The organism is Oceanobacillus aidingensis (genome assembly GCF_042654105.1).
Classification (GTDB): Bacteria; Bacillota; Bacilli; order Bacillales; family Amphibacillaceae; genus Oceanobacillus; species Oceanobacillus oncorhynchi.
On the sequence record NZ_JBHSFT010000047.1, the window covers coordinates 115,151 to 157,827 of the forward strand.

The window sequence follows — 42,677 nt, forward strand, 5'->3', positions numbered from 1 at the left end:
ACGGTCTATATATGCTGCGAGTATTCAACTATAAAACGAAAAAAGTTCAACTTAAATTAAGAGAGATTCTTTTGTGTTAGTAAACTATATTAAATGCTTCAAATATAATTTACTAATCTGTATAACATGGTTCACTTTTATATTTTTATATCATATAAAAAGAATCACTTTTCTGTTTTTGCCGAGGTTTATAGCTACCTAAAAAATAGCAGGCAAAATCACTGATAAGCAACTTTGCCTGCTATTTTTTCTAATTTTTTAGAAATATATTTTGCTGTTATTAATCTAAATTAGTTAGAGATTTCTTTTAAATTATCTCTGTAAAACTGTAGAGTTTAGCTTCTTTCCTAAAATGAGAGACATACATTTACGCTAATGCGCTTATTTATTTTTGTTTGTCTGATAACTTTGGTGGGAAACTTTATTTTTGTCTACAATAATATATTCATCTCTTATTGGTGTATTCTCCATTAAATTCGTTAACATCTCGATAACGCCTTTTTGAATTCTTTCCTGCGCCTCTACGGTCATACCAGAATAGTGTACTGTTAATCCTGTTTGTTTAAGAGAACGCCATGGATGATCTACTGGAGCTGGTTGTGGATACCAAACATCGCCGCCATATCTGATACGACCATCATTGACCGCATGAACAATTGCATTTTTATCTACAATTGCACCGCGAGCACAGTTAACAAGTACAGCATTTTCTTTCATTTGACTTATTATTTCCTGGTCGAATTTATTCTCAGTATCTGCAGTTAAAGGTGATTGAATAATCACTACGTCAGAGCTTTTAATTAGTTCACCGAACGTAACATATTCGACTCCGATTCTTTCTTCTGCATCTTTCTTTCTAAACGGATCATTATATTGCAATTCTACATTAAAAGCTTTTAATCGTTCTGCTGTTAATTGACCAATTCGGCCAAAGCCAAAAATGCCGACTTTTTTATTTAATAGCTCATTGGCACCAGAACCTACTCTTGGCAGATCCCATTCACCTTCTTCCGCTTGCCTGTGCCCCTCTTCATAATTTCTTAAGAGCAACAATGTTTCCATTACATTTTGCTCCGCAACACTTTCGTTATTACTGCCAGTTACCTCGGCTACCGTAATCCCTTTTTCTGCTGCTGCTTCTATATCGACATGGTCAGAACCAATTCCTGCAGTAATTGCCAGTTTAAGATTTTTTGCTTTTTCGACACGTTCTTTTGTAATATATGCCGGTAAAAAAGGAGATGATATAACAACATCCATATCTTCAATATGTTGATCGATTTCTTTATCATCAGTTATCAATACTAACTCATCTTCTGTGCCGTTCAGAAAATCTCTTAAGCCTAAAGATGCCTCTTTAGTTAGAAGTTGTGAAGAACCTGTTGACGCTGGAAATAATGCAACGATTTTCATTATAATCCTGCTCCTTTTCATTATAAATTTTCTTACTTCTCTCTTCAGGGTCTTTTTATTTACTTTAGCTCTCCATATAACACCCCCTTTATATAGAAAAAACCACCATCTTATAAAAATCGAAAGCGATTTTACAAGATAGTGGTTAGTAATTAGCACATAAGGTACCATAGACCAATCCGCCATTTATTTCTATATTAAATTCAAGTTATTTAACAACAATAAGCAATTTTGTTCTCAAGCATTAATCGGATACAAACCGAAACAATTTATTTATTTGATAACATAGCTGGATATCAATATCATGACCGTAGTTAGTAATCAGCACCTATGTACCATTGGCTAAGCTACCTAAAATAGTGTAATAGCTTTACAGTCTATCTATTGGTTTGTCAAATATAAATATTGAAATAGCTTCATCATCTTCCACATTAATATCCGCAAATAGTTTTAAAAATTTTGCACCAACTAATTCTTCTAAATCTGAAGGCCGTACTTTTTCATACAGTTGCTTCACCATTTGTGTCCTGGCTTGCCAGATCATTGTATGCCCTTCCTCGGTTTGAGCGATAAACTTTTCTACAGGACTAAGGCTCCCATTCATATAAGCAATAGCCCAAGTACCATGAAATGAGACTTTTATTTTCTCGGGGCCTTTTCCGATATGCTGTTTACGATAGGACCGAACTAGATTGGCAAACTGCTGTTCGACTTTATGAATAGTTGTGGACATGTATAAATCCTCTTTCATAAATAGTATTAATCTAATCTCAAAAATAATTATACCACTTTTTTTACATTAATCAAATTAAACCAATCAAATTAAACCGAAACACTAGATTAAAAATTATCTTTAGCCCCCGCTACTTCCATACGGATATTTGCTCCGATTTAGATACAAACTGCGCAGACATGGCTTTTGCTCTCGCTTGAAGCAATACTTGCCTTCCCTCCGGAGTTCTCGTATATACCAGTTCCGCTTTACCTAAGTGCTTTTCCCAACAAGCCAGGAAAAGTTCTGCCATTTCCTTATTTTGTGCCAGTATCGCAGGAACAGCATGGTAATCGATACGGTTCCACCATAATGTCCGCTGTTTTCGGACAACTATATATCTGGGACTCTCAAGTGGATCCAGTACCTCGCGCAATGCCTCCACATATATTTTTTGTTCATAGATGGGGGGCATTCTCTAACCAGCAAGTAATGACGCCATTTTCTTCTTCTGTCTGAATGAGGGAAACAGCTGGCTTTGTCTCTATCCAACTTGACTCAAATAAGGCCTGATATACGATAGTTCCAACTTCACTCATGCTTTTCTCGACACTAATATTACGAAATAAGATTTTAAGTAATCTCCAAATGAATGGAGAAGCAATAATAAGAGCAATAGCTATAATAATAACAACCACCCATAAAAAAGCACGAAAATTATCTTCCAAAATGCGGAAATTCGTTATTTCACCAAGTACATTATCTACAAAGAAAAAAATGATAGAAAGTATCGCGAGAATCAAGGCCTTGATGGTATTCGTAAATAATAATGGACGCGGCACCTGCTGTTTTTTGGCAGATATCTCTTCCTTTAAAGTCCCATCTATTTCAACTGCCGACTTCCAGCGCCGGAAAAGCTGCCCTCTCTCCCTTGCCAAATCACACATCTGCCGGTTGGACTGTTCCTTATCGATGCTGTAAAAGGGAGGTTCGGCCAATGATAGTCGACCAATCCCTGTTTGAATCACATTCTTCTGATGCCCTAGACCAATCAAGGCCTTAAAACGTCTTTTCAATGCAAGGTAATCCTCCCCGCCTTCTGTATTGGTAGCATCCAAGCAAACAAGATGCCATATATTGGCTGTTTTTTGCGGATTGTTTTTCTCTACACGAATGGCTCTTCCTCGCATCTGATTGGACAGCATAAAAGAACCAACATAAGAAGCGAGGACTAATGAATTAATAAACGGTGCATCCCAGCCTTCTCCAAGTAATGCAGCTGTACCAATTAATACAGTGATTTCGCCACGTTCAAATAATTTTGTCATCATTTGCACCATTCGATGCCGTGCACTGGTATTGATAGTGATTTCTACATAAGATGCATCATAGGACAGTTCCGCTGCTGTTATAGCAACATCCCATTGTTCGGCTAAATCTTCACAGGCTGCCAATACCTTCTTGGGAATAATAACAATCGATCCAGTTAAAACCCCAAGCGAGACATCCAATTCCCTGCGGCGCAATTGTTCAAAAACAGGTATAGCTCCCAAACGCCGGAGATCCTGCTCATCTTCTGCTTTCTTAGGCAAATCTTCTCGTCTAATATAATCTGTAAGAATAACCTGGCGCAGCTCTGTTCCTAATTCCTGTGCCTCAAAGGCTGTCACTTGCTGGATGCTGTTTAATTTCGACGGGCTCTGCACCAATAAACGGTTGATTCGATCATTCGCTGTTAAGACCACCCTGCGCTTTTCAACAGCTCCGAGACGTTGAAGGTAAGACTGTATTTCTTTTCGTACCGGCTCCTCTTCATCCATAATATGCTTATCTTGATATAGAAGATGTGTCAGCATGAGTTCCAGCCATTCCAAACTCCACTCCGGAATTTGTTTTTTCTTCAAGCCCATTATCGGAAGCGGCTTTGTCCAAGCAGTACTTTCCACTTCCTTTAAGAAAATAAGCATACTGGACAAATAAGCCGGCTCCGACAGAATTTCTTCTGCATATGTATCCGGATCGGTGATCCATGGATGTGCTTCTATTTTATCAATAAGTGCTGGGTTGTGACGTATGGATTGTTGAAATGCTATGACCTGACTTCGAAATTGGTTGATCTCCTCCTGCTCCTCATGGAGGGGGTCGGATATCCAGACATAATCTTGAAACGGAGCGAGCTCTGCTTCTCGTACCAGCTCTGCTATGCTTATTTCAGCATCAATCTCGCCGCACAGCTCCAAATAGCGGTTCCATTCTTGGATGGATACATCATATGGCGGAGTAGCTGTCAAAGCTACAATAGCTGGGTTAGTAAGATTTTTTCTAAAAGAAACAGCAGAACGCCACCATGCAGTGCGTAAATGATGTGCCTCGTCCAGTACCAATGTCTTTACATAAGAAGCAAGCTTTTCCTGTACTTCTTCCTCCTGAGCAGTCATCCATTGATGAAACCCTTGATAGGTTGCGACTGTAACCAAAGCCTTTTCCTTTAAATCTGTGTCATCCATTCCGGCTGATTACCGCTCTGATCAAATAATTCTACAAAACGGGCCACCCATTGGTCGCGGATGGCGATAGTCGGTGCCAGTATTAATGCAGGCTGATTAAAACGCAGCATCATCTCCAATCCGATAACTGTTTTTCCTGAACCTGAAGGAGCTACTAAATGTAAATGACGTTTATTCAGATAGGTGTCCATATCATCTATGATAGCTTGTTGATAAGATCTCCATGAATATTTAAACTGTATTCGCTCAGGGAAGCTCTCCATATCTGTCTCCTCATTTCCTTGCTCTCTATTCTATATTATCATCATGATCAGTGAAAGGAGATACGCTTATAATTGGCATTTCCATCGTTTATCCCTCTGTCACATCTTTTTATTCACATTATACGATTCAAGTGGAGAATCTGTCTATTGCTGCAATATTGAGTAATCATTTACTATTCTTTGTTCGTATCTATTTTGGTATTTTTGCTTATTTAATGACTAGTTATACGAATGTTAATACGTGTTTTCATAGCTTAATATAATAACTTATAACATATTCTTATATACGAAAAAGCAACCAGCCTACAGAAGATTCATAGGTGGTTGCTTTCTTTGCGTTAAATCGCGATAAGGTTTTTAACATAAAGTAAATCTGTCATCTAGTCCCTATACTTAATAGGTCCACACTTTAGCTTGAAGTTCTTGTACTCCAAATTCCAATGCATCGTCTAAGTCTTCCTTATAAATATCCAGATGGCCATTTGTAATAGCACTACCCCTGTCTTCGCACACGTAAGTTTCATCCTGCTCCGGGATATGTATTTTCGTGCCAAAAGGAAGCGATTGCGGACATGCAATGGTCCTTCCTTCTTCTACTTCCTCACCAGATGCTGTGATACCATAGGCTGGATCACCAGGTTCTTTACCAGTAGATTCTGGACCAGCTGTATAAGCTGTCACTGTAAAAGAGGCTCCGTTTTGATCTGGTATTGTTACTGTTTGCCCAGCTTCAATATATGCAGCATCCGATATGGATGGATTTGCTGCAATAAGCGCATTGACATCTACTTGATAGTTTTGTGCGATACGATAGACATTATCTCCCGGTTGCACTTCATGCTGCTGCTCAGCTGCTGCCGCCCCAGTAAAGAGCACGAATCCAGCCAAAGCAAGAAAAATTGAAAAAATATACTTGATAATAACACCTTCCTCTCCAATATGATAGTAACTATCTACCCCACTTCTTAGCTTATAAACTCAAATTCTATCTATTTAATCTAATTGTAATAAAAATGAAAAAATAGAAATATATTTTATTCTATTGATTATTTTCCATAGATGAGCATGCTGGTGAAGTTCTTGCGTAAAAACATCCAATCAATGAATTACTTTTTCGCATAACAAAGTGATAAAAACGATAAATAATTCACAACTCTCGAATTATTTATCGCAGGCTAATAACAGTATCATACGCTTTTAGTGCGTAATTTATAGTTGTATGGTAATCTGTTAAATTATTCTTCCCTCCGTCTTATCTTCCTCTTTTAATTTTAAAATAATGAAGGCAATGATTTTATCCCATTTTCCTTCTTGTCCAATTATATTCTATGTATAAGCGTACTAAGTAATCTGTCGTTGGAAAAAGAAATTGCGTGTTTATTATGTAAGCCTATGGCACCTTCCAAAAAACAGTCTGTAAAAAAGAGAAGGAATCTCTATCAAGTCTCTAATATGTTGGATGGGGGGTAACACAATGAGTCATCTGATTTATTCACAGAACAATTTGATAGAGAAACCTTATTCCTTATTGATAATGATAATCATTATCACTTTAATTGTCAATACATAATTACAATATTATTTAATTTAGGGAATGGAATCATTCCATTTAAGAGGTGCCTTACCCGTTCACGACGATTAAATCAAATGATGCCGGCGGGCACAAAACGGAGAAATAGTAGTCCTCTGCAGGATCCCATTGCTTATGCCAAGCCTCATCCGCATGCCCCTCTCTTACATTATGCCGATAACGGCGAACCTCTGGTAATACATCCACTAGAATCTTCAAATCAACAACATCAGAAAATTCGGGCAGCGAGCTATAAATTCCATCAAGAATAATGACCTTTGAGGGCTCTTTCGTTATGGAGGATGAGGCCAGACCGCTTTCAGCTGAAAAAGAAAAAGGATGATATTGAACGCTTTCCCCCGCTATAAGCGGTAACAATGCTTCTTTATGCAGACGTTGCCAGTCAATACATCTGGGACATTTCCATTCCGATGTAGAAGTATTCCATTTCTCGTCTGTAATCGTCGCGTCGAAAAACGCATCACACTGAATAACAGTTGCTCCTACGTGTGAAGCAACCTCAGCAGCCAGCGTAGATTTTCCTGCACCGCTCCCCCCGTCCAAAGCCACCACTAAGGGGCTGATTCGTCCTTTCAGGTATCCATTTATAGCGGATACGATTTGCTCGGAAGCTTTTCTTGTTACTTGAGTGTTTTTCACGATTATCCCTCCTCCGTGTCAGACACAAGATTAAATTCACTATCTACAAGTATTCATTTCTTTGGAATAAATGCTTATTAAACTAAATTTCCGGCTTCGGCTTGTTTGCTTCTTGCCATTACGAAAATTGTATCACAAGTAAATTAGCTGCATCGTGTTTTTAACAAAATTGCGCAGTTGGTATAATAAATACTTTTCCCTTCCAGTCCAAAAAAAGAACCCTCAGATAAATGAGAGTTCTTTAACATGGAACGAATAAACCGAACCCATTAAGAAATTGGAAGCCGTTCTGTTTCTTCTTAACGACTGTTCACTTTTTTACTTTCTGAAAGCCAGCCTTCAAGATTGTAGGACATTTCCCAGAAATGGAGTTCGTATTCTTTTGCGATAATAAATTGTTCTTTTACCTTCTCTTTTTCCTTATCATTCATATCTTCAACTAAAGTGTTTAGTAAATTAATCATTTCGGTAGTTGAATCTTGAAACCAGTCACTCGCATACATTTTAATCCAGTTACGATAAATTTCCGGCTCTGGAGTGGCATTTTCATTCACTTTTCCGATGTCCGCATATAACCAATAGCATGGCAGTATGGCAGCCACAGTATGTGCTAGATTTCCAGACAGGCTTGCTCGATACAAATGCGAAGTATAGGCATACGCAGTTGGCGCTGGTTTGAAGTTATCTAAATCTGCTTGTGTAATATTTAAAATCTCAGCGTGCTCGTTATGCACGGTCAGTTCAGCCTCTGCTGTAAAGCGCGCTTTATCAGCTAAAAGAGCAGTCAGCTTAAAATCTTCGGCCTGGGATGCTGCAATCGCGTGGATCTTACCGTAATGTTTTAAATAGTAAATATCTTGTAAAATATAATACTTAAATGTTTCTAGCGGCAAATCTCCTTTCACGATTCCTTGCACAAATGGGTGATGAAAACTTTGCTCCCAGCTTTCCTTCGTTGCAGCACGTAATTCATCCGTAAATTTCATAAAAAAATCCTCCTTTAATCTTTTTTCTAAAGACTCGTAGAAGGAAGCATCTGCATACAAAAACATACACACGAAAAAATAGCGCATGGTTGTCTGCTTATTCTACTTCCCTCCGCTGGCCTTAACCAGATCAGGTTCTAAGGGTGCTAAATATACATTTATCTCAGCCGTTACGGCGCCCCTAGCAGAAAATTGAAATGTATTCGATTGTCTATTATGGTAGCAGAACAAATTGTTAAGTCAAGTCTTTTTTGTTTATAAGAAAATCAGCAAAGAAATAATCAAATCTATTAAAAAAATAGGTTTCCAAGAAGCTTAAAAAACTAGTGTGTTTCACTCGTTATCATGGATAAATCATTATCTTAATGCTAGTATCCTTCTGATTTACGGCGGTTTCTACAGCCTCTTTGATATTATCTAAACGATACTTATGGGTAATTACATCCTCGAGACCAAGGTCCTGACTGCCAATTGCCTGTATTGCTGTCGGATAACTGTTTGCATAGCGAAAAACACCGTGAATGTCGTATTCTGAATCGACGATATGGGTAATATCTACAGGTATTTCTGAGGATGCAGGTAATCCAACTAATACAATCCTTCCTCCGCGTTTCGTAATCGTCAGTGCATCCTGAACCGCCCGGCCATTACCTGAAGTTTCAACGGCGATATCCAAACCACTGCCAGCTGTTGCCTTTTCTATCTCCTCATGAATATTATCTTGTGTTGGATCAAATACCTTTGTCGCGCCAAATTTCTTCGCTAATTCTCTGCGATATGGTACCACATCCGAGCAATAGATTTCGTTCACTCCGAATATTTTCGCTGCCTTGATCGCTAACAGCCCAATAGGTCCTAAACCGGTTATCAGCATTTTATCATTGGGATGAACTTTTCCGCGCTGCATCGCATGAATGCCAACAGAAAGCGGTTCAATTAAAGCCCCTTCTTCATAGCTCATTTGATCCGGTATTTTAAAGGCGAAATCACTGCGAATCGTGACATATTCAGACCAAGCTCCGTCAACTGGCGGAGTTGCCATAAATTGTACTTCCGGGCAGAGATTGTATCGGCCTGATTTACAATATTCACAAGTTCCGCATACCACACCCGGCTCGACAGCTACACGGTCGCCTGCCGCAAGATTCTCAACCTGACTGCCAGCTTTAACAATATCTCCTGCTAATTCATGCCCTAAAATGAGTTGTTCTTCTACGACATAACGCCCGATTTTTCCGTGTTCGTAGTAGTGCACATCAGAGCCGCATACACCGATACACTGCACTTTGATTAATACTTCATTTTCCTTTGGTTCTGGTATATTTATTTCCTTAACCTCAATATCCAATGGCTTATTCAGAACTGCTGCCTTCATCTTTTTCATTCCTCTACACCTCTTTGATATGTATTGTTTTGCCAAGCGTATAAATACGTCATCCTATACTATTTTGGAAAAATAGAGAGCTATAATTTTTTAAGAACATATTCTTCATTGTAACATGCGTGTTGATATACGATAAATAAACGTGCGATCTTTCTCTTTTTATAGAATACAATGTGCTATAAGCTCTTCCTCTATTTTCTTAGAACAGCTTCTCAATGTAAGGCATTCCATTTCCTCCAAAATTAAAACACTATCTTTGTTCGAGATAGTGTCAATAAGAAGATGGCATGTATCATTTAAATTCATATTTTCTGCCTTATTATTTCGTATACAAGTGAGAAAGCAGCTTTCTGTTTTTTTCATGAAATTTTGAGTTGTGAGAAGAGACATAAATCTCATTATAGGCATCCGGCTTCATATACAGCTTTGCTTGATTCACTGTATTCGCTGCATCATTGTACGCGCCGGCAATTAAGTGCACCTTTCCATCGAATGAAAGAATATCACCGGCAGCATATAAACCAGCTATGTTCGTTTCAGCTTTTCCGGATCCTTTTACGAAAAAGTCCTGTTCAAGTTCTACTTTCAACGGACTTTCTTTAATAAATTTCAGCTCTCTGTCAAATCCATGATTAATGATTAAATCGTCCACTTCAAAACGAACTTTTTCCCCGGTTTTTTGGTTTTTCATCAAGATTTCTTTGACATGATGACCTTCTTCGTCTGCAAGCAATTTTTCTATTTTTGTATTTTTATAGATATGGACAGAGGAGGCTTCCAGATGAGCGATATGCGCTTCCATTGCTTTGAATTCCTCCCCTCGATAAACCAATGATACCTGTTCCGCAATGGGCTCTAATTCGGTAGCCCAGTCAATGGCCGTATCTCCTCCGCCGGAAACAATCACTTTCTTATCTTTAAACCTTTCAAGGCTCTGTACTGTGTAATGAAGATTGCTTACCTCGAAACGGTCCGCTCCCTCTATATCCAATTTAATTGGTTCCAGAATACCTCCGCCAGTTGCCAAAATAACCGTTCGGCTAACGTATTTATGTCCTGTATTGGTTGTAACCACAAAACAATCTTCCATATTCTTTTCAAGTTTTTCCACTTTTTCATTTAAAATAACTTCCGGGTTAAATGTACGTGCCTGCGCTTCCATTTGCTCTATCAATTGAGCGCCGGTAATCGGTGTTAGTCCTCCTATATCCCAAATCATTTTTTCAGGATAGATATGAACCTTCCCTCCGAGGTTTGGTTTAAATTCGATAATGCGGGCAGATAGATCGCGCATCCCGCAATAAAAGGCCGCATACAATCCAGCCGGGCCACCGCCTATAATGGTTACATCTTTGCATTCTGTCATCGTCTAACAACCTTCCATAAGTTAAATTTTCTGTATTCTTTTTCTAATATTCGTGAGGATTCACACCAGATCGATAAAAAACACACGCTAAAATATTGGATAATATCTAGAATGATGCGCAAATTGGGAGATGAAAAATGTCTTCAATTACTTCAATTCGCGAACGCCTTAGTTGGACCTGGGACTGCGTTTACTCGTCCCATCAAAACCGCTAGATAAAGAAATCCTACTATTTAATGATAATGATAATCATTATCATTATAAATGTCAATGTGTCTTTTTTTATTTCTATCTTTTCGTTCCTGATTAAGCTACTTAAAAAAACCGGTAAAAGTCATCTCATACACAGCAAAAAAGTCTTGTACCTAAAGGATTCTGCCGGTGCAGCTCTCTTTTTTAGTACAAGACTTCAAATTTCTTTCTATGAAAACAGCTATACTAATAAACCTCAAACTCATATTCATCGGATACGCTTATTGCATTGCAGAATATTAACATAAGATTTCAACCTTCTCTGTTGACTTTCGGTATTTCCTTTGTTTCACTCGCTTCTTCATCACTTATGATGCCTTCTGCTGATTTTTTAAATGAAGTCAGTGTTTTCCCTAAGGCAGAACCAATTTCAGGCAGTTTTTGGGGACCAAAAATGATCAAAGCCAGAATAATAATCAGAATCAAGCCTGGGATACCGATATTGGAAAGCCCCATCCTGTTCCCTCCTCTTTTATTCTATCATTAAACATGCTGGCTGTTTTTACTCACTTGGACCAATTGGCCTCCCTCATCGAGAAATTTAATAATCCCTTCCGCAGCCCGATATGCCAGTGCCCCTACCGTGCCAGTCGGGTTGTAGCCGCCATTATGGGCGAAAGCAGAAGCACCGACAACAAATAGATTATCGACCTCCCACATTTGTGAATAGTTATTTACTGCAGAGGTTTCTGGGTCAGCACCCATAATGACACCGCCCGTATTATGGGTTGTCTGGTATGGGACGATATCATAATGTTCGCTGATTTCTCTGACGTCCACGTGATCGGCACCCATTTCTTTTAGAATCTCTCCGGCTTTTTCCGAAAGATAGCGATGTAAGTTCCGGTCCTGCTCTGTAAAATCGTACGTTAACTTCAATAAAGGATTACCATATGCATCTTTATAGTTTTCATCCAAGCTTAAATAATTGTTGCGATGCGGCATGGAAGCTCCTTGTGCACCAACAGAAAGAGATCGATTAAAATAATGCAGTGACTGCTCTTTAAAATCCTTACCCCATGATGGCGTGCCCTTAGGAACTGGATTGCTTTCAATTGGCCGGCGTCCTGTTTGTGTAATTGATAAGGAACCGCCATGAATGAAATCTAAAGCTTTATGATCGAAATTATCTCCATTGTAATCATCTACGGTAGCCCCAAGCGAGCCTGCTCCCATAAAAGTGTTAAACTTCTCGTTTTCAAAGAAGCCCGTTGCGCCACCCCCGATTTGATAGCAATAATTCTTCCCGATGACGCCTTTTCCAGTTTCCGGATTATAAGGCTTGCCAATTTCTGATTGAAGCAGTAAACGCGTATTGTTTAATACATAGCTTGTCAAAATGACCACATCTGCAGGTTGTTCAAACTCCTCTCCCGTTTGCACATCGACATAAAGGACACCGGTTGCCTTCCCATCATTATGAAGTACCTCGACCACGTTGGAGTCAGGCCGCAATTCAAAGTTTCCTGTTTTTTTTGCAGTAGGGAGAACGGTGATATTCGGGCTTGACTTTGCTCCGTACTCACAACCAAATCTCTCACAGAAACCGCAATACTGACAAGCATTGATTGTTTCCCCATCCGGATTTTCATATGCCTCCGATAAATTTGCGGACGCCATCTGGATAGGATGAAGATTTAAATTCTTAGCAGCTTTTTTAAAGCGATCCAAGATGGGAGTGCTTTTCATTGGGCCTGTCGGATAATCGTTCTTCCGAGGAGCTCCCATTGGATTCTCTTCTCCGCTGATGCCAGTAGTTTGTTCAAATTTATAAAAATAAGGCTCTAGCTCATCATAAGTGATGCCCCAGTCCTGTAATGTATAATCGTCGCTCAGCTTGTCCTTTCCATATTTTTTATCTGTTTCCGATTTGATTTCCAAGTCATATGGCAAAAAACGCCACGTATGTCCATTCCAATGATCTCCAGCACCGCCGACACCTTCTCCCAGAAGAAATGAACCTAATTGTCTCATGGGCAGTGCATGTTCATCCCGTTTATTCCGAAATGTGATGGTTTCTTTCGAGGTATCCTGCATCAGCCCATAACGGACAGCGTAACGGTATTCATCATGAACCATATGAAAATCTTCTGTTCCTCTGTCACCGCCTCGTTCCAGACCAACGACTTTATATCCTTCCTTTGTCAACTCTGCGGCAATAATACCGCCTGTCCAGCCAACCCCAACAGTGACAACATCTACCTTGTCCAATTTCTTTGCCATATCAACAGCCTCCTCATCGTATTACAAATGATCGTTTAATGCTTTTGGTTCCATCTCTATAAAGCTTTCATCCTCAATTTTATCGGTATAACTCATTTGACTGCCTGGATATTCCTTCATTTTCCAACCGCGCATTTTATCATTCCCGCCATATAAAGGATCAGCATAAGCACCTGCGAGTGTTGATGCACGCAGCATTTTGAAAAACTCAGAGGACGCAACCCCTTTTAATTTTACTTCGTCATTTTCAAATTTCTGCAATATTTTATCCTGCTGTTCTCCTTCCAAATCTATAAAAGACTCCTTATAATCATTTTGGCTTTCCTGCTCTAATGCACGAATTCCCTGCATAAAGATTTCATGACGTTTTAATGCAGACTGATAGCCTTGAAAAGGGGTTCCCTTACGAAAGGGACCTTGCATATATTCTTTATCATTATTTCCATATGCTCCTGCTAACTGATGATCAATAAAATAGGGAACTCCAAGAGCTAACGCGCCAGGTCCATTATCATCTTCTGGAAATATACGCTCCGTCACTGCACCAAGCGTATTAAAATCAGCATGTCTTGTGAAATACATTAATGCCTGGTTGAAATTCTCCTCTTCTTTTACAGTAGGTGCAGCTGGCTGTTTCGTTCCACTCCCACCAAAGCTTGCTCCAAACACAGATCCTATCAAACCGCCGCCGATAAGACCTCCTGCTACATACCCGGAATTCTTTACAAATTTTCTGCGTGACATCTTAGAACCTTTTGACTCTTCAGCCATTTTACTCCCGCCTTTCTAAAACAATTAAAATGTTACAACTAGAATGTAAAAAAACTCATTTTGAGTGAGTTATCAGGATGGGAAAGGAATGATTCTGCTTTGGATACGTTCTAAAACTTCCTGCTTTGCGTACCCTTTCTTTATTTCAAGTTTATTTTTCTATGTTCTCTCTATACGTTTTGATACTTTCACTAGTTTTTAGTTCGTTATTACATCTATATGTTTTCTCTGATGGTCATATACCTTGTAAGTCAAAAAATACGAAGATTGGTTTGTTGTTATTTCTAATATTCTATGGCAATCAGGTCATCTCTAAACAGTCAATTCAATTAAATATATAGATAACTTCTTTTACTCCATTTGGTTTCTTAAAAGGAACAATGTTTAATTAAAGTGCCTGCTTCTCAAAAAAGAAACTTTGGATTTACGATGATTTTAGTAACCAAATGAATACAGACTTATCGTTTGAACTACGCAATATAGATTTATTTTCCGGAAAATACTTCAGCTGCGATGAAGCGCTGATAAAGCGATTTATAGAAGGTGTTCGTATAAAATGAAAACATTAGTATTCGTTTTTCACCCCAATTTGGCTAAATCTCGTGGAAACCAGTATTTAATTGAAGAATAAAGAAGCAGCCTAACGTTACTTTCCACGATGTTTATAGAGCTTATTCCAAGGAATAAATCGATGTTCAAGAGGAACAAAAGCTGGTAGAAAATCATGATCGTATTATTTTTCAATTTCCTTTCTATTGATACAGCGTCCCTCCATTGGAAGCAGCTGTTAACTTTGTCGGTGCACATTATTTACCGCCATTTGCGCTGAATGGTGTCGGTCATCAAGGAGGAACAACTTGCTGAAATCACAAAAGAGTATGTAGATTATGCGTTGAACCCGGAGCTGCTTACCCCCTGCTATAAAAAGACACAGCGGAGCAGCCGTTTGCTCGATAATGACAAACAAACTAAAAACCAAACCTTATTTTATTGGAAGGTTTGGTTTTTAGTTTGTCAGGATCGGCAATTTGCTCTGCAATTGCAATTGCAATTGCTTCCTAAGGCATTAACTCATCATGAGGTTTAGTAAATTCAAAAAAAGAATTGCAGATGGGAAGAATATGCTTATACAATATAAAGCAAGGATGTTATTCAGTATTTTAAGAAATCATTGAAATTGTAAGAAACTGTCGAAATAAACAGCGTAAAATTGTATAAGAGGGGGAAGAACATGTCTATTAATTCTTTTGAAAACTATCCGATGTCTTGGAAACCGTTGCTCAATAAAAACAAAAAGCCAGTTTATCAAACTCTCGCCCAGCAATTGGAGGACGATATACTAAATGGAAATTTATTTCCAGGAACAAAGCTTCCTCCTCAGCGAGAGTTGGCTGATTATTTAGATTTAAATTTAAGTACCATTTCAAAAGCTTTTAAAATGTGCGGGTTAAAAGGCTTGTTAAGTTCATCTGTCGGCAGCGGAACTTTTGTAGCTTACGATGCGCTATCCAATGCCTATTTACTAGAGGATACAAAGCCAAAGCATTTAATCGAAATGGGCGCTACATTGCCTGATAATGATTCTTATAAACTACTTCAGCTCCAATTAAAAAGCATGGCACAGGAAACAGACTATGAAAAATGGTTTGGTTATGGCCGTGCCGGAGACAGTCTTTGGCAAAAAGACGCTGCCGTAAAATTTATCAAAAGAGGCGGCTATGAAACGACTGTTGACCATATCTTATTTGCAAATGGAGGACAAAATGCCATTACGGCTATATTAGCCAGTCTCTATAAATCCGGCGACCGTATTGGCGCTGATTCCCATACTTATCCTGGATTAAAAACGGTTGCCGCAATGTTTGGTATACACATCATACCGATCAAAGCAGAGAATCATATCATGAGCCCCTCTGCTTTTGAAGATGCCTGTAAAAACGAGCATATCAAAGGGATATATGTAGTTCCCGACTACCACAATCCAACAGCTTGCTGTATGCCTGTCGAAAATCGAAAAGAAATCGCAGCAATTGCTAAAAAGTATAACCAGATTATTATAGAAGACGCGACATATAACCTTCATCATAAAAAAGCATATCCGGCAATTGCCGCTTTTGCGCCTGAACAGACCATTTATGTTGCCAGTTTATCAAAGTCCATAGCACCAGGGCTGCGATTAGCTTATGTGGCGGCGCCGAAACAATATAAGGAGCTCATTTCAAAAGCACTGTATAATTTAAATATATCCGTCTCTCCCTTATTAGCAGAACTGGCAGCACGGACCATTGTATCCAACCAGTTTGAAGATTTAATTGAAGGACATCTTCATGAAGCGATTCGCAGGAATGAAGTTTTTGACCGTTATTTGGCTGATTGCACATGCTTGGGGGCTGATATAGGCATCTTCCGCTGGGTGCTGCTGCCAGGCAAAATAACAGGTGCGCAATTTGAATTGCTTGCCGCACAGCAAGGTGTACAAGTCTACGCAGCAGAACGCTTTGTAGTTGGTAACAGTTCTCCAGAAAGAGCTGTAAGAGTTGCCGTTTGTGCCCCGGAAACAACTGAAGAGCTCGAGCATGGCCTGATTATTCTTAAACGATTACTAGACAGCATCCTTTCATAGGATTGAAAGCATCCAAAATGCCTGAACTTTTGAGATGAAAGGATTCAGGCATTTAGATAAATATATGTGTTATTTCATTCTTATATCAAAAGATGTATACGCATCACTCTATGAAGCTCTTTTCTGTTTATTAATATCTGCCCAAATAATGATAGGTATAAGCAGTAATGAAAGAATCGCACCACCAATGGAAAGGAATGCATAACTGGAATTTGCTACAATCATTCCAGATATTCCGCCCCCTAACGCTCCGGACAAAGCAATCCAGACATCTACGGTTCCCTGCGTCTTCGCCCGGCTGTCTAATGAAGTAGAGTCTACCAGGATTGCGGTTCCACTAATCAAACCAAAATTCCAACCAAGACCAAGTAACACGAGCGCTGTAATAAGTACTGTCATCGAATCCGCAGGTCCCAACGCAGCTAAAACACCAGAAGCAAGCAGCGTAACCGCAGAAGCAACAGCCATCGTAGCCCGGCCGACTTTATCGACTAAGCTCCCGGTTATTAAAGAAGGAAAATACATTGCGCCAACATGAAAACCAATCACTAGGCCGACAGCCTGCAAGTCATGCCCATGATGCCCCATATGTATCGGCGTCATAGTCATAATGGCAATCATAACAAACTGCGTTAAAACCATTACTGCAGCTCCTGCCCAAATACCTTTCCTGTTTTTGGGTAGCCCACCCATGTTTTTTTCTGTCTTTGAATGGCTGTTGCTTTTCTCGGAATTAGAGATGGCTTTCGCTACAAGCAGCGGATCAGGACGCAGATAAAATAAAAGTACCAATCCTGCTAGTATATAAGCTGCTGCTGCTAATATAAATGGGCCTGCCAAAGCAGGTACTCCCAGAAATATCGCAACATCTCCCATAAATTCCACCAGATTCGGTCCGGCAACAGCGCCTAATGTAGTAGAAACCATGGCCATACTTACAGCTTTAGCCCGTTGCGTTGAACCTGCCAAGTCTGTTCCTGCATAACGCGCTTGCAGATTGGTGGCTGTTCCTGCCCCGTAGATAAACAGCGCAATAAATAAAAGGACAATGCTGTTCATTAATGCAGCCATAACGACACCAATGGCCCCAATCCCTCCAGTTAAAAAACCTGCTGAAAGTCCAAAACGACGTCCGTAGCGTTGAGAAAGCCGTCCTACAAGTAACGCTGTCCCTGCAGATCCTAAGGTAAATAATGCTGTAGGAATCCCTGTTATGCTATCTGTTCCCAGCATATCCTGTGCGAGGAGCGCCCCTACGGTAATTCCCGCTGCAAGACCTGCGCCTCCAAATATTTGAGACATAATGACAACCATTAATGTTTTCTTATACAGTTGTTTTTGTTTTTCTGGAGAGTCAATATATGCTTGCAGCCAAGCTGAACTATCTCCAAGTTTTATTTCATTATCTTCCGCCATTTTATCCCGCCTTCATACTAATACAGTTCTTTTTTAGTAACAATCATAATATTTAGATAGCTTATCACGAATGAAAAAACCATACAACACAATAATTGTATGGCAAACAATATTATAAAATTATTGTATGGCGGCCAAATAGATGAAGCATTTCTATTCTATGACGCCCTTCTATGATTTCTTTTGAAACGCCGCCCCTGCTTTTATCTGTTTCTGGAATTGTTCTTTGCAGTTCTGTGAAGAAAAACACAAATTGCCCCTTTTTCATTTGCCGAATCCGTTCGCAAATGTTATACTCTATTCTCAATTAGTTATTCAATTTTAGAATAAAAGAACAATATAAGACAGCTTATTTCGTTCACAATTTGTTAATAATTCAAGTGAAATAATGCACTTTTTCACTTGGGTTCCTTGACAAATTATCTCTAATTTATAATAATTATTATTAGATTATAATTATTGTTTTTATTGATAAAAATCAATAATTATAAGATTACTATTTTGCAAGGAGGACATACATTATGTCACTAATAGGTAAAGAAGTACAACCATTTCAAGCAACTGCATTTCATCAAGGTGAATTTGTAGATGTATCCGAAGAAAATTTCAAAGGTCAATGGAGCGTTGTTTGTTTCTATCCAGCAGACTTCTCTTTTGTTTGCCCGACCGAATTAGAGGACTTACAAAATCAATATGCTGAATTAAAAAATCTTGGTACAGAGGTTTATTCTGTTTCTACAGATACACATTTTGTGCATAAAGCATGGCATGAAGCATCAGATGCTATCAACAAAATTGAATATACGATGATTGGTGACCCTTCTCAGCAAATTTCCCGTAACTTTGAAGTATTAAGAGAAGATGCAGGACTGGCTGATCGCGGTACATTTATTATTGATCCAGACGGCGTTATCCAAGCTGTAGAAATTAACGCTGATGGTATTGGCCGTGACGCCAGCACATTAATCAATAAAATCAAAGCGGCACAATATGTACGTGAAAATCCAGATGAAGTTTGCCCTGCTAAATGGGAAGAAGATGGAGAAACATTAAAACCAAGCCTAGATTTAGTTGGAAAAATCTAAGAAAGCACGGTTAGCCGGTTAACGGCTGTAATTTAAATTTAAACGGGGTTCGGCGTTACGTGCGTCGAACTTCCTTTGTGTTATACAGCCTATCGATACAGATTTCTCCATCAGGGGAAATTCCGAGACAGCTATGAACAAAGAGATTCATTTTAGTTTTTCCGATTTTAATAGAGAAAAGAGGTTTACTATGCTCGATCAAGAAATCAAATCACAACTTAAAGAATATTTGCAGCTATTGGAAAATGACATTGTACTCAAAGTAAGCTTTGGCGCTGACGATGTTTCCAAAGAAGCAGAGGAACTGGTCAATGAAATTGCCGGAATGTCTGATAAAATCACAATCGAACAAGGTGAATTCCCGCGCACTCCGACCTTTAGCGTAAATCGTCCTGGAGAAGATTCAGGCATTGCTTTTGCCGGTGTTCCACTTGGGCATGAATTCACCTCTCTTGTTCTTGCATTATTGCAAGTGAGCGGCCGTCCGCCGAAAGCAGATGTGAAACTCCTGGAACAAATCAAGCAATTGCAGGGACCGCTCCATTTTGAATCGTATGTCAGCCTTTCCTGCCATAATTGTCCTGACGTAGTCCAGGCCTTGAATTTAATGAGCGTGGTTCACCCTGCAATTACGCATACCATGATTGAAGGATCTGCATTTAAAGAAGAAGCAGACGATAATGGCGTGATGGCCGTCCCATCTGTCTTCTTAAATGGAGAATCCTTTGTTAACGGACGCCAAACTCTAAAAAGCATCCTTGAAAAATTAGGCAATACGACTGTGGATGTATCCGGCCTGAACGATAAAGAAGCATTTGATGTGCTTGTTGTCGGCGGCGGTCCTGCTGGCGCCAGCGCAGCTATCTATGCAGCACGAAAAGGAATTCGTACCGGTGTCGTAGCGGAACGCTTTGGCGGACAGGTTCAAGATACCATGGGCATCGAGAACTTCATCACTACCAAATATACAGAAGGTCCGAAATTGGCAGCAAGCCTGGAAGAGCATGTTCGCGATTATGAAGTTGATATCATGGACTCGATGCGTGCTAAATCACTGGAGAAAAAAGACTTATTTGAATTAGAACTGGAAAATGGTGCAACACTGAAAAGTAAAACAGTTGTGCTTTCCACCGGTGCACGCTGGAGAAATATTGGCGTCCCCGGGGAAGCAGAATTCAAAAATAAAGGGGTTGCTTATTGCCCGCACTGTGACGGCCCAATTTTTGAAGGAAAAGATGTAGCGGTTATCGGCGGCGGTAATTCCGGGATTGAAGCAGCCATTGATTTAGCCGGAATCGTTAAGCATGTCACAGTTCTTGAATTCCTTCCCGAACTGAAAGCAGATAAGGTTTTACAAGAGCGTGTATATAGCTTGCCAAACGTAACAGTTATCACAAATGCTCGTACTTCTGAAATCTATGGTGATCAAAAAGTGCAAGGGCTTCGCTATGTTGACCGTGAAACGGAAGAAGAACACAGCATCGAACTTGCTGGTGTCTTTGTACAAATTGGCCTTGTGCCAAATACGGAATGGCTGGAAGACACGGTGGAACGCAGCAAATTTGGAGAAATCATTGTAGATAAACGCGGTTCTACCAATATTCCCGGCGTATTCGCTGCAGGAGACTGCACAGACAGCGCATATAAACAAATCATTATTTCAATGGGATCTGGAGCCACTGCGGCTTTAGGTGCATTTGATCACTTAATTCGTAATTAAGGCGGAAAGACTAGCGGGAAAATCCTGCTAGTCTTTTTATCTATGAATCAATTTAACTTTTATTTGGCGCAAACATAGGCAACGCTGCCGATAGAATCTGGATTTTCCAACTGATCTATCATCGATGTAGCCAATTCGGCCCCAGTTATACGTCCCTTCCCTTTTGGTACAGGCTTATCGAGGCTTATTCGGTAAGTCCCTTTTGCTAAAAAAATACCAACTCACTCCTAAAAAGTGTAACTTGGTATTTGGGATTTTGATAACTTCCTTTATGTTAACTTAACGCACTATACTGCATGATATTCAAAAAAATTTCTATTTTAAAAACGTACTCGGCATAACGACAAGAACGACCTCTCCACGTGCGCAGAGAGTATCATCTGCAAAGATTTCTGTTTGGACCTTCCATCTTTTCGGATGAATTTCCTCCACTGTTCCAATGGCCTTTAGCGGCGTATCCTGTGGAGTTGGCTGCAGGAATTCCACATGGAGGCCTGCAGTGACAAATCTGGGCGGTACCGAACCATCACCAATTTCATTTCCGTTTTTGCGGTGTAAAGCAAGTGCAGCCGAACCTGACCCATGACAGTCCATTAACGAAGCTATCAACCCGCCGTAAACAAAACCCGGGATTCCCATGTACTTTGAATCAGGCGTAAAAATGGTAATTGTCTTATCTCCTTGCCATCCAGTCCGCAGGTGGTGACCATCTTTATTTAGTCGGCCGCATCCATAGCACCAGGAAAAATCATCGGGATAAATATCTTGTATTGCTTTTTCTATCTTTTCTTCCACACTGTCCCCTCCTTCGACTTTATAAATCTCAATAAATCAGATGGAATATAAGCTGGTAATCTGTCATGTTGTACTATCAATATATACAAGTTCTTCCTGATGTGCAATAATATTCTGATAAATAAATAGAAAGAACCTATTTTGAAAAATAATCAAAACAAGTTCTTTCTATATGAATAACCATCAAGCTATTCTGTTCGTTAAAGCTCCTTTTCTTTGACTTCCCCGGTTTCTTTATCTACCAGATACCAGCCTATAGTGTTTGTCATCTGCGCTTCCCCTTCTTCTCCTGAAAACACAAATGCTTGAACAGTATAATAGCCTTCTTCGTCCTCGTCATCTTGTACCATGGCTTTTACATCTTCCCGGTTAGTGTCGCTATGCTCATCTACATAGTCAAACACGTTTTTTGTCGCATCCTCTTCCGTTATTCCGGTATTTTCCTCCTGTTCATTTGCGTTTGAAGTATCTTCGGATTGGTTATCATCCTCTTCTGCTGTGCCATTATTGTCACCTGCTTCATTCAATAAAGGGTAGGTGGAAATAACTTGATCCGTTTCATTTACCAGCTGGAGCTCCTCGACCTGAAAATCGAGCGCAGTTAGTTGAAGAACCTGCTCAAAATCTTCACGTTCTTGTTGAGTCGGTTCTGCCTCCTCATTGATATGATATGTCACCATCGCTTGATTCCCATCTACCTCTGCTTCTTCGATTTCCAGACCTTCGTAGATTCCGGAGTGATAAGACCCGTTGTCGTTCGTTGTGGTTGCCATCGCTTCAATTGTCTGGCCGAAATCAAATAGTTCGCCATCCTCCGCAGATATTTCTTCTCCCGCTACAGCCCCGCTGATATACGTGTGCTCCCCTCGCTCTGTTTCTTCTGGAGACATAACATAGTATCCGCGATTCGGCTCTTGTTCGATTTCAACGGGATCCTGCCAATGATTTTCCGCAAAAGTCAGTCCTCTTTCCCCATCCTGATTAAAAAGGTTAAATTCATCCAAACCATACCGAAAGCCAATCTCATTCAGCGCTTCCCAAAACATCGCCGACTCCGTGGATGCCATACTTAAATCATCCTCTTCATTATAGTACAAGTTCACTGCTGTTCCGTCGACCTCAAAATTGGTCGTAGCAGAGAACAGATCACGTTGTGAAGGATCACTTTCCATTAATGATTGAGGTATCCGCTCTTCACGTGTCATCTCATCCGCTGTCCGCGTGAAGTAAAGCAATAAATCCGTGCCATCCAGCCACTCGGCGTGAATCAGGTAGTCACCGGAGACTTGTTCTTCTGTATAGTCCTGCTCTTCTGCTTCGTTATCGGAATGGTTGTTTTCCTCCTCGTTTTCCACCGGGTTCTTATCAGATGCAGCATCCTCCTCTGGATTGTTTGAATCTGTCTCATCTCCATCTTCTTCTGAATCTGCCTCATTATTTGACGGTGTTTCCTCTGCAGAATCTGTTTCATTTGTATTATTGCATGCCGCCAATACGAAACTAAATAAAAACAGTCCTAAAACAACGCCTGTTTTTTTCAAAATAATCCCTCCAAAATAATGGCTTCGTTAGTTAAAACTATTCCCGGGATTTAAAAAATAAAACGATGTTTGCTTTCTGAGGTTGGATGAGACATATAAATGTAAGCAGAGTTCAACAATTTGTTTTAGAAGAATTTCACAAATGCGTTTAGTTCCTCGCTAAGCATTTACAGTAAATTTATCCCTTCGAATAAACGGAAGCAATGTAGTCAATCCAATAATCCCTAGGATAACGCCAACCCATAAAGGAGAAGTGACTCCAAACCCGGCATCAATCGTTAATCCGCCAACAGATGAACCAATCATGAGTCCAAGATTAATCATAGAGTTATTTACTGTGGCTACCAGCGTTCCTGTATTTGAAACACTTAAAACCCTTTTTGCCATCGCCGGATTTAAAGACACTCCGGTTAAACCGATGATAATAACTGCGGCAACAGCGATGACAGGAATTTCCGCAAAGGATCCAAACAGAATCAGTGCAGCTGTCAGAATAACTAGCCCAACTGTCATGACAGGCATCATATGCAAGTCTGCTAATCTGCCGACAATAATATTACCAATAACCGTTGCTGCACCATAGACTCCTAGAATAAAAGGAACAACACCAGCGCTAAATCCTGTGACTTCAGTCAGGATTGGCGTAAAATAGCTGAATGCTGCAAAAGTAGCGCCGATAATAAATACATTCGTCGTATAGGCAGCCCATAACCGACCGTTTTTAAAGGAACTGATTTCTTTTTTGATACGGATACTTTTCTTTTCCTTTGATTCGAAGGCTGGAATCAGGAACTGTACGAATATGGCTGCGATAAATACTAAGACAACAACCGCCCAGAAGCTGGCACGCCAGCCTAAATACAAATTAAACACCATCGCAAATGGGACTCCGGCAGCAGTTGCAATCATTAATCCGCCTAATACAATGGAAGCCGCCCTCGCTCGTAGCTGATCAGGGACGAGTTGATAGGCAAGCGACATAGCTGTTCCAAACGTTGCGGAAGAAGCTATCCCTTGTACGACACGCGCCGCCATCATCACTTCATAATTGGGAGAAACGGCAGCAATGGTCTGTCCAATCAGAAAGACAAGTGTTAAAGCCATTAATCCTTTTTTTAACGGAACCTTTAGTAAAGCAATGGTTAGAATCGGTCCGCCTGCAATCATCCCTACTGCATACGCTGAAATTAGATAACCGATGGCTGCAATCGATACGTTAAATTCTTCTGATAGAGATGGCATAATTCCAGCCACCATAAATTCTGATGTTGTTTGCGAAAATATAAGAAAACCTAATATAAAAACTGCAAAAGGCAATTGTATCCACTCCAAATTTATATTCTATTTTACGGAACAGTACAGAGTAAGCGTTATATTATGATGTTCCATAAAAATTCATATATATCGTCCAAATCTTGTGTTTAGCTTCTTCCGTATCCTTTGTTCGTCTTCTGCATCAGCATATATAAAGAAAAGCTTTTCCTCTCCCACTTTCCACAAGCAGTAAATGCCATTTAATTCTTTCACGTGCATGTCATGGATTTATCCCCCTTTGGTTACTAGCTATTAACACCTTTTATTATGGTGAGCAAAATATCACTTGAAAAGTAGGCATATTTTTCATACTCAGTATGGTAAAAGGTACAAATAAAGCCCTGTCCGGGTTACAGCTTTATAATTTTTATCCATATCTACAAAGCCAGAATGCTGTTAGGCAAATTGATTACTTTTCTTTATTTTCTCTGGTATGGTTAACATACTTCGTATGAAATAGTGACTGAAAGCTTTTACTATAAGGAGGAAAGTTCTTTTGGACGATTTATCAAAATACGGAATTGTAACTGCGCTTCAAGCAATTGGCGGTAAATGGAAACCGCATATCTTATTCATCCTTTTAGAAAAGGGCACAAAACGCTTCGGAGAATTACGACACCTCATGCCTGAAATAACGCAGGGGGTACTTACACAGCAGCTTCGGGAGTTAGAAAAAGACGGACTGGTTCATCGTGTTGTCTACCAGGAAATTCCGCCAAGAGTAGAATATTCTTTATCAGCACATGGAAAATCATTGGAGCCTATTTTAAGAGAGATGTGTGCGTGGGGTTTTACGCATGAGGAATTTATGGAGAAAAATAAAAATGCTTTAGAGGTCTGCAATAAATAATTGAAATGCTGGTTTGGAGAGTGAATTTTAAAATATAAAAACAGATCACTTGTTATCTTTTAATAAATGATACAAGTGATCTGTTTTTCTTCTTACTCCAGTTTTCAAACGTTAAGCATAAAATATACCATGGTTATCCTTTACTTAAATTAAAACTAAATGTTAATCAAGCAGATAAATGATAGCCGTCAATTCCAAATAGCAATAAAGAAGTACATATTAAAGAATAGTGCTTTTTAACAAAATCCTCCCCATTTATCTGTTTTATAGTATTAAAACAATAAATCAGCTTCCTTCCACCCGCTCTTTTGCCATTTTCCAAAGCAGAATTGCGGAAACTAATGAAGCAATAAGATTATAAAACATCGCATTGACGAAAGCAGAAGCATATAGACCGCTGTTTCCCCCGTCAGCATCAGCAACAACACTCCCAAAAAATATGCTTACTGCTGCCAGGCCGACAGCTGCGCCAACCTGCTGTAAAGTAGAAATAATTCCTGAGGCCATGCCTGCTTTGCTTTCTTCTACAAACCCTAATACCAGGTTTAAGAGCGGTGTCATGACTAATCCTTGGCCAATCCCTACAAAAACAAGTGCTGTAACTAGATGAACAGTTACCAAATCGCCTCCTGCAGTCCATACTTGCCAGATTAATACAGCAAAGGAGAAGGTATAAAAAACAGCGCCCCAAAAGATCGTCATCGTTCCAAAACGCTCTACCAGGCGGGGCGCTGCTATCGAAGCAGCAGTAAATCCGATACTGCAGGGCACAAAAAGAATCCCGGCGGAAAGCGGACTTAAACCCAGCCCTGTTTGTACTAATAACGCATAGCATAAGAAAAACACGGACGAAGTAGAATATATCAGCAAGACGAGACTGCCGCCCATGGCAAACCGGGATTGGCGTAAGAGCATGGTGTCTACCAGCGGCTGCCTTTTAGCAAGGCGCCGTCTTTCCTGATGCCGCCAAAAACCAAATAGTATCCATGCTGCCGCCGCAAGGGATAAGAAACTCCATATCGTCCAGCCATGATTCTGTGATTCAATAAGCGGGACAAGAAATAAAATCAGTCCAAGACTGACAATAACTACTCCGCCCCAATCCAGCAGTGGACGCTCCGGAGCATGCGATTCCGGGATGAACCGCGCCATAAGAATGGAGAAAATGCCGATGGGAATGTTGATTAAAAAAATCATCCGCCAGCCGAGTCCTCCAAAATCGGCTTCTACAATAAAACCGCCTAGCACTTGCCCCGCAATGGCAGCAAGGCCTAATACCATGCCGAGCAAACTGAAAGCAATTCCTCTTTCCCGGCCTGAAAAATTAACCCGAATAGAAGAATAAATTTGCGGCTGCATCATCGCAGCAGTCAGGCCTTGAAGTACTCTGGCGATGATTAGCATATCTGGATTAATTGCCAGCCCGCATAATGCAGATGTAATAGTAAAGCCAAACATCCCCACGATAAACAGACGCCTGCGCCCAAAACGATCCCCGAGCCTGCCTCCAGTAATCAAAAGCACGCCAAAACCAAGTTCATAACCAGCAACGATAAAAGCGATTTGTGAAAAGCTTGCCCCCAGATCTCCTTGTATACTCGGAATTGCCACATTCACTATAAAAAGATCAAGAATGGTCATAAAACCGGCTAACAAAAGAATAAATAACCCTAATAATGTAGCCGGCTGTGATAATGTTGGATATCTTTCTTTCAATCTAAAGCCCTCTCTTTCATTTTTAAGTTTTTCTGCTCTCTCCCTTTCCAACAGAGCATGATTTGATTATACTAATACATAAAAGTTTAATAAAACGAATCTTTTTAAATGAATAGTTTAATAATATTAAACTATTCATCAAGGAGGACAAATAGATGGAATTACGTCATTTAATCACATTTAAAACAATCGTGGAAAAAGGCGGATTTAAACGTGCAGCGGAATATCTGGATTATTCACAGTCATCGGTGACGGTACACGTGAAGGAGCTGGAGAAGGAATTAAAAAAACCTTTATTCGACCGTATTGGCAGAAAAGTATTTCTGACAAACTACGGAACCCAATTTCACCCATATGCTGTTAAAATCGTTGATTTATACAATGAAGCAGCGGAAACCATGAATATGAATGATGCGCCAAAGGGCAGTCTTGTTATTGGGGTTACAGAAATCTTCTCACAATACAGGATTCCGTCCATTCTAATGGAGTACAAAAAAAGATACCCTGATGTGTCTTTATCTTTACGTTCTCTTGAAAATAAGGATATTTCTGCCGCGCTTAAGAACGGACAAATTGATATGGCCTTTGTTTTGGAAAGAAATGACTGGTTTGATAAAGAGCTGACGATTGAAAAAATAAAGGATGAATCGACTGTTCTGGTATGGCCTGTCTGCCTAGAAGATAGTGAAAATACGATTCTCTCCACCGAAGAAAGCTGCAGTTATAAAAGCATGCTGGAAGCATATATACAGGAAGAACAAATCGAGGCAAAAAATTCATTAAACTTTTCCAGTTTGGAAGCAATTAAGCAATGCGTGCTTTCCGGACTCGGTTTTTCCATCCTGCCCTATTTCGCGGTAGAAAAGGAACTTGCTTCCGAACAAATTCTAGGTGAATTTATTTCATTAAACCATACAGGAAATGCGACGTTTATTGTGAACCATAAAAACAAACAGCTCTCCCCTGCTATGCAAGCAATGATTTCATTGATGAAAGAGCAGAGTCTGCATTGGGGTGAATGAAATAAAGAGAAAAACCCCTTATAATGGTTGGATAGAAACAGTAAGAAAATATATTTGGAAAGCAACTGCAAGAAAGGTGAGAACGCGCCATGATTTTCCGTTCAAAAGTAGATGGTTTTTTCGTAACGTTTATGTCCATTGTGGTTTTATTAATAGGTGCCGTAACGCTCTTACCTCCACTCATTGATAAAGAGGCATCCATGGGCATCGTCATAATAATGACTGCTATCTTTATTATTTTAGCAGGAGCTTTGTTATGGATGTCTTTTTCGATCAAGTATATTTTCTATGATAATTATCTGTTAGTGAAAGGCGGACCATTCAAGTGTAAAATCGCTTATCAAAGCATAAGGAAAATTTCGCCGACAAAAGATATCTTTACTGGTTATCGCATTCTATCTGCCAGGAATGGACTTGAATTATTTTACGATTCAGCCATCCTTGGCAGTGTAAAGATTTCACCAAAGAATAGAAGAGAATTTATCACGGAATTAAAAAAACGATCTCCTCATGTAATTATTCAGGAATAAACCTTTATTCAAGGAAAAGAACCCCAACTTGTCAGAGAATGTGGGGTTCTTTTATCTATTCATTCATTTCATAATTACCTTACCCGTTTTTGTTTAAGTAGAAAGAACACCGGATGAAAATAAACGCGATAATTACAAATAATCCGGCAATCCAGCTTAAATGGACGATATTTATATACTGAATAATAAGACCGCCCAGCGCAGAACCTAACATCATTCCCACATTCATTAATGCAGTATTAAAACTCAGTACGGTTTCAGATGTTTGCGGCTTTAAAGATACTAAATAAAATTGCTTTGCCGGCGTGGTTGTCCATGTTGCTATTCCCCAAACTGCCAACGTGATAAATACGCCTGTCATGGTATATTGTGTCAATGCCAAAACAAATAACGCAATAATGTGGATACATAAGCTAAGCGATATGGTTCGATCAGGCCCCCATTTATCTACCGCGTATCCTCCAAAACGGGAGCCGATAAAAGCAAAAGCTCCTAAAACAAATAAAGCGATACTTGTCATCTCTATGGAAAAGCTAGCTGTATTACTTAACAATGGAGCAATATAGGCAAAGACCATGGTATACCCTAAAATCCAAAAAATGGTCGTCAATAACCCTGTAAGCACCCGTTTATCTTTGATAATCAGCAATTGCTGTTTAAACGGCAGCGGCTGGTTTCCTTCAATAGCCGGCAATAATTTATACAGTCCTGCTAATAACAATACCGTACCAAGTGCAATAATCAGGAAAATATACCGCCAATCTACATATCCTGCTAAAAATGTTCCTAAGGGTACCCCAAGTACTAAGGAGATAGTAAAACCCGTAAGCACTGTTGCCATGGCGCTTCCCTTTTTTTCAGGTGCTGCAATTTGAGCAGCATAATTGGTAGCTACTACAATAAATAATCCTCCGCTCATTGCCTGGATAACTCTGGACAGCATAAGAACGATAAAATGATAAGTAATTACTCATGAGCATTGTTCGTTTTGAAATTATTGCGACCGTATTTGAATTGGGAAGCTTTACCGCTGCCGCTGAAAAATTAAATATGACACAATCGGCAGTAAGTCATGCAGTTGCCGGTTTGGAATCTGAATGGGATGTTTCTTTATTCATTCGTGACCGCAGAAAAGGAATCACCCTGACGGAAGTAGGACAAAAAGTGCTCCCTCATATCCGGGAAGTATTGAAGAGAATGGAAAGTATTCACCAAGAAATCGCTCTGGCAACTAACTTAGAGACTGGTATCATTCGCATCGGTACATTTGCAAGTGCTTCTTCTTGCTTATTGCCAAAGCTGCTTGCCAAATTCCAGAAAAAACATCCGAAAATAGAATTTAAATTTTACGAAGGCACCTACGAAGAAATTACAGAGTGGTTGAGCTCTGGAGTGATTGATATTGGATTTGTTGTAAAAGGAGAAGCTAATCCAAATTTCGATTTTGTCCCTCTTATCAAAGATGATATGGTGGTTGCCTATCACCCGGCACATCGATTTCAATCCGAGGATACAGTGGATATGGCTGAATTAGCGAAAGAATCTTTTATTATGCCCACAGGGATGTATCAATCCCATGTAGAAGCATTGTTTGAAGAAGCACAAATAAAACCTTCTATTCGTTTTGAAGTGCATGACTGTACAACGATTGCGAATATGGTGCAGGAAGGCCTGGGGGTCACGGTTGGTCCTGAGCTGTTTTTAAAGACGCAGCAAAACATAAAGGTCAGTAATTTAACGATTCGAAACAGCCGTGAAGTAGCACTTGCCTGCCAATCTATTGCGGAAGCCTCACCGGCTGTAAAGGAATTTCTTCATATTGCAAAAGGGGTTTCTTACTGAGCTGAATAAAAACATGAGGGGTGACAAAATTAACCTGTAAATGAGGAAGCAGACATTACTTAAAATATTAAAAACCTGATGATTTTATTTGAAATCGCCAGGTTTTTTGATGCGTTTCTATTTTTAGTCATTACTAACAGGATGATTTCCCAGAACAGATAGTATATTTGAAAAAGCAAAATGTGTGGTATCCTTAGAGATTTGCTCCAGCTCCTCCATTTCTTCACAAACCACTTCTGCCATGTAATTATACTCTCCGCCAATTCTCCATAAATCTATTATATTACTATTCTCCTTACAGTAATTCATTAACTTTTCACAGCTTTTGGTCTTAAATAAAACGAAGCCATGGATTCCTTTATTGAGCTCTTTATTATTTACCTCAACCGTATAACGCTTTATTACATAATCTTCTAACCTTTCTATCCTTGTTTTCACAGCAGGAGATGACATATTTATTTGCTTGCCGATTTCTGTATAGGTAAGTCTGGCATTTCTTTTTAATAAATCTAATATTTGATGATCGATATGATCCAACATCCTTTTCACCAGCTTTCCAATTACTTTAAAATTTAAAGTTTTCCATAGCATATACTTTAATCATTCCATTGTAAACAATTCAGTATCGAATTAAAATTTGATATGAGGTGATAAATATGACGTGTTCTATCTTCTCCAAGTATAAAATCGGGAACTTAACATTAGATAATAGAATTGTAATGGCGCCAATGACAAGAGGATTTGCTGATAACGAAACAGGTGAAGTGAATTACTTGATTGCAGACTACTATGGAAAACGGGCAAGGTACGGGGCAGGATTAATCATTACGGAAGGTGTCGCCATCAACAAACTGGCCAAAGGAACCTATGGGATACCAGGGATATATACGCATCGTCAAATCTTAAGCTGGAAAAAAGTCACGCGGGAAGTTCATCAATATAAAACAAAAATCTTTGCTCAGCTCTGGCATGTTGGCAGAGTAAGTCATCAGGAAATTCTAAAAGGGAATGCTCCTGTTGCGCCCTCTCCTATCGGTGCCAACGGACATGTGCATCGTTTGAGGAAACCTTTCCAAGCTCCCAGAGCTTTAAATAATATGGAAATTTATCAAATAATAGCTGATTACAAGGATGCAGCAAAAAATGCGATGGAAGCCGGATTTGACGGAGTTGAGATACATGCTGCGCATGGTTACCTGATCGATCAATTTATCAATGAGAAAACAAATGACCGTCAGGATGAGTTTGGAGGTTCCTTACAAAATAGACTGCGATTTTTAGATTTAATTATTAAAGAAGTAAAGAAGGTTGTTCCTAAAAATAGAATCAGCATTCGAATTTCTGAAAAAAAAGATGATGATAAGGATTATGTATGGGAGCATCCAGAAGAAATGGTATGCGCTATAACAGGGATTCTTTCCAAGCATCAACTAAAAATTGTCCATCCATCGGCAGAAAACTACGGTGATATGCTTCAACATAATCAAAAATCGCTTCATGAATTATTCAGGCAATACTGGGATAAAACGCTTATTGCTGTTGGAAATATAGCACCTGAAAAAGGGGCGTCCATTATTGGAGGTAATCAGGCAGACTTGGTAGCATTCGGACAATTATTTATAGCTAATCCAGATCTGGTCGTTCGTCTGAAAGCGAATCAGGAGATTTTTCCGTATCAGACAAAAAATCTGCATACATGTTTAATTTAAGCAGTATATCAAGTAGGATAAGCACTCCTTTATCTCGTTTCTAGTTAAAAGGAGTGCTTTAAAATAACAGTACTTAAAGAAGCGCAAAAGCCTGTTTAAAACGAATGGTTTTCGAAATAGAATGCCATCAAAATATTCGAAGCTTTTTCACTATATATTCTATGAGAACTGTTTATTTAGTTCTACAACCATCGCTCCCATTTTAGGTTTCTTCGGCTGAAATACTTTCTCAATGCCATTCTTCTCTAATTCAGCCGCAGTCACCTTTCCTATCGCTGCTGCTAAAATTCCTTGATTAAAGGCTTCCGCCAATTTCTCCTTATCCTCCTTCATAAATAAATTTCGCACCTGTGTTTTACTGGTAAAAACAACAACATCTACATTTTGAGAGGTAATGGTTTCTTTTAGTATCGATAAAATCTGCTGGTCTGGTTCTTTATAAGAATAGGGTTTAGATAAATAAACAGCATACCCAAGCTGTTCCAGACTTCTTTTTAAATACACGTCATCCTCATTATATGTCTGCAAATAAATTTGTTTTTCTTCGCCCTGTTTGACCGGAGGTAAAGATGCAAGCAAATTTTCCATTGTTCCATCTGCAGAAAGAATGGTTGGTATCAGGTGATGCTGTTTCATCCACTTTGTCGTTTTACTGCCGCGAATGGCAAGGGTTGAGCTTTTTAGTTTATCTATGAAGCTGGTATGGATATGGAGTTTCTTTGCGGATTGCTCTAACGTTTCTGCTCCTATCCCAGTAGTTAGTATGACAAAGTCAAATCTGTTTTCTACAAGCTTTTTTACATCCTGCTGACAAATCGAATCATTCAGCTGATACTCTCCTTGAATCGGTAATTGAATTGTGTTTCCGCCATGTTTACTGATTAGTGTATCAATTGCTTTTGCCTGACGAGATGCAGCAACAGCAACTTGTTTCCCTTTAAGTCCGTCCATATATTTCTCCTTTTCCTATAGCTTTAGTATTCATTCTTTTATTTATTATATTACAAATATTCCAGTGGTTCAGCAAATGATTTCAAAAAATAACTTCTTAATCATTTTCTTTTATCATACCAGTCAAGTGTGTTCATAAACTCCACATTTCTTATTTCCTCTATGGAACAATTCGTTCCCCGTCCATCTTTTAAAAATAGATGAATCTGACCTTCTCCATATCCAGATACTTTACATTCCAAGTCTTTATAATAATTCCCGTTTCGCATCACATTCGCTTGAATCAAAACAGGAGAATTCGTTGCAAAAGCTTGGTTCAATACTTTTGCGATGGCTTCCTCGGTCATCTCTTCTTTTGCTTTCACTTCGATTAGCTGATCATTCATTTCTTCTTTTTTGAGCGCTTCTGAATGGTCGCTTAACATCATGCCTAACCATTTCATAATTCCTCTGTCCTTATACCCGAACTGTTCAGGCGTAACTCGTGTAATCGATATTTTTTCCATGTTCACTCTTCCTTTCCAGAACGATGACCGCCTAGCAATTTCGCACGGTATCTCGCCATTCCGTTTTTAAGCAGACTAGAAGCATGCAGCAGGGAAGTATAACCATGTTTTCTTCTTACAAAATCAATCGTCTTATCCAGCTCTTCGTTTTCCATTGTTTCTTCTGCCGATTCAAATAAATTCAGTTGCAATGATTGCTTTATTTGAAGTTTTCCAAAAGTAACATTAATCACTCGTACGGGCATATTGTCTTTATAATGTTTATGAAAGATAAACAGCATGTGCGCTTTTAATTTTCTGGATGAATCCGTTGCTTCAATCTTTATCTGATGGCTAAACCCGCCTAGTACTGTATCTCTCGAATATCCAATGGTCAGCTTGACAACACCTGTCATGAGCCGGTGCTTCCTTAACCTTGCCACATTCTCATCTGTCATTTCCCGAATAACCGTTTCAATATCGTGTTTAACCGAATAATCTCTGTTTAGTATCTGATTTCTGCTGAAGGAGGTACTTTCCGGTGTGTACGTGTCCGATAACACGGTTCGATCTATTCCATGTGCATGAAAATAGAGCTGTTGACCAATCACACCGAACTTTTCTTTTAATTTGCCAATATCATATTGAGCCAAATCATACATATTTCGAATCCCTATCCGATTTAGATTGGCTTCCGTTTTTTGTCCTATCCCCCAAAAATCAATTAAGGCTTCTATCTTCCATAATTTATATGGAACGTCTTCATAACGCCATTCCCCAATAAAGCCTCGTTGTTCGTCATGCTTTGCCTGATGGTCGAGTGCCAATTTTGCTAAAAGCGGATTATCCCCTATTCCCACAGTTAACACTAATCCCAACTCTCTCCATACATCACGTTGGATTTTCCTCGCTATGTCATGCGTACTGCCAAAAAGTTTATGTGATTTCGTTACGTCGAGGAACGATTCGTCAATAGAATAAACAAGTAAATCCTCTTTCGCTACATAACGCTTAAAAATACGTAATATCTCCATATTCTTTTGTAAATACACTGCCATACGAGGCTCCACGATATCTATATTTGCTTTCTGCGGGATTTCATAAATCCTTGTTCCTGTTTTCACGCCATACTCTTTTTTTACTAAAGGAGAAGCGGCTAACACCAAACCGCCTTGATTATCCGGCTTGGATACAACTGCAATCCGGGATTTTAAAGGATGCTGCTTACGTTCGGCAGCTTCTACGCTTGCGAAAAAAGATTTGACATCTATACATATAATGTCCCGCCGAGGCTCCTTCGAATAATCCATCATGATAATGTTTTTCATCATACTCTCTCCTAATACGAATGGGTGTTTGTATACTCATTATACGAACGTATATTCCTATGGTCAACATAAATCCGTTTAAATAGTCGTGTTAATATATGGAAAGCTGAGATGAATAAAAAAACCCTTCGCGAAATGTTATCGCAAAGGGCCTTCCGTAGTGAATTATCCTGTTATTCCATTTCGATTTTGCGGTCATCTTTGTTCCAGTTAAGACTAATATCATCTTTTTTACACCTGGAGATTCTGCTTCAGCTGAATTATTTAGTCATTCTTTTAAATGAATCATGTGAATATCCCTTTCATCATGTGATAAGGAAAGCTGATTGTATATATAGTCTTGATCAGGGTTGCTGGGGTTAGAAAAATACACGGTATCTACTTGCGTATAATAAATCGTACTTAAACACATTGGACATGGCTCTGTACTGGCGTATATCTCACACCCTTTAAGATTCGTTGTATTTAACGTTTGACAGGCTTCACGAACAGCTTGAATTTCCGCATGCGTAGTCGGATCGTTCGTTGCTGTTACTTCATTCACACCAGACCCAATTACTTTTCCATCTTTGACAACCACTGCTCCAAATGGGGCTCCCTGATGCTTTTGTTCATTTTCATTCGCTAATTTGACTGCTTGTTTCATCCATTCTTTGTTCGACATGTTGGTCCTCTCCTTTATGATGTTTCGTTTTACCAATTATGCTTCAGATTCTTTCAAAATACGTTCAATTTCTTTAAATTCAAGGCGCTCTGCATGCTCTAAAGGAGTAATGCCATCTTTATCACCAATATGGATGTCAGCACCATGGTCTATTAATAGCTTTACTATCTTCTGATGATTTTCCCCGCCGTTTCCTAAAATAACCGCTTCCAATAATGCAGTCCATTGTAAATTGTTTATATGGTTTACGTCTGTGTCAGAGTTCATTAAAAGCTCCTCTACCACATCAACATGCCCGCGCTCTGAAGCAGGAATAAGCGCCGTTCCGCCGAACCGGTTTGTTAATGATGTATCTGCTCCTGCTCCAACAGCAAGCTTCACGATTTCAAGGAATCCTTCAGCTCCAGCATATAGAAGCACATTATCCTGGTTGCTATTGCGGATATTTATATCTGCTCCTTGTTCGATAAGCGCCTTGACAGTATCTGTATGATATTTTTGCGTCGCAGCCATTACTGCGGTTACACCGTGTTCATCTGTTGCATCAATATCTGCTCCAGCTTCTATTAATTTTAAAACCGTTTCTGTATTTCCTTCTTCTGCTGCTGAAATTAACTTTTGTTCCAAATTGGTTTCCTCCTTCTTTTCTTTCTGTGTTGAAAAACCTTCCCCTGTTTTGGCAGCTGCCCTGCGATAAAAATATTTCAGCTTTATCATAACCTTTACCCCTATATAAATATGTTATCATGGAGGTAGCTATATGAAAAATATTAATTTAATTATATTTACTTATTTTTTTAATATATAAAATGAAACTTCATTATAGGTAGAGCTTTGCAGACGGTTCTCTGCGATTAAAGTAGAAAGGATGTTTACGATGGATATTAGGCAGCTGCGCTATTTTATTGCTATTGTAGAAGAAAGGAAAATTTCTGCCGCCGCTAAAAGACTTCATATGTCCCAACCACCCTTAAGTCAACAATTAAAAGCTATGGAAGAAGAACTCGGTGCCACATTAGTCGAAAGAAGCGGTAAATTTTTAGAAATGACAGAAGCAGGGAAAGCTCTGTATACAAATGCGCTGCAAATAACTCAATGGATGGAAGAAACCGAAACAGAGGTAAAAGAGGTTGGCAAAGGGGTAAATGGGAAACTCACTATTGGTGTTAACACATTTTCCGTTAGCGAATTGCCACATATACTTGAACAATTTCAAAAGGAATTCCCAAAAATCACATATAAAATCCAACAAAATGAATCCTCCCATCTTTGCCAATTAGTCAGGGACAGAATTGTGGAACTGGCAATTATCCGAATGCCGTTAGATTTGGACGATTTTTCTGTTCTCCATCTCTATAACGATCCTTTTTATTTCATTACGTCTGAGGAGCAGACATCATTTGATAAAGAAGTATCACTTGCTGAAATCCAGCATTATCCTCTCCTGTTTCCAAGCACAGAGGGATTAGGTGTGCACTATTTGATTTTAGAGGCATTTTCTCGATTTAAACTGCACCCTAATAAGATAGGGGAGTGCTCTGACATTAGCCTTTTAATGGATTTAGTTGCGTCTGGATTCGCCGCATCTATTGTTCCGGAAACTCTGCTGAAACGATATCGCGGGTACCCTGTAGATGCTTATCGGATATCAAGTGCGATGGAGTTAAATGGACCAGTCGGGTTGATATGGCTCAAAGATCATAGCTTGTCTAAATCTGCTCAAAATTTTATAGAGTTGCTCCAAAAAGGATAAGTTCCTCTCTTTCACAGTATTTTATATGGGTTTGGTTCATACTTTTCTGTTTGATTTTGTTTAATTGTCTTTTATCCCCTACGGAATATATCCAAGCTCTATACACAGCTTTATTTTAAATTTTGTATATAGTTCATAAAAACACCTGCTAAAAGCCGTTAATTTTATATACGCTTTTAGCAGGTGTTTTTAGTTTTTATACTGGAGGCTATCTATCTCATTCATGCTTTTTTCTATTTCATGGTCTGCTTCTGCTATCCCTCAACTCAAACCCTTTTCGTCTATATAATTAAAATTTAGTATTATTTTTGTCATCATCTGCCACCATATAAGGCCGCATCATATCATAATCCTCATGCTCTAAAATATGACAGTGCCACACAAACTCTCCGCTATATGGAGCGAATTTAGCGATGACTCTGGTAATGGTTGCAGCAGGAACCTCAATGGTATCTTTCCAGCCGCGGTGATTTGCTGCGGGGGCCTCAGGCGGTCCGGTAAATATGATTTTGCCATCTTGATTATATTGCTCCAGATCGAAAGGCTGATGCTCCAGCACCTGAAATTGGACAAGATGAATGTGAATTGGATGAGAGAAGTTGGTTGTGTTTGTAAAAGCCCAAATCTCTGTTGTCCCTAGCTGCGGATTTTCCGTGATTGGATCATGCCAGTGCTTGTTGTTGAGAAGTAATAAAGGACGATCAAATTCATCAGCAGATCCAACTAATTTTAAATAACGAATACCAGAAATATCATTTTGCTTTAATGAAGGAATAACAGATAAAGTTTGTGGCAAATGGCTTCTATCTTTATTTTTCAATGACTTTGTAACACGGAACTGCATGATATCTCCAGTGTCATCGTTTGGATCAGCGTCTGGTCCTAAGTCATTTTTTAATAGAATGGACTGACCAGCTGCTTTTGAAAAATCAATAATGACATCGATTCGTTCTGCCGGCTGAAAACCGATTTTTTCGATTTCAACGGGATGCCTGAGCAGCCCGCCGTCCGAACCGATTTGTTGAAAGTTTATATTAGAATCAAGCTGTAACTGGTAGGACCTTGTATTGGAAGCATTTAAAATCCGGAACCGATATTTTCTTGGTTCCACCTCTAAGAACGGCCATGCCTTTCCATTAACGATTATTGTATCTCCATTGTATGCAGGCAGAATAGACGGATTTGGCAGGTTTTTTGCTGCATCATCAGGCTGTGATGGGTAAAATAAGGAACCATCTGCGTTCAAGCTTCGGTCTGTAATCATAAGCGGAATTTCATAGTCCCCAGCAGGCAGGTTCAATGATTTCTCGTGCTCATCCCGAAGAATATACATCCCTGCCAGCCCTGCATATACATTCAGCCGCGTAATTCCCATAGCGTGATCATGATACCAAAGCAGGCTTCCGCGCTGATGATTCGGATACGTAAATGTTTCTCTTGAAAAAACAGGTCCGGTTTCTTGGAAGTTATTTGTGTACCATGCTTCCGGATGTCCATCGCTGTCAGCTTTTGTTTCGATACCATGTAAATGTACCACCGTGCGTACGATGGGGAGCTGTTCAAGGCCATGAATCGATACATCAACTGGAAGCAGATGCTTATTCGGCAATTGGTTAAGCCATGCCACGTGAACCGGTTCATCCCGATTTGCCTCAATCATCGGGCCGGGGAACTGACCGTTATACCCCCATAAAGTGGTTGCTGGTAAATCACGATGCAGCTTACGCTTGAATTGCTTCATCGTGATTTCATAGTGAACCCCGTCCCCTGTTTTTTTATCAGGCTTTAGAGGCTGTAGATTAGGAAGCGGATCCACAAATTTTTCTAGCTTACGGCGCATTCGTATTCACCCCATTTCTTTATAATGCGTGTTCAAAAAGTACGATAAATAGGACCAAGAAATTCAAGGCGATGAGATTTTTACGAACGGAGCGTATGTTTTGAATACGTGAGTATTGGAAAAATCCTGTCAACGCAGAAATTCGCTGTGGCATTTTTATTGGACTTTTTAAACATCCTTTCGTAATAGTAAATGTGACTAGAAGCAAAAAAGTGCAAAACTGATGTACACGTATACTAAAGTAATTAGGGTGATACAAAAGGCGTCATTTATGAAAAAATGACTTGGATAAGCTTTACATGATTTGTTTATTGTTTGGTGTGTCATGGTATGCTTTTTTATATTTCAAATTATATTAGACTAAATCATCTAACTTCCACAAAGTTTGACTATTTCATCTAACTTTTGATATATTCGATGATATAATCAAACTATTCTCTGAGATGAATAAGGAAGGAGCTGTTTTATTCATGTCAACGGAAGTTTCCATCTTCATTATGGATATAAGTAATTCGTCAAAAGAAAATATCGGGAAGGCATTAAGTGATTACCTGGGACAATTAAAAGAAAGTATTTCTCTATGGACCAAAAATACAGCTGGAACACAAATCAGTCACCGCGCCGGAGATGAATTGGTACTTGTGAGCAACGGCTATGCAACAGCATATACTCTTGCTTTTTATATCAGCCGCATCTGGAAATTTACTGATCATCCGCCTTATTTTGGCCTGTCATTCGGAACGATTAAAGAGGATGTAAGGGATATAAATATAGAGACATGGATTCATCCATTGATGAAACAAGCAAGGAACGCTAATAATCATCTGAAAAAACAGCCAGATAGATTGCTGTTTCGTTTTGCGTTGCCTGCTTCATCAAATGAACAAGACTTCACGGTTTTTAGCAAGCAGTTCGAAATCTTGATTAATACGAATTTAATGCTGAAGCAGGGACAAATCAACGAACAAACTGACATACAATCTCTCGTCTGTTCGTTATATCTCATACTCGGTCAACAAAAAAAGGTAAGCGAACACCTTAAAAGAACAACAGCTACCATATCCCACCATATGAAACAGGGCAAAACGCAAATCATCTTGCATGCTTTTGATAATATTGTAAAGGTGCTGGATTCATTAGGTGCACAAGATAACCATCGTCTAACAGATAAGCTGCAAACAAATATTAACCATCATATCATCACACATCTATCTGATTATTTCCCTGAGGAAAGGAGATTATCATGACAATATTATTGCTTGTTCTCGCACATTTGATTGCTGATTTTTGGCTGCAATCTGACCAGATGGTGAAACATAAAATCAAGCATTTAAAAAAACACATCCTTCACCACCTGCTGACAACAGGTATTGTACTTGCGGTAATATGGGGCTATCAATATGAGTTTCAGCATGTCATTTCCTATTTTATTTCACCTTTAGCTTTTATTATAATCACACACCTTTTGATTGATTTATTAAAAATAAAATTTGTAGATTCCCTTCCCAAAAGCCCGACGGATAATATGAAGAAACTCGGATATTTTCTAGCAGATCAGGTCTTACACGTTATGATGATACTCCTGACCTGTTTCCTATTCTTTCATATGACAATTGCAGAGATGACAGCAAGTCTTTTAAACCTGAATGGGTCAAGCAGTTTAACTCTGCTCAACACAGCATTATTTTTTGTCATCATTTATATTTTGGCGACAAGTGTCAGCGGGCATATTGTAAAATTTATCATTGGTTCATTACCATCCGAATTTGCCAATTTTGAAGGTGAACTGACGTTGAAAAACCAAATAGCTGCCGGAAAGGAAAAAATCCAACCGAGCGCAGACAATCGTTTTACAGAGGAATATCATTATTTCACTTACTCTGCCCCGCTTCGTTCGCGCGGCAAGCTTATCGGCTATCTGGAAAGATTGCTGGTGGTACTATTAACAGCAGCAGGCGCATATCAGTCGATTGCATTTATCATTGCCGCCAAGTCGATTGCCCGATTTAAGCAGTTAAACGACCGGAACTGGGCGGAATATTTCTTGTTAGGTACGCTGTCTTCTATTTTTCTAGGGTTGGTGCTTGGACTTGTTGTACAAAGAGTTCTTATGTAAGCGATAAGGACTTTCACTAGATTGACCCCTTTCCTCCAGCAAAAAAATCAGGCTGCTGAATATTGCTCAGCAGCCTGATTTTTGGTGAGAATCACCGTACTTACTTAATTTGAATCACAATCTTTCCTTTCGCATGATGGGTTTCGCTCAATCGATGCGCTTCCTTCAATCCGTTCTCGGTAAGCGGGAAAGTATGTCCAATATACGATTTTAATTTCCCATCCTCCATCAGCTTCCCTAATTCAGACAGTTCTCCTCCATCTGGCTCAAGCCATAAGAATCCTGCCTTGACTCCTTTTTGTTTGGCTAACTTTTCATCTGGCTGTCCTGCAATGGAAACGAGCCGTCCGCCTTCCTTTAATACATGGAAGCTTTTATTCAGGATTTCACCGCCCAGCGTATCCACGACAATATCATAATCTTGAAGAACATCTTCAAAGTCTTCCTCTTTATAATTAATGAATTGATCGACACCTAATTCTTTTAAAAACGTCTCATTTTTACCGCTGGCAGTCGAAGCTACATAGGCACCGAAGCTTTTAGCAATCTGAATGGCCATGCTGCCAACACCGCCGGAACCGGCATGAATCAACACTCTATCGCCTTTTTTTATTTCAGAGAAGTTCACAAGACATTGCCAGGCAGTAAGACCTGCAAGCGGAACTGCTGCCGCTTCTTCAAAGCTGATATTTTTTGGTTTCATCGCCAGCAGTTTTTCATCAACCGCTGTATAGGCAGCATACGTGCCATTTGGTGTAAGGGCCGGTCGAGCAAATATCTCGTCACCCACTTGAAAAGAGGTTACATTTTTACCGACTTGTTTGATGACACCTGCCGCGTCCCATCCTAAAATAATTGGAAATTCAAAAGGCACCCCTTCTTGCAGGTAACCTTCACGCAGCTTCCAGTCAATCGGATTAATGGACGTAGCGTGCATTTCTACTAATACCTGGTTATCTTTTATTTCTGGTACGGGAATATCGTCTTTTTCCTTTAGCTGATTTGCATCGCCGTATTGTTCGATAATAATTGCTTTCATAATCAAAACCTCCAGCGCATATTTTTCTGTTGCATTTTTAATAGTATCAAACGAATTTCTTTTTAACAATTAATAGCAATTCACTTGATAATCCCATACTTGAGGAAGATTGGAAATTATTATATTACTCAACTTTCGCACACTGAAATAGACATGTAACCCTTGATATAGTTAGGTAAACCTGCCACCCATTGCTGTACTTGATTTTTGATTAATTTTTGTATTGCTTTA

38 protein-coding genes, 1 pseudogene and 1 riboswitch are annotated in these 42,677 nt (G+C 39.4%); of the genes and pseudogenes, 12 read left to right on the forward strand and 27 right to left on the reverse strand.

Annotated features, from left to right (window positions below):
- Positions 1–381: 381 nt before the first annotated feature.
- The 13 genes from ACFO3P_RS18385 to ACFO3P_RS18445 form a co-directional block, all read right to left on the reverse strand.
- Positions 382–1,413: an NAD-dependent formate dehydrogenase gene (locus tag ACFO3P_RS18385; RefSeq protein ID WP_212928196.1), complete on the reverse strand. Its 1,032-nt coding sequence runs from the start codon at positions 1,411–1,413 to the stop codon at positions 382–384.
- 370 nt (positions 1,414–1,783) lie between these two features.
- Complete coding sequence (locus ACFO3P_RS18390; RefSeq protein ID WP_042534049.1) at positions 1,784–2,146, reverse strand: Na-translocating system protein MpsC family protein; 363 nt, start codon at positions 2,144–2,146, stop codon at positions 1,784–1,786.
- Positions 2,147–2,276: 130 nt separating this feature from the next.
- Positions 2,277–2,561 (reverse strand): hypothetical protein, encoded by a 285-nt coding sequence (locus ACFO3P_RS18395; RefSeq protein ID WP_289585145.1) that lies wholly within the window; start codon positions 2,559–2,561, stop codon positions 2,277–2,279.
- 22 nt (positions 2,562–2,583) lie between these two features.
- Positions 2,584–4,632, reverse strand: a complete 2,049-nt coding sequence (locus ACFO3P_RS18400; protein WP_289585144.1) for a DEAD/DEAH box helicase family protein — start codon at positions 4,630–4,632, stop codon at positions 2,584–2,586.
- Positions 4,614–4,895, reverse strand: a complete 282-nt coding sequence (locus tag ACFO3P_RS18405; protein ID WP_379542573.1) for a DEAD/DEAH box helicase family protein — start codon at positions 4,893–4,895, stop codon at positions 4,614–4,616. Before ACFO3P_RS18405 ends, ACFO3P_RS18400 begins: the two co-directional genes overlap by 19 nt.
- Before the next feature lie 393 nt (positions 4,896–5,288).
- Positions 5,289–5,771: a LysM peptidoglycan-binding domain-containing protein gene (locus tag ACFO3P_RS18410; RefSeq protein WP_244882401.1), complete on the reverse strand. Its 483-nt coding sequence runs from the start codon at positions 5,769–5,771 to the stop codon at positions 5,289–5,291.
- 745 nt (positions 5,772–6,516) lie between these two features.
- Positions 6,517–7,125, reverse strand: coding sequence for a uridine kinase family protein (locus ACFO3P_RS18415; RefSeq protein WP_289585142.1), 609 nt, complete (start codon positions 7,123–7,125; stop codon positions 6,517–6,519).
- Positions 7,126–7,424: 299 nt separating this feature from the next.
- A complete protein-coding gene (gene tenA / locus ACFO3P_RS18420; RefSeq protein ID WP_289585141.1) occupies positions 7,425–8,111 on the reverse strand; it encodes a thiaminase II in 687 nt (228 codons plus the stop codon).
- 90 nt (positions 8,112–8,201) lie between these two features.
- A riboswitch (TPP riboswitch) is annotated at positions 8,202–8,304 on the reverse strand.
- A gap of 150 nt (positions 8,305–8,454) precedes the next feature.
- Positions 8,455–9,495, reverse strand: coding sequence for an NAD(P)-dependent alcohol dehydrogenase (locus ACFO3P_RS18425; RefSeq protein WP_289585140.1), 1,041 nt, complete (start codon positions 9,493–9,495; stop codon positions 8,455–8,457).
- A gap of 319 nt (positions 9,496–9,814) precedes the next feature.
- Positions 9,815–10,861, reverse strand: a complete 1,047-nt coding sequence (locus ACFO3P_RS18430; RefSeq protein WP_289585139.1) for an NAD(P)/FAD-dependent oxidoreductase — start codon at positions 10,859–10,861, stop codon at positions 9,815–9,817.
- A gap of 504 nt (positions 10,862–11,365) precedes the next feature.
- Positions 11,366–11,569 (reverse strand): twin-arginine translocase TatA/TatE family subunit, encoded by a 204-nt coding sequence (locus ACFO3P_RS18435; RefSeq protein ID WP_042534043.1) that lies wholly within the window; start codon positions 11,567–11,569, stop codon positions 11,366–11,368.
- Between the two features lie 27 nt (positions 11,570–11,596).
- The gene (locus ACFO3P_RS18440) at positions 11,597–13,336 is read right to left on the reverse strand and encodes a GMC family oxidoreductase (RefSeq protein WP_289585138.1); all 1,740 of its coding nucleotides are present in this window, start codon (positions 13,334–13,336) and stop codon (positions 11,597–11,599) included.
- 21 nt (positions 13,337–13,357) lie between these two features.
- Positions 13,358–14,107, reverse strand: a complete 750-nt coding sequence (locus ACFO3P_RS18445) for a gluconate 2-dehydrogenase subunit 3 family protein (RefSeq protein ID WP_289585137.1) — start codon at positions 14,105–14,107, stop codon at positions 13,358–13,360.
- Between the two features lie 832 nt (positions 14,108–14,939).
- On the opposite strand from ACFO3P_RS18445, the gene ACFO3P_RS18450 reads away from it, so the two are divergent.
- Together ACFO3P_RS18450 and ACFO3P_RS18455 are read left to right on the forward strand one after the other, a co-directional pair.
- Positions 14,940–15,194, forward strand: coding sequence for a hypothetical protein (locus ACFO3P_RS18450; protein WP_289585136.1), 255 nt, complete (start codon positions 14,940–14,942; stop codon positions 15,192–15,194).
- A 144-nt stretch (positions 15,195–15,338) separates the two neighbouring features.
- Entirely contained in the window at positions 15,339–16,730 is a 1,392-nt protein-coding gene (locus ACFO3P_RS18455) for an aminotransferase-like domain-containing protein (RefSeq protein WP_289585135.1), read from the forward strand.
- A 108-nt stretch (positions 16,731–16,838) separates the two neighbouring features.
- Here ACFO3P_RS18455 and ACFO3P_RS18460 read toward each other — a convergent pair whose 3' ends face one another.
- Complete coding sequence (locus ACFO3P_RS18460) at positions 16,839–18,146, reverse strand: MFS transporter (protein WP_289585134.1); 1,308 nt, start codon at positions 18,144–18,146, stop codon at positions 16,839–16,841.
- Positions 18,147–18,667: 521 nt separating this feature from the next.
- On the opposite strand from ACFO3P_RS18460, the gene ahpC reads away from it, so the two are divergent.
- Both ahpC and ahpF read left to right on the forward strand, forming a co-directional pair.
- On the forward strand, positions 18,668–19,231 hold the full coding sequence (gene ahpC, locus ACFO3P_RS18465) for an alkyl hydroperoxide reductase subunit C (protein ID WP_042534036.1): 564 nt from the start codon (positions 18,668–18,670) through the stop codon (positions 19,229–19,231).
- A gap of 190 nt (positions 19,232–19,421) precedes the next feature.
- Positions 19,422–20,951, forward strand: a complete 1,530-nt coding sequence (gene ahpF / locus ACFO3P_RS18470; protein WP_193062140.1) for an alkyl hydroperoxide reductase subunit F — start codon at positions 19,422–19,424, stop codon at positions 20,949–20,951.
- Positions 20,952–21,266: 315 nt separating this feature from the next.
- On the opposite strand, the gene ACFO3P_RS18475 is transcribed toward ahpF, so the two are convergent.
- The 3 genes from ACFO3P_RS18475 to ACFO3P_RS18485 all read right to left on the reverse strand — a co-directional run bounded on the left by ACFO3P_RS18475 (position 21,267) and on the right by ACFO3P_RS18485 (position 24,604).
- Positions 21,267–21,746, reverse strand: a complete 480-nt coding sequence (locus tag ACFO3P_RS18475; RefSeq protein WP_289585133.1) for a PaaI family thioesterase — start codon at positions 21,744–21,746, stop codon at positions 21,267–21,269.
- A gap of 200 nt (positions 21,747–21,946) precedes the next feature.
- On the reverse strand, positions 21,947–23,287 hold the full coding sequence (locus ACFO3P_RS18480; protein ID WP_289585132.1) for a hypothetical protein: 1,341 nt from the start codon (positions 23,285–23,287) through the stop codon (positions 21,947–21,949).
- Positions 23,288–23,446: 159 nt separating this feature from the next.
- Positions 23,447–24,604: an MFS transporter gene (locus ACFO3P_RS18485; RefSeq protein ID WP_193062137.1), complete on the reverse strand. Its 1,158-nt coding sequence runs from the start codon at positions 24,602–24,604 to the stop codon at positions 23,447–23,449.
- 493 nt (positions 24,605–25,097) lie between these two features.
- Here ACFO3P_RS18485 and ACFO3P_RS18490 point away from each other — a divergent pair, with 493 nt between their 5' ends.
- A complete protein-coding gene (locus ACFO3P_RS18490) occupies positions 25,098–25,451 on the forward strand; it encodes a winged helix-turn-helix transcriptional regulator (RefSeq protein ID WP_084612971.1) in 354 nt (117 codons plus the stop codon).
- Between the two features lie 285 nt (positions 25,452–25,736).
- Here ACFO3P_RS18490 and ACFO3P_RS18495 read toward each other — a convergent pair whose 3' ends face one another.
- Complete coding sequence (locus ACFO3P_RS18495; protein ID WP_289585131.1) at positions 25,737–27,167, reverse strand: MFS transporter; 1,431 nt, start codon at positions 27,165–27,167, stop codon at positions 25,737–25,739.
- A 155-nt stretch (positions 27,168–27,322) separates the two neighbouring features.
- On the opposite strand from ACFO3P_RS18495, the gene ACFO3P_RS18500 reads away from it, so the two are divergent.
- Positions 27,323–28,189 (forward strand): LysR family transcriptional regulator, encoded by an 867-nt coding sequence (locus tag ACFO3P_RS18500; protein WP_289585130.1) that lies wholly within the window; start codon positions 27,323–27,325, stop codon positions 28,187–28,189.
- An 89-nt stretch (positions 28,190–28,278) separates the two neighbouring features.
- A complete protein-coding gene (locus tag ACFO3P_RS18505; protein WP_289585129.1) occupies positions 28,279–28,719 on the forward strand; it encodes a PH domain-containing protein in 441 nt (146 codons plus the stop codon).
- Between the two features lie 79 nt (positions 28,720–28,798).
- Here the strand turns inward: ACFO3P_RS18505 and ACFO3P_RS18510 are convergent.
- Positions 28,799–29,683, reverse strand: a pseudogene (locus tag ACFO3P_RS18510) (MFS transporter); the annotation flags it as partial.
- Between the two features lie 8 nt (positions 29,684–29,691).
- On the opposite strand from ACFO3P_RS18510, the gene ACFO3P_RS18515 reads away from it, so the two are divergent.
- Positions 29,692–30,561: a LysR family transcriptional regulator gene (locus tag ACFO3P_RS18515; RefSeq protein WP_042534018.1), complete on the forward strand. Its 870-nt coding sequence runs from the start codon at positions 29,692–29,694 to the stop codon at positions 30,559–30,561.
- A 123-nt stretch (positions 30,562–30,684) separates the two neighbouring features.
- On the opposite strand, the gene ACFO3P_RS18520 is transcribed toward ACFO3P_RS18515, so the two are convergent.
- Positions 30,685–31,101: an Lrp/AsnC family transcriptional regulator gene (locus ACFO3P_RS18520; RefSeq protein ID WP_175297061.1), complete on the reverse strand. Its 417-nt coding sequence runs from the start codon at positions 31,099–31,101 to the stop codon at positions 30,685–30,687.
- Positions 31,102–31,217: 116 nt separating this feature from the next.
- Between ACFO3P_RS18520 and ACFO3P_RS18525 the strand changes: the two genes are divergently transcribed.
- Positions 31,218–32,270, forward strand: a complete 1,053-nt coding sequence (locus ACFO3P_RS18525) for an alkene reductase (RefSeq protein WP_052485070.1) — start codon at positions 31,218–31,220, stop codon at positions 32,268–32,270.
- A gap of 159 nt (positions 32,271–32,429) precedes the next feature.
- Here the strand turns inward: ACFO3P_RS18525 and ACFO3P_RS18530 are convergent, their stop codons facing one another.
- The 5 genes from ACFO3P_RS18530 to ACFO3P_RS18550 form a co-directional block, all read right to left on the reverse strand.
- A complete protein-coding gene (locus ACFO3P_RS18530; RefSeq protein ID WP_042534015.1) occupies positions 32,430–33,221 on the reverse strand; it encodes a uroporphyrinogen-III synthase in 792 nt (263 codons plus the stop codon).
- A 101-nt stretch (positions 33,222–33,322) separates the two neighbouring features.
- Positions 33,323–33,727: a hypothetical protein gene (locus ACFO3P_RS18535; protein ID WP_042534013.1), complete on the reverse strand. Its 405-nt coding sequence runs from the start codon at positions 33,725–33,727 to the stop codon at positions 33,323–33,325.
- Positions 33,728–33,729: 2 nt separating this feature from the next.
- Positions 33,730–35,034, reverse strand: coding sequence for a Y-family DNA polymerase (locus tag ACFO3P_RS18540; protein WP_379542574.1), 1,305 nt, complete (start codon positions 35,032–35,034; stop codon positions 33,730–33,732).
- A gap of 268 nt (positions 35,035–35,302) precedes the next feature.
- On the reverse strand, positions 35,303–35,698 hold the full coding sequence (locus tag ACFO3P_RS18545) for a nucleoside deaminase (protein WP_193062133.1): 396 nt from the start codon (positions 35,696–35,698) through the stop codon (positions 35,303–35,305).
- A 36-nt stretch (positions 35,699–35,734) separates the two neighbouring features.
- Complete coding sequence (locus ACFO3P_RS18550) at positions 35,735–36,325, reverse strand: ankyrin repeat domain-containing protein (protein WP_193062377.1); 591 nt, start codon at positions 36,323–36,325, stop codon at positions 35,735–35,737.
- Positions 36,326–36,575: 250 nt separating this feature from the next.
- Here ACFO3P_RS18550 and ACFO3P_RS18555 point away from each other — a divergent pair, with 250 nt between their 5' ends.
- A complete protein-coding gene (locus ACFO3P_RS18555) occupies positions 36,576–37,451 on the forward strand; it encodes a LysR family transcriptional regulator (protein ID WP_193062132.1) in 876 nt (291 codons plus the stop codon).
- A gap of 289 nt (positions 37,452–37,740) precedes the next feature.
- Here the strand turns inward: ACFO3P_RS18555 and ACFO3P_RS18560 are convergent, their stop codons facing one another.
- Entirely contained in the window at positions 37,741–39,291 is a 1,551-nt protein-coding gene (locus ACFO3P_RS18560; RefSeq protein WP_289585128.1) for a multicopper oxidase family protein, read from the reverse strand.
- A gap of 470 nt (positions 39,292–39,761) precedes the next feature.
- Between ACFO3P_RS18560 and ACFO3P_RS18565 the strand changes: the two genes are divergently transcribed.
- Both ACFO3P_RS18565 and ACFO3P_RS18570 read left to right on the forward strand, forming a co-directional pair.
- Positions 39,762–40,538 (forward strand): hypothetical protein, encoded by a 777-nt coding sequence (locus ACFO3P_RS18565; protein WP_256706262.1) that lies wholly within the window; start codon positions 39,762–39,764, stop codon positions 40,536–40,538.
- Entirely contained in the window at positions 40,535–41,407 is an 873-nt protein-coding gene (locus ACFO3P_RS18570; protein WP_289585127.1) for a DUF3307 domain-containing protein, read from the forward strand. The genes ACFO3P_RS18565 and ACFO3P_RS18570 overlap by 4 nt, the downstream gene beginning before the upstream one ends.
- Before the next feature lie 100 nt (positions 41,408–41,507).
- On the opposite strand, the gene ACFO3P_RS18575 is transcribed toward ACFO3P_RS18570, so the two are convergent.
- Positions 41,508–42,446, reverse strand: coding sequence for an NADP-dependent oxidoreductase (locus ACFO3P_RS18575; protein WP_289585126.1), 939 nt, complete (start codon positions 42,444–42,446; stop codon positions 41,508–41,510).
- Positions 42,447–42,677: the final 231 nt, after the last annotated feature.

Bases quoted from the DNA above. Each gene is read 5' to 3' on its own strand.
- ACFO3P_RS18520 (WP_175297061.1), bottom strand. From the start codon at position 31,101: ATGTTGGATCATATCGATCATCAAATATTAGATTTATTAAAAAGAAAT.
- ACFO3P_RS18535 (WP_042534013.1), bottom strand. From the start codon at position 33,727: ATGGAAAAAATATCGATTACACGAGTTACGCCTGAACAGTTCGGGTAT.
- ACFO3P_RS18445 (WP_289585137.1), bottom strand. From the start codon at position 14,107: ATGGCTGAAGAGTCAAAAGGTTCTAAGATGTCACGCAGAAAATTTGTA.
- ACFO3P_RS18390 (WP_042534049.1), bottom strand. From the start codon at position 2,146: ATGTCCACAACTATTCATAAAGTCGAACAGCAGTTTGCCAATCTAGTT.
- ACFO3P_RS18560 (WP_289585128.1), bottom strand. From the start codon at position 39,291: ATGCGCCGTAAGCTAGAAAAATTTGTGGATCCGCTTCCTAATCTACAG.
- tenA (WP_289585141.1), bottom strand. From the start codon at position 8,111: ATGAAATTTACGGATGAATTACGTGCTGCAACGAAGGAAAGCTGGGAG.
- ACFO3P_RS18515 (WP_042534018.1), top strand. From the start codon at position 29,692: ATGAGCATTGTTCGTTTTGAAATTATTGCGACCGTATTTGAATTGGGA.
- ACFO3P_RS18575 (WP_289585126.1), bottom strand. From the start codon at position 42,446: ATGAAAGCAATTATTATCGAACAATACGGCGATGCAAATCAGCTAAAG.
- ahpC (WP_042534036.1), top strand. From the start codon at position 18,668: ATGTCACTAATAGGTAAAGAAGTACAACCATTTCAAGCAACTGCATTT.
- ACFO3P_RS18460 (WP_289585134.1), bottom strand. From the start codon at position 18,146: ATGGCGGAAGATAATGAAATAAAACTTGGAGATAGTTCAGCTTGGCTG.
- ACFO3P_RS18545 (WP_193062133.1), bottom strand. From the start codon at position 35,698: ATGTCGAACAAAGAATGGATGAAACAAGCAGTCAAATTAGCGAATGAA.
- ACFO3P_RS18570 (WP_289585127.1), top strand. From the start codon at position 40,535: ATGACAATATTATTGCTTGTTCTCGCACATTTGATTGCTGATTTTTGG.
- ACFO3P_RS18525 (WP_052485070.1), top strand. From the start codon at position 31,218: ATGACGTGTTCTATCTTCTCCAAGTATAAAATCGGGAACTTAACATTA.
- ACFO3P_RS18425 (WP_289585140.1), bottom strand. From the start codon at position 9,495: ATGAAAAAGATGAAGGCAGCAGTTCTGAATAAGCCATTGGATATTGAG.
- ACFO3P_RS18400 (WP_289585144.1), bottom strand. From the start codon at position 4,632: ATGGATGACACAGATTTAAAGGAAAAGGCTTTGGTTACAGTCGCAACC.
- ACFO3P_RS18540 (WP_379542574.1), bottom strand. From the start codon at position 35,034: ATGAAAAACATTATCATGATGGATTATTCGAAGGAGCCTCGGCGGGAC.
- ACFO3P_RS18435 (WP_042534043.1), bottom strand. From the start codon at position 11,569: ATGGGGCTTTCCAATATCGGTATCCCAGGCTTGATTCTGATTATTATT.
- ACFO3P_RS18430 (WP_289585139.1), bottom strand. From the start codon at position 10,861: ATGACAGAATGCAAAGATGTAACCATTATAGGCGGTGGCCCGGCTGGA.
- ACFO3P_RS18530 (WP_042534015.1), bottom strand. From the start codon at position 33,221: ATGGACGGACTTAAAGGGAAACAAGTTGCTGTTGCTGCATCTCGTCAG.
- ACFO3P_RS18555 (WP_193062132.1), top strand. From the start codon at position 36,576: ATGGATATTAGGCAGCTGCGCTATTTTATTGCTATTGTAGAAGAAAGG.
- ACFO3P_RS18565 (WP_256706262.1), top strand. From the start codon at position 39,762: ATGTCAACGGAAGTTTCCATCTTCATTATGGATATAAGTAATTCGTCA.
- ACFO3P_RS18500 (WP_289585130.1), top strand. From the start codon at position 27,323: ATGGAATTACGTCATTTAATCACATTTAAAACAATCGTGGAAAAAGGC.
- ACFO3P_RS18455 (WP_289585135.1), top strand. From the start codon at position 15,339: ATGTCTATTAATTCTTTTGAAAACTATCCGATGTCTTGGAAACCGTTG.
- ACFO3P_RS18440 (WP_289585138.1), bottom strand. From the start codon at position 13,336: ATGGCAAAGAAATTGGACAAGGTAGATGTTGTCACTGTTGGGGTTGGC.
- ahpF (WP_193062140.1), top strand. From the start codon at position 19,422: ATGCTCGATCAAGAAATCAAATCACAACTTAAAGAATATTTGCAGCTA.
- ACFO3P_RS18505 (WP_289585129.1), top strand. From the start codon at position 28,279: ATGATTTTCCGTTCAAAAGTAGATGGTTTTTTCGTAACGTTTATGTCC.
- ACFO3P_RS18385 (WP_212928196.1), bottom strand. From the start codon at position 1,413: ATGAAAATCGTTGCATTATTTCCAGCGTCAACAGGTTCTTCACAACTT.
- ACFO3P_RS18405 (WP_379542573.1), bottom strand. From the start codon at position 4,895: ATGGAGAGCTTCCCTGAGCGAATACAGTTTAAATATTCATGGAGATCT.